This window comes from Streptomyces sp. NPDC004065 (assembly GCF_044903565.1).
Taxonomy (GTDB): Bacteria; Actinomycetota; Actinomycetes; order Streptomycetales; family Streptomycetaceae; genus Streptomyces.
In genome coordinates this window covers 56,383-112,510 of record NZ_JBJDQT010000002.1, presented here as the reverse complement: position 1 = coordinate 112,510, position 56,128 = coordinate 56,383, and the positions used below count along the sequence as shown (strand labels likewise).

Here is a 56,128-nt window from a genome sequence, read left to right as displayed (position 1 = left end):
GGGCACGATCCCGGGATCGCCCGGGACGACCGAGCGCACGGCGCAGCGGCGCAGGGCCACCGGCGCGCGGGGCGGCCCGGCCCGTCCGCCGTCGCCGTCCTGCTCGTCCCCGGCCAGCAGGTTCACGCCGACGAAGTCGGCGAGGGCCGGGACGCAGACGTCGGCGAGTTCCTCCGCCGTCCGGGTGACGTCCAGCGTGGTGCCGATGGTCACGCTCGCCTCGTTGACCAGTTGCAACCGCTCGCGCGCCCGGTAGTACTCGCTGAAGTCGTGGGCGGCGACGCACACCCCGCGCACCTGCCCGTCGGCGTCGGTGATCGGCGACATGCTCGCCAGCCAGGCGCCGGCCCCGCCGCCCTCACCCATGGGGAGATACGTCCGCATGTCGTGTCCCAGGCCGCTGGTGAACACCTGCCGCATGTGCCGCTCGATGTCCTCGCCGTCCGGCCGGCCGTCGATCTCGGACAGACGCAGTCCGCGCAGCCGCTCCTCCGGCACCCGCAGGAGCTCGGCCATGGCGCCGTTCATCCTCCGCAGCCGCAGCCGCTCGTCGTAGAGGGCCACGGGACAGGGGGACTGGAGCAGGCGGGCCGCGGACAGCGCGTCGCCGGGGTCCGGCGGGCCGCCGCCCTCGAGGGGGGTGACCAGGAGCCAGCTGTCGGCCTTCCAGTGGTGGATCAGCACCCACACCCGCACGTCGTGGCCGTCGCGATGACGCAGGGTGACCGTGCCCTGTGAGCGGGGCTCGTCGGGCAGGGCGGGGCGCGCCTCGCCGGCCACCAGGTCGGCGGCGGGTCTGCCCAGCACTTCGCCGGGAGCCCAGCCCAGCAGGCGCTGCGCGCCCTCGTTCCACTCGACGAGGACGCCGTGCGCGTCGACGACGGCGCGTGCCGTGGCGGCATCGTCGAACGGATCCACCGGCCTCATCGCCACTCCAACGCGCGCACTCACAGTGAACAGTGCGTCACCTGCGCTCCAGCCTAGTGCGTGGGCGGCCGGCGCGGACGGCGGCCGCCCGCCGGGACGGTCCGGATCTCCCCCGGTCCGGCGGTTCGCGGCCGGCCGGGCCGGAGCCGGGCGAGGCCGTGGGCGGAACCCGCGCGGTCGGGGTCACCGTGGCCGGGACCACCTGCCTCGGCCGTGACCGGTCCGGACGGCCGCACGCGTGGTGAGCGCCACCGCCACCGCCACTACCACCGCCACCGTCACCGTCGGTGTGCGGGCCGCCCGGACGCACGAACAGGAACTGAGCGATTGCGGGCGGAAGTTGTGGAACTTCGCCACCGCGCGCCATTGCATGCCGCGTACCGGACCGCGGATCGGTGCCGGGCTGCGCGGCGGGTCCGCGCGGCGCGGACGCACAGGGTGTTCCACCGGGTCTCGGTACCCCTGTCCCACCCCTGTGACCTGCACCTATTTACGACTGAGTACCCGCGCGGTACCGTGAGGGCATGCCAGCTCTCAACGTGGAGTTCAGCGACCGCGAGCTCGAGGACCTGCGGCAGATCGCCAAGGAACGCGGTACGTCGATGAAGGCACTGGTGCGTGAGGCCGCGGCCGCCGACATAGCCAGGCACCGCGCCCTCCAGGAGGGCGCGGAGGCCTTCCGCCGGTTCTTCGCGGCCCACGCCGACGAGTTCGCGGAGGCGTTCCCCGACGACGAATCGCCCGCCAAGGGCGAGGGGCGGGCCGCCTGACCGATGACCCCCGTCATCCACATCGACGTGCCCTGGCTGCTCCAGCGCCACGAGGAAGTGCTGCCGGACCAGCCCACCGTCAACGACTTCTCCGCCCTGGTGGCCGCCGTCGCCCGCCACCGCGTCGACCCGCCGCGCCTCGGCGTCGACTCCGACCCGGCCTGGCGCGCCGCCGCCCTGCTGCACACCCTCGCCGTGCTCAAGCCGCTCCCGTCGGCCAACGCCCGTTTCGCCTGCGCCACGGCGGTGGCGTACATGTACGTCAGCGGCGTCGGCATCGACCCGCCCTACGGCGCGCTGGTCGACCTCGCCCGTGACCTGATGTCGGGCAAGACCGACGTCTACGGCGCCGCCGACCGACTGCGCCGCTGGGAGATCTGACACCCCGTCGGCAACCCGCCCGCCCGGCCCAACCGGGCGGCCCGCCGTACCGGCCCACGCGGCCCGCCCGCCGTACCGGCACGCCCGGTCCGCCCTCGGCGTGACCGTTCCCCCGGCGTGCCCCGCCCTGCGCGCGCCCCGAGCACGCGCCAGAGCGCCCCCCCGGGGCCGCCGGCCGAGGGCGGGAGGAACAGGGCCGGCGGCCGTCCCGCGCGGGAGAGCCGCCGTTCCGCGCGTCGCCCCGGCCCTGCCGGGCCGGTGAGGGGCCACCACCAGTGGACCGCCCGGCCGTGCGGGCCGGCGGAGTGCGCGGCGCCCCCGTGCGTGCGCGCTGTTCACACCGGGCGCGCACCAGGGTGCGGATGTGGTCCGGGTGCCCTTGTTGGCCGTCACCGGACTGTGGAAGGGTGAGCGCATTGTGCGGGCTCAACAACCTTGCGCGACAGGCGAGTTGAAGGGCCGCGCCGAGCCGGTTCGCCACCGGGCGGACGCACCCCGCACCCCCGCACCCGAGGCACCACCAGGTACGCACCGCACCGAAGGAATCCACCCCGTGCCCACCCCCCACCCCGCCCCGCCCGGACACCCGCCGCCCGCCGGACCGCCCGGGGAGTCCGACGAGTCGCTCGCCGCCCGCCTGAGAGGCAGTACGGACGCCGAGGTCGCCCACTCCGTCGCCCTGCTCGTCGCCCGGCACTGGCAGGCCGTGCACGACTACGCGGCGATCTGCCTCGCTTCCTCCTCACCACTGGCCGCCATGGCCACCACCGCCGCCTTCCACCAGGTCTTCGACCGGCTGACAGTGGGCGGGCCGGCCGCGGCGCTGCGCCCCCGGCTGCTCGTCACCGTGCGGGACACCGTACGGCTGTGGTCCGCCGACGGGCGCGTCCGCCAGGCCCTCCCGGAGCTGGGCAAACCGGCCGGGGGCCGGGGCATGCGGGCGTCCGTGCCGCTGATACCCGAGAACCGCAGACTCGCCGAGCACTCCTTCGAGCATCTGCCCGGCGCCGCCCGCTGCCTGCTGTGGCACACCGAGGTGGAGGGCGAGCCCGCCGCCGTCCCGGCCGCCCTGCTGGGCCTGGACGCCGAAACCGCCCGGCTCGCCCTGGAGCAGGCCCGGGAGAAGTTCCACGAGGGCTGCGTCCGGGCTCACCGGGAACTCGCGCCCACCGACGCCTGCCGCCACTACAACCGCCTGCTGGACGTCCCGATCCGGCGCGGCGGCGCCCTGCTGCCGGACGTCCGCCGCCATCTCGACGACTGCCGCTACTGCCGCGACGCCGCCGAGCAGCTCGGCCAGGTCGAAGCCGGGGCGGGGCTGCTGCTGGCGGAGGCGGTGCTCGGCTGGGGCGCCCGCCGCTACGTCGAATCCCGCACGGCCGTCCGCCGCCGTGCCACGCGGGGGAGGGGCTCCGGCCGGCACGGCGGCGGACGCCCGGCCGGAAGCGGCCGGCGCCGCGCCCGATCCGGCCTCGACGCGGTGGTCCGGCGGGTCGCCGGCGCCGGCGGGGCGTCCCGGGCGCTGCGCACGGGCGCCGGGCTGGTCACGGCCGGACTGCTCGCCACCGTGCTCGGGGTCAGCCTGTGGTCGCCGGGCGGTGACGCCGCCCCGGCCGCCGCGACCGGGACCGGCGGCGCCGGGGCCACCGCTCCCGGAACCGGCTCCGTGCCGCCGTCCACCGGCCCCGCCTCGGGGCCGGGCACCGCAGGGCGGCCCCCGGCGACCGGGCGGGTGCGGCTGCGCAACGTGGACGCCGGACTCTGCCTGGACGTCCGCGGGGAGGTTGGGGCCGGGGCCGCCGCCCGGCTCGCGCCGTGCTCGGCCGCCGGGACCCAGGCATGGTCGCTCGAGGACGACGGGCTGCTGCGCAGCGGCGCCGACCCGGCCCTGTGCCTGGACTCGCACGCGGACGCCGGTGTCGTCATCCTCGGCGACTGCGCGGACGCGGACGCGCGGCGGGGACCCGATGTGCGCTACGACCTGACCCGGCAGGGGGAGTTGCTGCCCCGCTGGGAGGGGCAGCTGGCCCTGGCAGCCGCCGCGCCGCAGGAGGACGCCGACATCGTCGTCAAGGTCCGCGACGGCACGACCGCGCAGCGCTGGCTGACCGACGACGCGCTGTCACGCGACCGGGGCCCCGGCTCCCTCTCGATCGCCGGCACGGACCCGCCCGCCGCCCGCCGGGCCGGCCTCATAGGCCCCACCACCTGACCACCCGCCACCACACGCCATCGACCGCCTCTCCACCGTCGCTGCCGGGGCGCAAGACCGCCCTCGGCCGTCACCGCGGGGCCAGTACCGCCCTCGGCCGTCACCGCCCGGGCCGGCCCGACGGACCCACCGGGACGACCGGCCTCGTCCGTCCGCCGGTACGGCCGAGGGGCGGCCCTCGGCGTAACCGGGACCGGTGGGGGCGGCGGGGGCCGCCACCTGGCCGGACCGGGTCCGGCGGGGGGCGCTGTCCGGCCGGGTCCGACCCGGCGCGGGGCACCGTCCGGCCGGGGTCGACCCGGCGGGAGGCTGCCGCCGGGCCGGGTCCGGTCCGGCGGGGGAGACGCCTGGGCCGTGGCCGGTCGTGCCAGGCGCCGGCGAGTACCGGTTTCGGTCGTCCGCCGGTACGGCCGGGGTGCAGACGTGCCCGGCGGGGGAGACGCCTGGGCCGTGGCCGGTCGGCCGGCCCGGGCGAGTACTGGTTCCGGTCGTCCGCCGGTACGGCCGAGGTGCGGCCCTGGGTGCAGACGTGTCCGGCGGGGGCGGCGGGGGCCGTCACTGGGTCGGGGCCGGCGCGGCGGAACGCCGTCGCCCGGCCGGGGCCGGCCCGGTGGTCGCGGCCGGCCGGTTCAGACCGTGGCGTCCACCAGGTCGTCCGGGCCGACCGTGGTCGGGGTGGCGTGGCCCGACAGGGCCAGGGTGAGGTCGAGTTCGGCCAGCAGGCAGCGGATCACGTGCTCCACGCCCGCCTGCCCGTCCAGGCCGAGACCGTAGACGTACGGCCGCCCCAGGAGCACCGCCCGCGCGCCCAGCGCGAGGGCCTTGAAGACGTCGTCGCCGGTGCGTACGCCGCTGTCGAACAGGACGGTCAGCCGGTCGCCGACCGCCCGCACCACGCCCGGCAGGGCGTCGGCGGCGCCCACCGAGCCGGCCACCTGCCGGCCGCCGTGGTTGGACACCACCACGCCGTCCATCCCGGCCTCCGCGGCGAGCCGGGCGTCGTCCGGGTGCAGCACGCCCTTCAGGACGATCGGGCCGTCCCAGTTCTCCCGCAGGAACGCCAGGTCGGGCCAGGTCTTGCCGGGGTCGGCGAACATGCCCACGAAGTGCATCACCGCCGCGTTCATGTCCTCGTGCACCGGCTTGGCCAGGCCCGCCCGGAACGCCGGGTCGGTGAAGTAGTTGGCGGTGCCCACCCCGTGCAGGAACGGCAGGTACGCCTGGTCGAGGTCACGCGGCCGCCAGGCCAGCAACGGGGTGTCCAGCGTGACCACCAGGACGCCGAACCCGGACGCCTTGGCGCGGTCCAGGAAACTGCGGGTCACCTCGCGGTCCTTGGCCCAGTACAGCTGGAACCAGCGCTCGGCGTCGCCCATCGCCTCCGCGACCTGCTCCATCGGCGTACTGGAGGCGGACGACAGGGTGTACGGCACCCCCTGTGCGGCGGCGGCCCGGGCGGCGGCGCACTCCGCCTCCGGGTGCATGATCGACAGCACGCCGACCGGCGCGAGGGCCAGCGGGGCGGGCAGCGCGCGGCCCAGCACCTCGACGGAGAGGTCGCGCTCGTGCACGTCCCGCAGCATGCGCGGGACGATCCGCCGCCGGTCGAGGGCCGCGCGGTTGGCGCGGGCGGTGCTGCCGCTGCCCGCGCTGCCGGCCACATAGCCCACCGGGCCCGGGCCCAGGCGCTGCTCGGTCAGCTCCTCCAGGCGCGTGAGATCGGTGGGCAGCCGGGGCACGGCGCCCGTCATCCCGTGCAGATAGATCTCGTACTGGAAGTCCGCCCAGTGCTTCGCCATCCGTCCGTCCCGCCCTCTCCTCGCCGGCCGCCGCTGCGGCCCCGACGATACTGGCGGGTACCCGCGGGCCGGCCCGCGTCCCGCGTCCCGCGCCCGGGGCTCAGCCCTTGGCCGCCGTCTCGAGTACACGGGCCAGCTGTCGCGGCTGCGAGAACATCGGCCAGTGGCCGGTGTCCATCTCCGCCAACTCCCAGCGCCCCTCGCGCACCAGAGCGGCCACGGCGGGAGGCGGCTCGGGCCCGTCCAGGAGGCACTTGACGTAGGTGGCCGGCAGCTCGCCCAGCGGGCGGCCGAGCACGGCGGGTTCGGTGAGCGTGGCGCCCGGGTGGGGGGTGCCCTCGCCGACGATGCGGTGGATCTGCTCGTCGGTCAGGTCCTGTCCGGCGTAGTCGTCCGCGGGCAGTGGCGGCCAGTCACCCCCGTGCGCGGGCAGCGCCTCGCGGATGTGGTCGCTCGGGAAGGCGTCCAGGAAGGACTGCCCGTCGACGGGGACGCTGGAGTCGACGAACACCACGCGCCGCAGCCGGTCGCCGATCCGCTCGGCCGCCTGGCCGACCGGCACGCCCGAGTAGCTGTGGCCGACCAGGACGACGTCCCGCAGGTCGTGGCGCTCGACGTGGCCGACGACGTCCCGCACGTGCGTCTGCTGCCCGGCGGGCGTCCGACGCTTCTCGGCGAGGCCCGACAGCGTCAAGGCGTCGACCCCGTGACCGGCCTCGCGCAGGGCGGGCGCCACCTCGTCCCATGCCCACGCACCGAGCCAGGCGCCTGCCACCAGTACGAAATGAGTCATGCCCGCCAACCTAGCGGGAGGGTGTGACAACGGCTCCTCTCTCCCGGTGCGTTGGGCTCCTGAGCAGGGCCGTTCACGCGCCCGTGCGGGCGTCCCCGTCCTCGCCCGCGTCCCCGGGCGTGCCACCGTCGCCGCCCGCGTCCTCGCGCCCGTCCCCGTCCCCGTCCCCGGGCGTGCTCCCGGGCCGGGCGTCGGGGCCCTGCGCCCTGACGCGCTGGACGTGCTCCAGCGACTCGCGCAGCTCCGTCAGCCAGTCGTCGGTGTGCCGCCGCACCAGGCGCACGCACCAGGCGAGGGCGTCACTGCGGCTGCGGGCGACGCCCGCGGCGATCAGCGTGTCGAGGACCTGGCGCTCCGGCTGCCGCAGCCGCGTCATCACGGGTGCGGCGACGTGCGTGAACAGGGCGCGCTCTCCGGCGCACTCCACGCCCCAGGACACCTTGCGCCCGAACCGGCCCTCGGCCTCGCGCGCGACGGCCATCCGGGCCTGCCGGGTGCGCTCGCGGAACTCCTGCACCCGGCCCTGGACGGCGGCCTCCCGCTCCCCGGCCGAGGCTTCCGGCGAGACCCCGGGCGCGGGGATGCGGCCCACGACGGTGATCTCCTCGCGGTCCACGGTCACCTCGGTCAGTTCCTCGAACAGGTCGTCCGGCAGCCGGCCGGTGAACCAGCCGCGCAGCCTCTCTCGTTCCTCTGTCGTAATCATGTAATGACGATTACTCGCCTCGAACATGAACACAAGAGGTCGCGAAGGAGTCCGCCGAGAGCGAAGCCGGAATGTTTCAGGACGATTAACGAACCGGTGTGTTCAAGCCATTCGGCCGGATCCGGAGCTGTGAAACCCCGTGGATTGGGGGTCGGAGCGTTCGAACTCCGTGACTTCGGGCCACTGATTCAACACGCAAGGTTACTGAAACCCGTGGGTCCGATGTGAGTTTCGGCGAGGGACTCGGCAGACTCCGGCACGCCGGTGCGGCACCGACCGAGCCGGATCCGGCATCTCTCATCGAACCGAGCGGAAGGAAGCACACAATGCGGAACACCGCGCGCTGGGCAGCGACTCTCGGCCTGACGGCCACCGCCGTCTGCGGGCCCCTCACCGGGGCCGCCCTCGCCACCCCGTCCAGCGCCCCCGCCTCGCTCTACGCCCCGTCGGCCCTGGTGCTCACCGTGGGCCACGGCACGGACGCGGCGGCCGCCACGCCCGAGCGGGCCGTCACCCTGACCTGCGCCCCGGGCGCGTCCGGGACCCACCCGGCCGCGGCCGACGCGTGCGCCGAACTGCGGGCGGCCGGCGGGGACTTCGAAGCGCTCACGACCCCGGGCGATGTGGTGTGCACCAAGATCTGGAACCCGGTAGTGGTGACCGCCCAGGGCGTCTGGCAGGGCAAGCGGGTCTCCTACGAGCGCACCTACGCCAACGAGTGCGTGAAGAACGCGGCCGCGTCGAGCGTCTTCGCGTTCTGACAGACCGGGGTCGCGCGGTTCCCGCGCAACGCGTGACAGGGCTCGTGACTGGGGAGTGCGAGCCCATGGCGCGGGGACCCAGGCGATCTCGCACCGGGGACCGGACGGGCGGAGTGGGGCCGCCCGCCGGTCCCCGGTTTCGTTCGTGCCCGCTCGGACGCGCTCACCGGTGACCCGCTCGGTGACCCGCTCGGACGCGCTCACCGGTGATCCGTTCAGACGCGCTTGCGGTGACTGGTGTCGCACCAGGGATAGCGGCGGCTGCGGCGGCAGGTGCACAGCGCGACGCGGAAGCGGTCGGAGGAGACCGTGGTGCCGTCCTCCAGCTCCACCTCGACCGGGCCGTCGACCAGGATCGGGCCCTGCCGCTGCATGGTGACCCGGCACGGCGGACCGGAGCGGGAGCCGCAACGGGCTTCGTCCGCAGGGGAGTTGGGCTCAGAAGGGTCGTTCGGCACGGATGACCACCAGCTCTTCCCTCTCGTCGGCGGCGGTGAGCAGGCCGCGCTCACGCAGCCAGCCCTGCCGGGCCCGCAGCACGGGCCCGAAGGCGATCCAGCGGCGGCGCACCACCGCGGCCTTGAGGCCGGCCTCGCGCAGCAGCTCCAGGGTGCGGTCCGGGCCGCTCAGCGCCGAGTGGACGATCAGCAGCACGCCGCCCGGTCGCAGCAGCGGCGGCGCGTCGCGGCAGATCCGGTCCAGCAGCAGCCGTCCGTCGTGGCCCGCGTCCCAGGCCCGTGCCCGGCCGCGCGGCGCGCGCCGGGCGTCGGGGGCCGGTACGTAGGGCGGGTTGGCGAGGATGACGTCGAACAGCCGCCCGCGCACCGGGCCGAAGAGGTTGCCGCGGTGGGCGCGGACCGGGAGGCGGTGCAGCAGCGCGTTGAGGCGGGCGGTCCACACCGCCCGCCACGAGACGTCCACCGCGGTCACCCCGGCGCCCCGCCGGGCCGCCGCCAGTGCCAGCGCACCGCTCCCGGTGCCCACGTCGAGGACCTGTTTCCCCGGTTCGCCCAGTTCGTCGGAGAGGACTTCGGTCAGCAGCGCGGTGTCGTCCTGAGGGGCGTAGACACCCGGAAGTACCAGTGCGTTCACGGCCCCACGGGTACCCTCGCATTCAGGATGTATGGGCCAATTCCCTGGCAAGCGGCACCCGGAGCGAGGAGCGGCCCGCCCGCCAGTCGGCGAGCAGCCGCTCGCCGAAGCGGTCCTCCAGATGGCCGGTCGCGTCCATGCCGAAGGCCACGTCGGTCGCCAGGTACGGCTCGGCGTCGAGCAGCCCGCCGATCACCTCGTGCCGGACGATCTGCTCGTGCACCGCGTCCGCCTCGACGTGCTCGTCGTAGAAGAACTGCGCGGCCGGCCCCGCGCCGGTGCGGCGCAGCGCCTCCGCCAGCCGCCGGGAGCCGGGCGAGGAGGTGATCTCCACGGCGGCGAAGTGTCCCACCAGCGCGCCGCGCAGCGCCCGGTGCAGGCCGAACAGCGACATCATGTTCACGATGGCCAGGGCCTCGGCCGAGGCGGCGTCCAGATACCGGCCGTAGGCGGTGTCCAGCCCCAGGTCCGCCATCAGGTCGGCGAACAGGCGGGCGTGGACGCGCTCGGCCCGGCCGCCGCCCCACTCGTCGAACTCCACCGCCGCCATCGCCGCCTTGGCCCGTCCCCACAGCCTCGGCAGCACCCAGGCGTGCGGGTCGGCCTCCTTGAGGTGGTACAGCGACCGGTGGGCGGCGTACTCGCGCAGCTGCCACAGCTCGCCCTCGTCGCGCAGGTGGTGGCTGACGCCCGTGCCGTGCACCGGCTCGACCAGGAGTCCGGCCAGTGCGGCGTCGAGGCTGTCGTGCCCGGGGGTGTCGGCGCGCAGGGCGGCCAGAAAGCGCTGCTCCAGCGCCGCCCGGACCGCCAGCAGTCCGGGGTCCCACTCGCGCTCGGCGGGCACGTCCGCGAAGCCGCGGTAGTGCAGCTCGTAGCACAGGTACAGGGCGAGCTGGAGGTCGTCGCCGTAGGGCTCCGCACCGCCCGCCTCGTCGGCGCGGGGAAGGGGGCCGGTACCCCGCAGATACGCCGTCACGGCTGCGGAGACCGGCCCCCGGGCGGGGGGCAGCTCGGGTTCCTGGCGATCGTGGTTCATGGGACGCGGGTACCCGCGAGTCGCGCGGACACCCTCCCGGACCGTCCCGGACCGTCCCGGACCGTCCCGGACCGTCCCGGACCGTCCCGCACCGCCGCGGGCGGCCGGGAGGCCGGCGCCTCAGTCGCCCTCCGACTCCTCCTGGGCCCGCACATTGGGCGTGCCGGCCTCGCCGGCTTCGCCGCTGTGGCGCCGCTCGCGGGCGCCGTCGACGTCCGTCTCGGCCGACTCGAACTCGCGCAGCACCTCGCCGGCCGCCGTGTCCGGGTGGTCCGTGTGCCCGCCGGCGCGGTCCTTCCGCTCGGTCATGGTCCTCTCCTTCAAGGTCGTCAACGTCTTCGAGGTCTTCGAGGTCGTCGAGGGCTTCGAGGTCTTCACGTCGATCACCTGGTCACGGCCGCCCTGTGCAGCGGCACGGGGTCCGGGGGAGCGGGCTCCTCACTGAGCCGGGAGACCTCCGCCCACCAGGACGGCCCGTCCTCGATGTGCCGCAGCAGCACTCCCTCGCGTATCGCCCAGGGGCAGACGGTGACCGTGCGCAGACCGGTCAGCTTCATCGCCGTGTGCCCGACCACCGCGCCGGCCAGGCTCTGCGCGGCGCGCGGCGCGGAGATGCCGGGCAGCGCGGCGCGCTCGGCCGGGGACAGCGCCGCCAGCCGGCCGATCGCCTCGCGCAGGTCGTCCCGGCGCAGCCGGCGCTCCACGAACGGGCCCTGCCGTCCGGGCGCGGCCCCGCACAGCCGCCCCAGCTGCTGGAAGGTGCGCGAGGTCGCCACCGCGGTGCGCGGTCCCTCCCAGCGGATGCGCGCCGCCGCGTCCCGCAGTTGGTGGCGCACCTTGCGCCGCAGCGCCTTCAGGCGCTCCGGGGTGGGTGGGGCGCCGTCCGGGAAGAACTCGTGCGTCAGCCGTCCCGCGCCCAGCGGCAGCGAGGCCACGAAGTCCGGCAGCCGCCCCCGCCCGAAGGCCACCTCGAGGGAGCCGCCGCCGATGTCGAGCAGGGCCAGCGGGCCGGAGCGCCAGCCCATCCAGCGCCGCGCCCCGAGGAAGGTGAGCTCGGCCTCGACCTCGCCCGGCAGGGTGCACAGCCCGATCCCGGTGCGCGCCCGGACGGCGCGCAGCACCTCCAGCCGGTTCGGGGCGCCGCGCACCACGGCCGTCGCGAAGGCCAGCGGTCCGGCCGCGCCCCACCGGGCGGCGGTCCGGCCCGCCTCACCGACCGCGTGGACGAGCCGCTCCAGCGACTCCTCCGGTATCTCCTGGCCGGGCCGTACCCGCTCCGACAGCCGCAGCTGCCACTTGGCGGTGTGCACCGGCAGCGGCACTCCGCCCTCCGCGTCCGCCACCACCAGCCGGACCGTGTTGGAGCCCACATCCACCACGCTGATTCGCATGGCCGGTCGGGTACCCGGCTCACCGGCTCCATGCCTCTGCCCGCAGCCTATGCCTTGACCGGAATATAACCCGCACGGCATATTGGCTCCATGGCAGACGCCGCGCTCTGGTCCGCGCTCGCCGACCCCCACCGGCGGGCCATCGTCGCCCTGCTCCTCGAGCGGCCCCGGCCGGTCGGGGAGATCGTCGAGGCGTCCGGCCTCAGCCAGCCGAGCACCTCCAAACACCTGCGGGTGCTGCGCGAGGCCGGACTGGTACGGGTACGGCAGGACGCGCAGCGCCGGGTCTACGCCCTCGACCCCGCCCCGATCGCCGCGCTCGACGCCTGGCTCGCCCCCTACCGCAAGCTGTGGGGCGAGAGCCTCGACGCCCTCGGGCGGCGGCTCGACGCGGCGCCGGACGCCACCGCGGACCCGCCCCACCCCGAAGCCCCGAAGGACTGATCCCATGTCCGCCGACCTCACCGGCACCTTTCTGACGCTCCCCGACGGCCGCCCCGCCGTCCGCTTCAGCCGCACGTACGACCACCCCGTCGACCGCGTCTGGCACTTCGTGACCGATCCGGACGAACTCGCCCTGTGGTTCCCCGCCCGCGCCGAGATCGACCTGCGCCCCGGAGGCGCGGTCGACTTCAGCGGCGACCCGCACCTGGCCGACTCCACCGGCCGCGTCCTCGCCGTCGACCCGCCCCGGCACCTGTCCTTCTCGTGGGGAGCCGACGAACTCCGCTTCGACCTGGAGGACCTCGACGGCCGGCGCACCCGCTTCACCCTCACCAACGTGCTCGACGCCGAGGACACCGCCGCCCGCAACGGCGCCGGCTGGGAGGTGTGCCTGGCCGCCCTGGACGCCAGGGCGCGCGGCGAGCGCCCGGCGGGACCGCACGCCGGCGCCGGTGCGCCCTGGAAGGAGTTCTACGCCGGTTACCTCGCCGCCGGGATCCCCGCCGGCGCCCCGGTCCCGGGCCTGGACTGAAACGTACCCGCGAGCGGCCGGCGCCCGGCGAACGGCCCGCACCCGCCCCCGCCCGGCGCACGACCTCAAGCCAACTGGCGCCGCACCAGTTCGTGCAGCCGCCCGCCCGTGTCGGCGAGCAGCTCGGCCGGCGGGCCCTGCTGGGCGATGCGGCCCTCCTCCATCACGATGACCCGGTCGGCGTCCAGCACCGTCGACAGGCGGTGCGCGATGACCACCCGCGTGGCGTTGAGCTTGCGGGTGCTCTCGATCACCGTGCGCTGGGTGTCGTTGTCGAGGGCGCTGGTCGCCTCGTCGAGGAAGAGGATGCGCGGGCGTCTGACCAGCGCCTGCGCGATCATCAGCCGCTGCCGCTGGCCGCCGGAGACCGCGTGGCCGCCCGAGACGATGGTGTGCAGGCCCATCGGCATCCGCCGGATGTCCTCGGCCAGCCCCGCCATCTCCGCCGCCGCCATCGCCTCCTCCGGCGTGCACGGCTCGGTGCCCCGGATGACGTCCAGGATCGACCCGGTGAACGGCTGCGCGTGCTGCAGCACCACCCCGCACTGCCGGCGCACGGCCGACTGGTCCAGGGCGGCCAGGTCCTGGCCGTCGTACAGCACACTGCCCGACAGCGGACGGTCGAAGCCGATCAGCAGTCTCAGCAGCGTCGACTTGCCGCAGCCGCTCGGGCCGACGATCGCCACGAACTCGCCCGGGCGCACCCGGAAGGAGACGTCGTCGAGGACCAGCGGGCCGTCGTCGCCGTAGCGGAAGGACAGCCGCCGTGCCTCGATCGCACCGGACAGCGGCCCCGGCCGGGTGCTGCCCGAGCGCACCTCCGGCGCGGCGTCCAGCACCGGCCTGATCTCCTCGAACAACGGCAGCGCGGCCACCGCCGAGACGAAGGCGCCGGTCAGCTGGGTGACGGAGGTCAGCAGCATGGTCACCGAGGTGCTGAAGGTCAGGAACGCCGCCGCCGACATCGACCCGCGCGCCGGGCCGGCCAGCAGCATGAACATCACCAGCGTGCACACCGGCAGGTACACCGCGCCCAGCACCGTGGTCAGGTTCTTGATCCGCCCCACCCGGCGCTGCAGCTCACGGCTGCGCGCGAACCGCTCGGCCCAGGCCGCGTAGGCGTAGTTCTCCGCGGCGGCCACCCGCAGCTTGGGCAGCCCGCGCAGGGTCTGGAACGCCTGGTTGTTCAGCTTGTTGGTGAGCACCACCAGCCGCCGCTGCCAGCGCACCTGCCACAGGCCCAGCCCGAGGAACACCGCCGCGATCACCACCAGCATGCCGATCGCCACCAGCGCCATGGACGCGCTGTACCAGAACAGCAGCGCCAGGTTCATCGCGCCCACGGTCACCGACTGGGCGACCACCGGGCCGACCCCCGCCAGCAGCCGGCGGACCGCGCTGATGCCCATGGCCGCGCTCGCCAGCTCACCGGTGGAACGCTCGGTGAAGAACTTCGTCGGCAGCCTCAGCAGGCGGTCCCACACCGCGGGCTGCAGCGTCGCCTCGATGCGTCCCTCCAGCCGCAGCACCGTCAGGTTCTCCAGCAGCATGAAGGCCGCGGCCACCACGCTGCTGACCATCACCGCCAGACACACCTGCGCGATCGGCCCCTGCCGCGCGCTGGGCACGTACTGGCCGAGCACCTTGCCGGTCGCCACCGGCACCAGCGCGCCCAGGGCGACCGTCACCAGCCCGCTCAGCAGCAGGTTCAGCATGTCCTGGCGGGTGCCGCGCAGGCCGAAGCGCAGCAGGCCGAGGAAACCGGGCCGGCGCTCGGGCAGCGGGCGGTAGAACATCACCGCGCGCGGCTCGAACTCCGCCGCGTTGGCCTTCTCCACCGGCGTCTCCCGCCCGGTGGCCGGATGCACGGCGACATAGCCGCCGCGCCGCCACAGCAGCGCCACCGGCGCCCCGGACAGCGTCCGGTGCCCGACCAGCGGGCCGATGTCCTCCCGCCACCAGCGGCCCTGGAGCCGTACGGTCCGGGTGCGCACCCGGGAGGCCAGGGCGACCTGCTCCACGGGGTCGAGGCGGTCGCTCCCGGTCCCCGGCCGCGGCGGCGCGGCGAGCGCGATGCCGGCGGCCCGGGCGACGATCTCGCAGGCCGCGTAGGTGGCGTCGGCGTCGGCGGCCGTGGCGCGCCCGGCCGGGGACCGGCCCAGGGACGCCAGCAGCGCCTGGTCCGCCTGCGCGCGCACCTCCTCACCGGCGCGGATGCCGGCCGCCGCGCGCGACTCGTGGGTGCGCTCCAGATCCTCGATCCAGCGGTCCAGCGCCGTCAGCAGCCGGTACTGCTGGTCGACCATGCTCTGCCAGACGCCGGGGTCCATCAGCAGGTCGCCCGCCGCCTCAGCGCCGTACACCGCCCCGTACTGGACGCTGCCCGGCGGCACCCGCATCCAGAACACGTCGTCGTCGGCGGGCGCGGCGGCCCGCTCCTCGGCCATCGGCGCCTGGAACAGCACGGACAGGCCGCGTCCCACGCCGAGCGCCAGGGCATGCTCCAGCGGGCTCGACTGCGGCGGCACGTACTGCGGGTTGCCGTACGCGTCGTACGACCAGGTCCCCGTCTGCGCCGGCTCGTACAGCTCGCGCAGGCCGACGCGGTGCACCACGCAGTCGCGCAGCGGACGCGCCACCAGGGTGTGCTGCGGGCCCGCGACCGGGCCGAGCAGCAGCGAGCCCGCCTCCAGCCGGCCCAGGTGGTGCCAGTGCCCCTGCCGCTGCGCGTCGACCGCGAACAGGTCCAGCGCCCCGGACGCGACCAGCCACAGGACCTGCGGGCCCTCCAGATCGAGGCGCGTCAGTCCGGCGCAGTGGACCGGCGCGCCCAGCGAACCGAGCGCCGTCAGGACCGGATCGCCCTCCGTCACGGCCGTCATCTCACCGCTCCCTGACCAGCGCGGCGTACGCGCCGCCGCGTGCCACCAGTTCCTCGTGCCGTCCGCGCTCGACGACCGTGCCGTGCTGGAGCACCACGATCTCGTCGCTGTCGCGCACCGTGGACAGCCGGTGCGCGATCACCACGCACGCGCAGCCGCGCCGCCGCAGGTTGTCCATGACGACCTGCTCGGTCTCGGCGTCCAGCGCGCTCGTCACCTCGTCGAGGACGAGGATGCTGGGCCGCCGCACCAACGCCCGGGCGATCTCCAGGCGTTGCCGCTGCCCGCCGGAGAAGTTGCGCCCGTCCTGCTCGACCGGGGAGTGGATGCCGCCGGGACGCCGCGCGACGACGTCGTACAGCGCCGCGTCCCGCAGCGCCTGCGTCACGGCCTCGTCCGGGATCGACGGGTCCCACAGCGCCACGTTGTCGCGCACCGTGCCCTCGAAGAGGAACACGTCCTGGTCGACGAAGGACACGGAGGCCGCCAGCGCCCCGCGCGGGATGTCCTCCAGACGCCGCCCGTCGATGCGGATCACCCCCTCCCACGGTGTGTACAGGCCGGCGATCAGCCGGGAGACCGTGGACTTCCCGCTGCCCGAGCCGCCGACCAGCGCCACCTGCCGGCCGGGGCCCACGGTCAGGTCGAAGCCGGTCAGCAGCGGCTTGTCCAGCGGGCTGTAGCCGAAGGTGACGTTCTCCAGCTCGACGTGCCCGCGCAGCCGGCGGGTGGAGTCGCCCGCGCCGGGCCGGGCGTACACCGGGTCGGTGCGGAAGTTCTCCACGTCCTTCAGCCGGGCCACGTCCGCGGCGAAGTCCTGGATGCGCCCCGCCACCCCGTTGAGCCGGGTCAGCGGCGCGGTGAAGCGGGTCACCAGCGCCTGGAACGCCACCAGCAGACCCACCGAGACATGGCCCTCGACGGCCCGCATCCCGCCGATCCACAGGATCAGCGCGCTGTTGAGGGTGGCCAGCGTCGGCGCCACCACGCCCAGCCAGGCGCCCGGCACACCGAGCCGCTGCTGCTCCTCGAGCGTGGCGGCGTGCTGCCCCGCCCAGGTGCGGAAGTAGCCGTCCTCGCCGCCGGTCGCCTTCATCGTCTCGATCAGTTGCAGCCCGGTGTAGGCCGTGTTGGTGAGCCGGGCGGTGTCGGCGCGCAGCTTCGCCGTGCGGGTGGCGCGCAGCCGTACGACGACCCGCATGGCCACGATGTTCAGCAGCGCCACGCCGATGCCGACGAACGTCAGTTGCGGATCGTAGGTGTACAGCAGTACCGCGTAGAGCACCACGACCACCGCGTCCACGCCCGCGGCGGCGAGGTCGCGGGCCAGTGTCTCGGCCACCGCGTCGTTGGACTGCAGCCGCTGCACCAGGTCGGCCGGGCTGCGCTGGGCGAAGAAGGTGACCGGCAGCCGCAGCAGATGGCGCAGGAAGCGGGCGCCGGACAGGGTGGAGGAGACGATCCGGCCGTGCAGCAGGTTGGCCTGCTGCAGCCAGGTCAGCACGACGGTGAGCAGCACGCACGCCCCCATGGACGCGAACAGCACGCCGAGGAGCGAACTCTGACCGCCTATCAGGTACGTGTCGATGTAGGTGCGGCTGAGCGCGGGCACCGCCGCGCCGACCGCCACCAGCAGCAGGCTGGCCAGCACCGCGGCGGGCAGCGTGCCCGCGGTGCCGCGCAGCCGGGCCGGCAGGGCGCCCAGGACGCCGGGCCTGCGGCCGCCCCGGGTGAAGTCCTCGCCCGGCTCCATCACGAGGACCACGCCGGTGAAGGAGGTGTCGAAGTCCTCCATGGGCACGAACCGCCGGCCCTTGGCGGGGTCGTTGACGTACACCCCGCGCCGGCCCAGCCGGCGGCCCATGCCGTCGTAGACGACGTAGTGGTTGAACTCCCAGAACAGGATGGCGGGCGCGGCGACCTCGGCGAGGGCCGCGGTGTCCATCTGCATGCCCTTGGCGGTCAGGCCGTAACCGCGCGCCGCCTTCAGCAGGTTGCTCGCGCGCGAGCCGTCCCGGGACACGCCGCACGCGATGCGCAGCTCCTCCAGCGGGACGTGCCGGCCGTAGTGGCCGAGCACCATGGCGAGCGAGGCGGCGCCGCACTCCACGGCCTCCATCTGCAGCACGCTGGGGGTGCGCACGGTCCTCCGCCGCCCCTTGGGGACCGGACGTCTCGGCGGCGGGGCGGCGCGCCGGCGTCCCCGGGTCTCGCGGGCGGCGGTCACGGCAGCAGCCAGTCGACGGGCCGCTGGTCGGCCAGGCGGACCGAGGCGGTGGCCGGGGTCATGGACTCCAGCCGGGACGGCGGGCCGTCCGCGGTGGACCAGCGGTAGCCGCTCCTGGTGGCGGACGACTTCTCCAGCCGTACGAGCACGGCGACGGGCCTGCCGTTCCGGGTCAACTGCTCGGCCAGCTGGGCGTCCCCGAGGTACGCGGCGATCTGCCGGGCCGACTGGGCGGAGCGGCCCACCGACTTCACCCGGCCGCGCAGCACGCCGTAGCGCTGGGCCGGCACCGAGGAGACGGTCAGGTCCACGGGAGCGCCGGGCGGGATCGACGCGGCGCTGCGGGCGGGGACGTACACCGTCGCGTACAGCGGGTCGGAGGCGCGGGCGGTCTTCTCGACGGCGGCGACGTTCGCCCCGGTGGAGATGATCTGGCCGATGGTGGCGGCGAGCGCGGTGACCCGGCCCGCGGCGACCGTGCGCACCGGCTCCTCGCCCCGGCTCGTACGGACCTTCAGCACCGGCGCTCCGGCCGGCAGCCGTTCGCCCTCCTCGGCGAGGACCGCGGTGACCTGGCCGGCCACCGGGCTCTGCAGCAGATAGCTGCCCTGCCCGTGGGTGAGGACGGCCTGCGCGCCGACGGTGGAGGACACGGAACCCGTCACGGCCCACACCGAGGCCGCGGCCATCGCGGCGAGCGTGACGGACAGCACGAGCCATCCCCGGGGACGGGCCAGCCGCACCGGGAGGTCGAGCTCCTCGGCCGACTGGAGCCTGGCGAGGGCCTGCTGGCGGAACTGCACGGGACTTGCCTCACCTGTGCGGATGCGACGAGCGAACGGGACGGGACGCCGGGCGCGCCGGCCGCTCCCCGGGGAGCGGGCGCGGGCACCCGTGAGCCCCGGAACCGGCGTACGGCTCCGGGACTCGACGGCAACGTGGTGCGATCAGAGACCGGCGACCAGGTTGGTGGCCGGGGCCACGCTCAGGCCGGTCACGCCCTCGACGGTGCCGACGGCCGTGTCGGCCAGGCCGCTCACCGGGGCGACGCCGTCCACCAGGCCGGTGACGGCGCCGAGGGCGTTCACCGACAGGCCGCCGGAGACGTTGTCGAGCTCGGCGTCGGAGATCTCGACGGTCTCAACCTGGGGGGTGGAGTTCATGATGGAACTTCCCTTCCTATGGGGATACTTCACAAGGGGGGAGCGGCCCCCTCCGGGAACCAGCGGACGGCCGCGGCCGCGGGTGCCGGACGCCAGATTCCCAAGCGCCCGGCGGGGCCCCGCGACGCGATGGATGTAAGCACGCCACGCCCTGCCGCTTCCACTTCAACCAGGGCTCTCACCAGGGAATTTGCCGGGTGGCGGGCCCCGTCCGTGCAGGTGTGGGCACGGCATGTCGGCGACTTCTTCACATGCCGCACGGCATCGGCCCAGCCGCCCTCTTGCCCGCCGGCCGGCGAATCCGGCACTCCGCGCCAATGGCGCCCCCGGGGGCGCGCGATTGTGCAGATCCGCCGCGCGCGGTGACCGCGTTGGGCAGTCGCTGTGCAGATTCCCTGAAGCCGGGATTCCGCTCCCTTCCGGCCACTGGGCGTGACCGCTTGGTGGCCTTGCGTCGCGTACTGCGGCCCCGTGCTCCACTTCGCGTGCGTGCCGGGGGAGTTGGCCGATTCGGCGCGGTGGGACCGCAGTTGGCAAACGGAATTGAACGCACCGCTCCTCCCGTGCGTACCAACGGCCATCCAGGCGTCCCCGACGAGCTGCCGAACGGCGGCACAGACCCCGTCCCCAGGAGGTCGAGAAGTTTGAGTCACAAGCGAATCCCGAAGCGCAAGGCCGCGATAGCGGTGGGCGGCGTCGCGGCGCTGGGCGCGGCGGCGATACTGCTCCCCAACGCCAACGCCTCCCAGGACGGCGGGGCGGACAACGCCGCGCCGAGGACCCTGAAGGCGACGGACGCCTCGAATCTCGCCTCGCAGCTCGCGCAGGCGCTCGGCGACGCCTTCGCCGGCTCCTACTACGACGGCGGCAAGCAGCAGCTCGTCGTCAACGTGGTGAACGGCGACAAGAACGTGATCGTGCAGGCCAAGAAGGCCGGTGCGGCCGTCCGCGAGGTCAGCAACAGCACGGCCGAACTGAAGTCCGCCGCCCGCACCCTGAAGGCCAAGGCCACGATCCCCGGCACCGCCTGGGCCGTGGACCCGCGCACGAACAAGGTCGTCGTCACCGCCGACAGCACCGTCACCGGCGCCAAGTGGAACAGACTCGAGTCGACCGTCCAGGGCCTGGGCTCCGGCATGGCCACCCTGAAGAAGTCCGCCGGCACCTTCAAGACCTTCGCCTCCGGCGGCGACGCCATCTTCGCAAAGGCGCAGGGCGGCACCGTCCGCTGCTCCCTCGGCTTCAACGTCACGGCCTCCGACGGCAGTCCCGCCTTCCTGACGGCCGGTCACTGCGGTGTCGCGGCCAAGCAGTGGGCCGACGCGCAGAACGGGCAGCCGGTCGCCACGGTGGACCAGGCGACCTTCCCCGGCAGCGACTTCTCCCTCGTCAAGTACGACGACCCGGCCACCCAGGCGCCCAGCGACGTCAACGTGGGCAACGGGCAGACCGTCCAGATCAACCAGGCGGCGGACGCCACCGTGGGCCAGACGGTCTTCCGGATGGGCAGCACCACCGGACTGCACAACGGCACCGTCACCGGCCTCGACGCCACGGTCAACTTCCAGAGCGAGACGAACCCGGGCGGCGTCGACACGGTCAACGGCCTCATCCAGACCAACGTCTGCGCCGAGCCCGGCGACAGCGGCGGTTCCCTGTTCACCCAGGACGGCGCGGCGCTGGGCCTCACCTCGGGCGGCAGCGGCGACTGCACCCAGGGCGGCGAGACCTTCTTCCAGCCGGTGACGGCGGCCCTGCAGGCGACCGGCGCGACGCTCGGCGCGGGCGGCGGCGCGGGCGCGGGCAACGGCGCGGGCGCGGGCGCGGGCGACCAGCAGGGTGCGGGCAACGGCGCGGGCGACCAGCAGGGCGCGGGTCAGCAGGGCGCCGGGGACCAGTCCGGCGCGGGTCAGCAGGGCGCGGGCGAACAGTCCGGTGCCGGCCAGCAGGGTGCGGGCGACCAGTCGGGCGCGGGTCAGCAGGGCGCCGGGGACCAGTCCGGTGCCGGTCAGCAGGGCGCGGGCGACCAGTCCGGTGCCGGTCAGCAGGGCGCGGGCGACCAGTCCGGCGCCGGGGCTGCCCACGGCTCGGGCGCGGCGCAGGGCTCGGGCGCGGCGCAGGGCTCGGGGAGCGCCCCGGGTCACTGACCGAGGCTTCCCCACACCGTGACCCGGCCCCCCGGCCGGGTCCCCCTCGGTCACCGGCCGGCCAGTCAGCGGTTCCGGCCGGCCGGTGGAGCGGTCCGGCCCTCCGGCGGGAGGGCCGGACCGCTCCTGTGCGCGGCGTCCGCCCGCCGCGCGGCGCCCCCCGCACCGCCGCCCCCTGCACCGCCCCGCCCCCTGAACGGCCGCCCCTACGCGGCCTGCGCCCGCCCGTCCCCGCGGGCCCGCAGCAGGAGTACCGCCACGTCGTCGATCCGCTCCCGGGCCGCCGTGCTGTGCCGCACCAGGCGGTCGGCCAGTTCGCCCAGCGGGAGGTGCCCGGCCTCGTTCAGTTGCCGCCCCAGCCGCGCCAGGGCCTCCTCCAGGTCGACGCCGGGCGACTCCACCAGCCCGTCGGTGTACAGGACCAGCACCGAGCCCGGGGCGAGGCCGACCGCCGTCGTCGGATAGGAGGCCGCCGCGTCGATGCCGAGCAGCGGCCCGCCGGCCAGGTCGAGCACGCGTACCCGCCCGTCCGGCCGTCTCAGCAGCGGCGGCGGATGCCCCGCACGCGCCATCACGGCACACCCCTGCGCCGCGTCGAGCCGCAGGTACAGGCAGCTGGCGAACAGCTCCACCCCGAGGTCCATCAGCAGCCGGTTGGTGCTGCGCATGACCTGCTGCGGCTCCTGCCCCACCGCCGTGTAGGCGCGCACGGCGGTGCGCAGCTGCCCCATCAGCCCCGCCGCCGTCACATTGTGGCCCTGGACGTCCCCGATCACGGCCGCCGCCGTGGGCCGGGTGGGCACCAGGTCGTAGAAGTCGCCGCCGATCTCCATGCCCTGGGTGGCCGGCAGATAGCGCGCGGCGGCGTCGAAGCCGGGCACCCTGGGCAGCGAGTGCGGCAGCAGCGCCTGCTGCAGACCGTGCGCCAGCCGGTGCTTGGCGTCGTAGAGCCGGGCCCGCTCCAGCGCCTGGGCGATCAGCCCGGCGATGCTGGTCAGCACGGCCCGCTCCTCGGCCGGGAAGGGATGGGCGTCCGCATAGGCCAGCACACAGGTGCCCACCGGCCGCCCGGAGGCGATCAGCGGGAGGTAGGCCCAGGCCGCGAAGCCGTCCCGGGCCGTCTGCTCACCCGGATACAGCCGCTCCAGCTGGTGCCGGCAGTCGAAGAAGGCGGGCACCCCGGTGGAGAGCACGTGCGTCCCGGGCGTCGGGGCGCCGAGCGGCGTCCCGTGGAACCCGTCGACGATCCGCGGGTCCGGGTAGCCCCGGTGCCCCAGCACGTGCAGCCGCCCCGACTGCGAACCGAGCACCAGCAGCGCCTGGCCGCCCACGGCGGGCACGATCTCGTCCGCGACCAGCTGCACCACGTCCTGCACGCTCACCGCCTCGGTCAGCGCCCCCGCCAGCCCCAGCACCTGCGAGATCGCCACCAGGCTGGAGGACCCCATGCCGGCCGGAGGCGCGCCCCGGCCCAGCTCGGACACCGGCCGGGCCCGGGTGATGCGCACGCTCAGTCCGTTGGTGGTCGGGTACATGCGGAACGACAGCCAGTCGCCGGGCGGGCGCAGCGCGACGAACGACGTGACCTGCTGGCTGATCAGCGCGCCCCGGTAGCGGTCCTCGTACATCGGGTCGTTCAGCCACGGCACCGACGACCACAGCCGGGTGCCGAGCAGCTCGCCGACGCCCTTGCCGAGCAGCTCGGCCGCCGCCGGGTTGGCGAAGGAGACGCGGCCGTGCAGGTCGAGCGAGGCCAGCCCGTACGGCAGCCGGGCCACCATGCGGACCGCCTCCTCGGAGCCCAGCGTGCCCGACAGCCCGCCGGCCGGGGGAGCGTCCAGCAGGTCCGGCTCGGGCCGGACCGGGCGCCGCTCGGCCGTGGCCCGCTCCAGCCGCAGCGCCAGCCGGTCGCAGGCGGCGGTCAGGTGCTCGCGCTCCCAGTCGGACAGGACCGGCGGATGCGATCCGGGCCAGGTCACGAACACCGCGCCGTACACGGTGGCAGGGGTGCTCACGGGCAGCGCGGCGAGCGCGAACGGGTACGGCAGCACCACGGCGATCCGCGGATAACGGCGGGCCATCTCCTCCTCGCCGCCGACCCAGATCAGCCGCCGCTCGCGCACCGCCCGGGCGACCGGGATCGGCGCGCTCAGCCCGACCCGCTCCCAGGGCGCGGCGAACGCCCGCGGCATCCCGGCCATCACCGCCATCTCCAGCACCGGCTGGTCGGGGGACAGCAGGTAGACCGCGCCCGAGTGGGCGTGGACCTCGTCCATCATCGACGCCAGCGCCAGGGACAGCAGCGGGCGGTCCACCGGCCGGCCGGCGGCGGCCGGAGCGGGCCCGCGCCCCTCGGTCACGCCGACCACCTCCTCGTACGGCCGCGCGACGGCCCCCGGGGTACAAGGCTGCCCCCTGGCGGGCCGGTGCGCACGGCGAGCGGTGGGCGCCGCGTTCGAAACATTTCGACGGCGGCGCCGGGGAAAACGTCCGGAACCGTCACAGGGGCTGCGCAGGCGGCCGATACGCGCTGTAATGGCCAACGTGGTCAGTGAGGGCGCTACGGCACGCAGAACGAGAAGTTCGCGGGCCGAACTTGCCCTCAAGACGCTCACGTCCGCCCCGTTCACCGAGGACCGGCTGCGCCGCGTACTGGAACAGGCCCTCGTCTTCACCGGCGCCGCCTTCGTGGCCGTGTACACCCGGGGCGACTCCGGCGACCTGCTGTGCCTGAGGGAGTCGGCGGGCGTGCCCAAGGCGCTGTACGGGCTGCGCGACACCTACCCGGTGCCCGGGGGCTCGACGGTGGCCGAAGCGCTGCGCACCGGGCGGGCCGCGTGGCTCGGCCCGGCGGAGCTCGCCGAGTGCGCCGAGGCCCGCCGGATGCCGGCCGGTGACGTGTTCCTGGCCGTGCTGCCGCTGCGTGACGTCGCCGGCTGCCTGCTCGCCGTCACCGAGAACCCGGGCGGCTTCGACACCGAGGACCGCGAGTGCCTGGACCTCGTGACGGAGGCCGTGGCCTGCCCCGCGCCCGCCGAGGCGGCGCACGGGGAGGAACTGCCGCCCGGTGCGTTCACCCTCGCCATGGACAGCGGACGGGTCGAGGTCGGCGACGACATCCTCGCCCTGTTCGGGGTCGGCCGCACCGACTTCGACGGCAGGGTGGAGACCCTGCTGTCCCTGACCGTGCCGGAGGACCTGCCCTCGCTGATGTCCGTGGTCGAGGCGGACCACATGTCGATCGGCGAGCGGGAGCTGGAGTTCCGCATCCTGCAGCCCGACGGTCCGCCGAGGTGGCTGCGGCTGCGCGGCCGGCTGCTGCCCGGCGGGGAGGGACACCCGCCCCGGCTGGTGGGCACGGTCACCGACGCCTCCACCCTCCGCGCCGGCGTCACCGATGTGACCCGCGTCCAGCGGCTGGCCGCCGCCCTGGCGACCGCCGGCACCGTGCAGGACGTCAGCAAGGCCGTCGTCGCCGCCCTGCGCAAGCCGCTCCAGGCCGACCGGATCGCCCTGGCCGAACTCGAGAACGACCGGCTGGTCGTCACCGTCCTGGACCCGCCCGAACCCGAGGCCTGGCCCGAGCTGTGGCGCCGGGAGTGGCGTACCGAGTGGCCGGACGCGCCGGTACGGGCGATGCCCACCCTGGCCGCCGCCCTGCGGGAGGGACGCGCCCAGATCTGGCCCGCCGGAACCGCCCTGGAACCGGCCCTCGCGGAAGTGGGACCCGGCGGCCTCGCCGTGCTGCCGCTGCCCGCGGCCGGCCGCATGGCCGGCGCCTGCCTGATCGGCTGGGACGAACCCCACGACTTCGGCCCCGACGAGCGCGCCCTGCTCACCGCCTCGGCCGGCCTCGCCGGGCAGGCACTGCTGCGCGCCCACGCCTTCGACGCCGAGCACGAACTCGTCGGGATGCTCCAGCGCACCCTGCTCCCGCGCCGCCTGCCCAAGCTGCCCGGCGCCGAGGCCGTGGCCCGCTATCTGCCCGCGACGGCCGGCCTGGAGGTCGGCGGCGACTGGTACGACGTCATCCCGCTGCCCGACAACCACGTCGCGCTGGTCATCGGAGACGTCCAGGGGCACAGCGCGGCGGCGGCGACGCTGATGGGCCAGATGCGCACCGCGCTGCGCGCCTACGCCGCCGAGGGCCACCCCCCGGACGTGGTCGTCTCCCACGCCAACCGGCTGCTGCTGGAGCTGGAGACCGACCTGTTCGCCACCTGCGCCTACGCCGACGTCGACATGGAGACGGGCTCCGCCTGGTGCGTGCGCGCCGGGCACCTGCCGCCGGTGGTGCGCCATCCGGACGGCGAGGTGGAGATCGTCGAGACCGAGGGCGGGCCGCCGCTGGGCGTGGTGTCCGAGGCCGAGTTCCCGATGACGCCCCTCAGGCTCCAGCCGGGCAGCGTGCTCGCCCTGACCACGGACGGTCTCGTGGAGTGCCCCACCGCCGACATCGACGACGGCATGCACCGCTTCGCCGGCGGACTGGCCGCCGCCGACCCCGCCCACCTGGGACTGGTCGCCGACGCGCTGCTCGGCGGCGCGGGCCGGGCCGACGACATCGCCCTGCTGCTCATGCGCTACGACGGCATGTCGGTGCACCCGCTCCGGGAGAGCTGGACGGTGTGGCGGGTGCCCGAGGCGGCCCGGCACGCCCGCCGCTTCACCCGGCGCACCCTGCGCACCTGGGGCGTGAGCGAGGACGACACCGACGCCATCCTGCTGGTGGTGTCCGAGCTGGTCACCAACGCCCTGGTGCACACCGACGGCCAGGTCCGCCTGGACCTGACCCTGGTCAACCACCGGTTGCGCGTGGCGGTGGCCGACGCCTCGCCCCGTACGCCGATCAAGCCGACGAGCATCGGCTGGGAGGCCACCGGCGGCCGGGGCATCCTCCTGGTCGAGGCGATGTCCACGGCCTGGGGCACCCTGCCGGTCAGCGGCGGCAAGCAGGTGTGGTGCGAGATGGTCCTGGGACGGTGAGGGGCGGGCCGGCCGCCGCGCGCGCCGGCGGGGCGGCGCCCCCTGCCCGGGCGCGTCCCCCACACGGGTGCGCCGCGCCCGGGCACGGCAGGTCGTGATCGCGGCGGGGGTGCGCCGCGCTTAGGGTCCTGGACTGTGTCACACACCTTCGAAGAACTCGTGGCCAAGCAGCGGGCGGCCGACGAGGCCCACACCCGCGTCGAGCAGCTGCGGGAGTTCTACGGGCCGCCCGTCGAGGCCCGGTGGTCGTCGGCGCAGAGCCACACCTACGAGACGGCCCTGCGGGCCTGGCGCGACCTGGCCCGCGATCTGACGGCCGCGCTGATCGAGTACGCGTCCCAGGAGGGGCGCTCCCGCACCGAGATCACGGCCGAGGTCGAGGCGGCGGCCCGGGGCGCGGGGCGGACGGGCTCGGCGGGCGCCGGTCCTGCGCGGGGCGGCGGCCCGGACACCGGGGAGCCCGGCGCGGGCGGCCCGGGGGAGGGCCCGGGCGCGGGGGAGGGTCCGGGTACGGGTCCGGGGGAGGGTCCGGGTACGGGTACGGGGGAGGGTCCGGGTACGGGTACGGGTACGGGGGAGGGAGAGGGACCGGGTACGGGTACGGGGGAGGGAGAGGGACCGGGTACCGGGGAGGGCGGCCAGGAGGCCGGCGGCTCGCGGGGCGGCGGCTGACACGTATCCCGCCCGGCGGGGCCGGGTACCCGTCGGCCATGGACACCACCCGGTACGAAGCGGCCGCCGCGGGCTCGGCCTTCGGCGGCGTCGTCATCGTCGTCGGCGGGCTCGTCATCGCCGCCGCCCTGATCTGGGCCGTACGGCTCGGCATCGGGGTCAAGCAGCGCGAGCCGAGGACCCCGCGGGGCGGCGAGCACCCGACCCGGCCGGAATCCGGACCGGCCCACGAGACGCGCCAGCGGCGCGAGCCGGACGAGGTGCCCCGCGCCGAGGAGACCGGCCGCCGTCTGACCCCGCACGAACTCGGCTCCTCCGGGAGCAGGCGCAGCCAGGAGCAGACCCGGCCGCGCTGGGAGGACGGCACCGGCGGCTCCTTCGGCAGCGGCGGCCCCGGCGGTACCTAGCCGATCGACCCGCAGGGCGGGCGCGTGCGTTTGGGGGCGCCGGCCGCGGGGACCCGGGCGGCCAGGACCACGGGGGCGGGGGAACGGACCACCGTGGGGGCGGGGGGAACGGACCACCGTAGAACCGGACGCAGAAAGTGGATGAGGCGTCGTGAGCGCGCACACCAGTGACAAACCCGTCGTCCAGCGACCCGAGACGGGCTGGGCCACGGCCCGCCGGGTGCGCTCCGAGGGAGTGCGCACCTGCGTGCCGGCGGTCCGGAAGGGCAGCGGCCCCGACCGCGTGCGCACGGGCCCCGAGTCGAACATCGTGCGGGGCGAGGACTGAACCGCCGCCGCCTCAGCCGTGGGTCTTGGCCAGGACCACGGCGGGCCGAGTCCGGCGGGATCGCCGCCGGCCCCGGCAGTACGCTGGCCGGGTGCGTCTGCTGCTGATGTCCGACACGCATCTCCCCAAGCGGGCGAAGGAACTGCCCGCTCAGCTGCTCGCGGAGATCCCGCGCGCCGACGTCGTCTTTCACGCCGGGGACTGGGTCGACACCGCCACCCTCGACCTGCTGGAGAGCCGCAGCCGCCGCCTGATCGGTGTCCACGGCAACAACGACGGCCCCGAGCTGCGCGCCCGGCTGCCCGAGGTGGCCCGGGCGGAGCTGGGCGGTCTGCGCTTCGGCGCGGTCCACGAGACGGGTCCCGCCCAGGGGCGCGAGCAGCGCTGCGCCGACCGCTTCCCCGACCTCGACGTCCTCGTCTTCGGCCACAGCCACATCCCGTGGGACACCACGGCGGCCTCCGGCCTGCGCCTGCTGAACCCCGGCTCCCCGACCGACCGCCGCCGTCAGCCGCACTGCACCTACCTGACCGCCACCGTCTCCGACGGCCGCCTCACCGACGTGCGCCTCCACCGCCTGCCCCCGCGTCCGCCCCGGCACCGCTCCTCCACCGCGTCGTGACGCGCGGGAAGGAGCGCCGGGCCGGCAGGCGCGGGCGCATCAAGAGGGCGGCCCCATCGGGACCGCCCCGGGGTCACTCTTCCCTTTCTCGTTTCCGAATTCTCGGCGAGATCCGGGCCGCTGTGTGCGAGTCGGCGGCCCGGGCGCTGCGAGTGTGCGCTGTCACGGACCTCCTTCCGGCGAGGATGTGCGGCACATGTGCTGCAGAGGCGATGCATGCCTCATCCGTTGATGCGCCATCTACCCCTCCCGAGGCGGCCCACACCACGGATGCCGGCAAATCATGGAGTATTTTTCGGCGAACCGGTTTGAAATCCCTCCGAGGTGATTTCCGGTGGTCGCCAGGGCCCGGCCCTAAGGTCGCCGCAGCCGGCGCACCGCCAGCACCAGCAGCGCCACCGCCACGGCCGCACCGGCCGCCACGGCGGCGCGCTTGGCGACCGGCAGCCCGGCGGTGCGCAGCAGGTCGAGCGGCTCGGTCTCCTCGGCGGGCGTGGTCGTCCCCGCGGCCGCGGGCCGCGCGGCGGCGGCTTCCCCGGCGCTCTCGGGCGGGGCCTGCGCGGCGGCTTCCTGCGCGGGCCCGCCGAGCCGTCCGGCGAGACAGTCCGCGAACTGCCCCACCAGGCGGTCGCCCACCTCCGCCAGCACCCCGCGCCCGAACTGCGCGGGCCGCCCGGTGACCGTCAGATCGGTCCGCACCGACACGGCCGTCGCGCCGTCGCGTTCCTCCAGCGTGCCGGTCACGGTGGCCCGGGCCGTGCCCTGACCGCGGGTCTCCCGGCCGCTCGCGGCCAGCACCATGCGGTGCGCCGCCTCGTCCTGCTCCTCGAAGACCGCGGACCCCTTGTACGTGACGGTGATCGGACCCAGCTTGACCTTCACCGAGCCGTTCACCGTCTTGCCGTCGTAGTCCTCCACGGTCGCCCCGGGCAGGCACGGCGCGATCCGCTCGATGTCGAGGAGCGCCCGCCAGGCGTCGTCGACCGGGACGGGCACGGTGAACTCGTGGTGCAGTTCCATGACTTCCTCCTCGCACTCAGACGGCGCCCGCCGCGTGGATGGCTCCGGCGGTCCCGGTCAGCGGGGCGCCGGTGCCGCCCCAGCGCAGCGCGACGATCTCGGCGGCGACCGACACGGCCACCTCCTCCGGGGTACGGGCGCCGAGGTCCAGGCCGACCGGCGAACGCAGCCGGGACAGCTCGGTTTCGGTCAGACCCGCCTCCACCAGTCGCTCCAGCCGCTCGCGATGGGTACGGCGGCTGCCCATCGCCCCGATGTAGGCGGCGGGCCGGCGCAGCGCCTCCTCCAGCAGCGGCACGTCGAACTTGGGGTCGTGGGTGAGGACGCAGATCACCGTGCGCTCGTCGGTGTCGGTGCCCTTCAGATAACGGTGCGGCCAGTCCACGACGACCTCCACGGCGTCGGGGAACCGCTTGGGCGTGGCGAAGACCGGGCGGGCGTCGCACACCGTGACCCGGTAGCCCAGGAAGGCCCCGATGCGGGCGACGGCCGCCGCGTAGTCGATCGCGCCGAACACCAGCATCCTCGGCGGCGGGGCGAAGGAGTGCAGGAACACCGTGACCGCGTCCTCCCGCCGCTCCCCGTGCGCGCCGTAGTGGCGCGTCCCGGTCGCCCCGAGGGCGAGTTCGCCGCGGGCGTCCGCGGTGACCGCCACGTCCAGTCCGGGCGCGCCGAGGGTGCCCACCACCGTGCCGGGCCACACCGCGAGCGTCGCCCCGCGCGGCGCCGGCCCGTCCACCACGGTCGCCAGCGTCACCGGCTCGCCCGCGGCGACCGACGCCGCGACCGGACCGAAGACCGGGTCGGCGTCGGGCGTCACCGGCCGCACCAGCACGGTGATCTCGCCGCCGCAGGTCAGCCCCACGGCGAACGCGTCCTCGTCGCTGTACCCGAAGGTCGCCAGCCGCGCCTCGCCGTCCGCCACCACCTCCTGCGCCAGCTCGAAGACGGCCCCCTCCACGCAGCCGCCCGAGACACTGCCCGCCACCTCGTCCCCCGGGCCGACGGCCATGGCGGCACCGGCGTCGCGCGGCGCGCTGCGGCTGACCGAGACCACCGTGGCGAGCCCGAACGGCTCCCGTGCCGCGTACCAGCGCTCCAGCACGGGGAGGATGTCACGCACGTTCCGCTCCTTTCCGCCAGGCCCGCGCGTACGGTCCCGAGCCCGTCCGCACCGGACCGGCCGCCCACCGACGGCCCACCCACGCCCCTGTCACCCACGCCCCCGTCACCCACGGCCACCGCGCCCGCACCCGCCCGTCGCCCACCGCGACCCCGCCGCGCGACGCGGCCGCCCCCCACCGAGGGAGCGCACGCCGCACGGCCGGAGTTCCGGCGCTCCGTCGGGCGTGCCACCCGGCGGGCACGGCGCCGGGCCGGCCGGACCGGCGGCCCGGACGCGGGACCGGTACCGATCGCGCCCATCGCGTCGGCGGGAGCCCGGCGCGCACCGCGAGCCCGCCGTCGCTTGCACCGCGGCCGGGAGCGGGCACGGCGCCGGGCCGGCGGTCCGGACGCGGGACCGGCGCCCGCCGTGCCCGTGCCCGCCGCGCGCTCACCGCGGACCCGCCCATCCGGTCGCCGTACCGGGGGGCGGGGACGGCGCGGACGGGGCCGGACCCGCGTCCGCCGTCGTGCCGTGCGGGGCGCCGGAACCGGCGCTCACCTCCGCCTCCGCGCCCCGTACCACCGCGGCCAGGCGCTCCAGGGCGGCCAGGCTGTGCCCCTCGACGAAGGCGTCCACGCTCGGCAGGGCCGCCGCCATGCCCGCGGCCAGCGGCGCGTACCCGGGCCGTGCCTTGCGCGGGTTGGCCCACACCACCCGGTGCGCGAGCAGGTGCAGACGGCGCATCTGGGCGGCCAGCAGCTCGGGGTCGCCGCGCTCCCATCCGTCCGACAGCAGCACCACAACCGCCCCGCGCGCCATGCCCCGCTGCCCCCAGCGGTCCAGGAACTGGCGCAGCAGCTCACCGAGCCGGGTGCCCCCGCGCCAGTCCGGTACGGCCTCGGCGACCGCCGCCATCGCCAGGTCCGGGTCGCGGTGCGACAACTCCCGGGTCACCCGGGTCAGCCGGGTGCCGATGGTGAACACCTCCGTGTGCCGGCCCCGCACCGCCGCGTGCGCGAACCGCAGCAACGCGTCGGCGTACGGCGCCATGGACCCGCTGACGTCCACGAGCAGGACCACCCGCCGCGGCCGCTCGGCGCGCGCGTGCCGGCGCAGCAGCGCGGGCTCGCCGCCGCGCCGCAGCAGCTCCCGCACGGTCCGGTGCGGATCGACCGCGCCGCGCCGGGCGGGACGCCGCCGCGCGGTGCGCCGCTGCTGCCCGCGCAGCGCGAACGCGGCGAGCAGCCGGCGCACCTGCGCGCGCTCGGCGGGGTCGAGACCGGCCACGTCGCGGTGGCGCAGTACCTCGGCGGAGCTGGCGAGCGACGCCGTGGGCGGCCCCTCGCGCTCCTCGCGGGGCGCCCCGGTGCGCGGCCCGGCGGGCGCGTCCCGCAGCACCGCGCGCAGCCGGGGCGGGGCAGCGGTGCGCACCGCGCCGGCCGGGGGCCCGGCGGTGCCGAAGTAGGCGTCGAAGACCCGCTCGTAGCGCTCCAGGTCGTCCCGGTCGCCGCACAGCGTCAGCCGGCCCGCCCAGTACACGTCCGCGCGCACGCCCGGCCGCAGCACGTCCACCGCCCGCAGGAAGGCGTGCACCCGCTCGGCGCTCGCGTCCACACCCGCGGCCCGCAAGGCCCGCGCGAACCCCACCAGCACGGCGTCGGCGCCGGCCGTTCCCGTGCCGGTCCCTCCCGAGCCGGCTGTGTCGGCGCAGGTGCCGGTGCCCGGGCCGGCGCCGGCGCCCGCGCCCGTGTCCGGGTGGCCGGCCCGCTCCCGTTGCTGCGCCACGGCCCTCACGCTCCCCGCCTCGCCAGGACCGCCGCGAAGTCGAGGCCGCGGGCGCGGTCCGCGTCCTCGCGGTACTTGAGGACCGAACCCAGCGTGGCCACCGCCAGTTCGGCGTCGGCCTCGGCGGCGCCGAGCGCGTCGAGGGCGCGCGCCCAGTCGAGGGTCTCGGCCACCCCGGGGGGCTTGAGCAGGTCCTCCGCACGCAGGGCCTGGACCAGCGCGGTCACCTGCTCGGCCAGCCGGGCCGACACCTGCGGCAACCGCCTGCGCACGATGGCCAGTTCGCGGGCGAAACCCGGATGGTCGAACCAGTGGTACAGACAGCGGCGCTTGAGCGCGTCGTGCACCTCCCGGGTGCGGTTGGAGGTGAGGACGACCACCGGCGGCACCTCGGCGCGCAGCGTCCCGAGCTCCGGAATGGTCACCTGGAACTCCGACAGCACTTCCAGCAGGAAGGCCTCGAACTCGTCGTCGGCCCGGTCGATCTCGTCCACCAGCAGCACCGACGGCTGGGTCTGCAGCGCCCGCAGCAGCGGCCGGGCGACCAGGAACCGGCGGTCGTACAGCTCGCGCTCCAGCCGTTCGGCGTCCCGCACCCCCGCCGCCTCCGCGGCCCGCAGATGCAGCAGCTGCCGGGGGAAGTCCCAGTCGTACAGCGCCTGCGAGGCGTCGATGCCCTCGTGGCACTGGAGCCGGATCAGCGGGGCGCCGAGCGCCTCGGCGAGGGCGGACGCGAGCGCCGTCTTGCCGACGCCCGCGTCGCCCTCGCAGAAGACCGGCCGGTGCAGCCGCAGCGCCAGGAAGCAGACGACGGCCAGCCCTTCGTCGACGAGGTACCCCGTCCGCTCCAGGGCGGCCCGCACCTGCTCCGGGCTGTCGATGGGGGTGATCGGCGCTCACCCCATCCCGGCGGCGGCCAGAACCGCCCGCTTGGTGAACACCCGTGCCAGGTGCGCCCGGTACTCGGGCGTGGCCGAGGCGTCGGCCGAGGGCCGGGTGCCCTCCGCGGCCCGCTGGGCCGCCCGCGTCACCGCGCCGGCGTCCGCCGCGCCGGTCAGCGCCTCCTCGGCGGCCGCGGCCCGCAGCGGGGTCGCGCCCATGTTGGTCAGCCCGATGTGCGCCTCCGCGATGTGCCCGTCGTCCCGCCGCACCAGCGCGGCCACGCCGACCATCGCCCAGGACTGGGCCACCCGCCCGAACTTCTCGTAGCAAAAGCCCCAGCCCTCCCGTTTCGGCATCCGGATCTCCACCAGGAGTTCGTCGGGCGCCAGGGTGGTCTGCAGGTAGTCGGTGAAGAAGTCGCGCGCCGGGATCGCGCGCCGCCCGCCGGGCCCCACGGCCACCATCTCGGCGTCCAGGGCGAGCGCCACCGCGGGCAGGTCCCCGGCCGGGTCGGCGTGGGCGAGCGAGCCGCCCAGGGTGCCCCGGTGGCGCACGGCGGGGTCGGCGACCGTCTCCGCGGCCTGGGCCAGCAGGCCCGCGTACCGCCTGACCAGCGGGTCGTGGACCACCTCGTGGTGGGTGGTCAGCGCGCCGACCACCAGCGCGTCGCCGTCCTCGCGGATCCCGCGCAGACCGGGGATCCGCCCGACGTCGACGACGAGCTCGGGGAAGGCCAGCCGCAGCCGCAGCAGCGGCAGCAGGCTCTGTCCACCGGCCAGCACCTTCGCGTCCTCACCGGCGTCGGCGAGGGTGCGCACGGCCTCCTCGACGCTCGCGGGCCGGACGTAGTCGAATGCGGGGGGAATCATGCCGAGGTCTCCTTCCGCGGCGACGCCGACGACTGGGCCGACCGCACGGCCTCCCAGATCCGTCCGGGGCTGCACGGCATCCGTACGTCGTGGACGCCCAGCGGGCGCAGCGCGTCCACGATCGCGTTGACCACCGCGGGCGTCGAGGCGATGGTGCCGGCCTCGCCGACGCCCTTGACGCCCAGCGGGTTGGAGGCGGCGGGGGTCTCCGTGCGGTCGGTGACGAAGTCGGGCAGGTCCGCCGCCGACGGCACCAGGTAGTCGGCCATCGTGCCGGAGACCAGGTTGCCCTCCGCGTCGTAGACCGCCTCCTCGTACAGCGCCTGGGCGATGCCCTGGGCGAGTCCGCCGTGCACCTGCCCCTCCACGATCATCGGGTTGACCACCCGGCCCACGTCGTCGACGCAGACGTAGGACCGGATGCGGGTCTGTCCGGTCTCGGTGTCGACCTCGACCGCGCACAGGTGGGTGCCGTGCGGGTAGGAGAAGTTCTCCGGGTCGAGCACGTGCTCGGCGTTGAGCGTGGGCTCCATGCCGTCGGGCACGTCGTGCGAGGTGAACGTCTCGAAGGCGACCTCCTGGATGGTCTTGCGGGCCTCCGGTGAGCCCTTCACGGAGAACACCCCGCCGGTGAACTCCAGGTCGTTCTCGCTGGCCTCCAGCAGGTGCGCCGCGACCTTGCGGGCCTTCTCGACCACCTTCTCGGCCGCCCGGTGCACGGCCGCGCCGCCCACGACCAGCGACCGCGAGCCGTAGGTGTCCATGCCCTGCGGGGCCACCTTGGTGTCGCCGTGCACCACCTCGACGTCCTCGAACGGCACCCCGAGCACGTCGGCGGCGATCTGGCTCCAGGACGTCACGTGCCCCTGCCCGTGCGGGCTGGTGCCGGTGACCACCTCGACCTTGCCGGTGGGCAGCATACGGATGCTCGCCGCCTCCCAGCCGCCGGCCGAGTACCGCAGGTCGCGCAGCACCCGGCTCGGGGCGAGGCCGCACATCTCGGTGTACGTCGACACGCCGATGCCCAGGCGCACGGTGTCGCCGCGCTCGTTGCGCTTGGCCTGCTCGGCGCGCAGGTCGTCGTAGCCGAACAGGGCGAGGGCCTTGTCGGTGGCGGCCTCGTAGTTGCCGCTGTCGTAGGTCAGGCCGGCGATCGTCGTGTACGGGAACTCCTCGTGCCGGATCCAGTTGCGGCGCCGCACCTCCACCGGGTCCAGGCCCACCTCGGCGGCCAGTTCGTCCATGGCCCGCTCGATGGCGTACGTGGCCTCCGGGCGCCCGGCGCCGCGGTAGGCGTCGGTCGGGGTGCGGGTGGTGAACACGCCCGTGCAGTTGAACTCGTAGGAGTCCACCTTGTAGATGGCGGGGTACATGAACGCGCCCAGGATCGGGATGCCCGGCGTGACCAGCATCAGATAGGCGCCCATGTCGGCGAGCAGGTCGACCTTGATGCCGAGCAGCCTGCCCTCGCGGGTCGCGGCGAGCTCGATGTCCTGGATCATGCCGCGGCCGTGGTGGGTGGCCAGGTAGCCCTCCGAGCGCGACTCGGTCCACTTCACCGGACGGCCCAGCTTGCGGGCGACCGCCAGCGCGATGGCCTCCTCCCCGTACACCTGCAGCTTGGAGCCGAAGCCGCCGCCCACGTCGGGGGCGATCACGCGCAGCTTGTGCTCGGGGACGCCGGTGACCACCGACAGCATGATGCGCAGGATGTGCGGGATCTGGGTGGCCGAATACACCGTGTACTCGCCGGAGGCGGCGAGCGGGGCGACGACGACCGCGCGCGGCTCCATGGCGTTGGGGATCAGCCGCTGCTGCACGTAGCGCCGCTTGACGACGACCTCCGCGCGCTGCCTGACGGCCTCGAAGTCCTCACCGGTCCTCAGCGGCCACAGATAGGCGCGGTTGGTGCCCTTGTCGGCGTGGACGAGCGGGGCGTCCTCGGCGAGCGCCGCCTCCAGGTCCATCACCGGGGGCAGCGGCTCGTAGTCCACCTCGATCGCCTCGAGCGCGTCGGCCGCCGCGTACCGGTCGCGGGCCACCACGACCGCCACCGGGTCACCGGCGTGCCGCACCTCGTCCACCGCGAGCGGCGGGTGGTCCGGCAGCACCATGTCCTCGGTGACGGGCCAGGCGCAGGGCAGCGAGCCGAGGCCGTCGGCGAGGTCGCGGCCGCTGTAGGCGGCCACCACCCCGGGGCGCCCCAGGGCGGGGGAGACGTCGACCCGCTCCAGGCGGGCGTGCGCCATGGGGCTGCGCAGGATGGCCAGGTGCAGCAGCCCGGTCACGGAGATGTTGTCGGTCCAGTTGGTCTGGCCGGTGATCAGGCGGGCGTCCTCCTTGCGGAGCCGGGCCTTGCCGACCTCGGGTTCGAGGGCCTGGCCGGTCATGCCGTGACCTCCTGAGGTGCGGCGGCCGGGGAGCCGTCCGCGGTCCGCTCCTCGGCGGCGGCGAGCACCGCGCGGACGATGTTCTGGTAGCCGGTGCACCGGCACAGGTTGCCCTCCAGCGCCTTGCGCACCTCGCCGGCGTCCGGATGGGGGTTCTCGCGCAGCAGATCGCGCGCGGCCATGATCATGCCCGGGGTGCAGTAGCCGCACTGGAGGGCGTGCCGTTCGTGGAACGCGCGCTGCAGCGGGGTCCACTCGCCGTCCCGGGCCAGTCCCTGGACGGTGGTCACCTCGCCGCCGTCCGCCTGGACGGCCAGCACGGTGCAGCTCTTGACGCTCGTGCCGTCCAGCTCGACCGTGCAGGCCCCGCAGTTGGAGGTGTCGCAACCGATCGGGGTACCGGTCAGGCCGAGGCGGTCACGCAGATAGTGGACCAGCAGAAGACGGGGTTCCACGTCGTCCTCGTAGGCCGTGCCGTCCACCGTGACCGAGATGTGGGTCATGTGCCCTCCAGAGACCGTATGGGCGTGCGTGAGGGATTCCAGCGACCAGCGTGGTGTACGTCACTCTATGACCACGCCCCGGACGCGGCGAGTGGTGCGACGCAGTTTGTTGACCGTTAATCCATTGCTGCCGAGCCGGCCCGTGCGGGGCGGCTCAGCCGGCCGGGGAGGTCCAGTCGGCGGTGACGTGGCCGAGCCGGACGCGCTGGGGGTGGTCGCCGACCGGGACCGACACCACCTTGCGGCCGGTGGCGAAGTCGATCGCGGTGACCTGGTCGGCGCCGCTCTCGGAGACGACGCAGTCCTTGCCGTCACCGCTGACCGTGGCCCAGTACGGCTTGGCGGCGGCGATCTGCGGGCCCTCCTGGAGGGTGGCCCGGTCGACCACGGTGGCGTAGTCGTCCATGGTCCCCGCCACGCACAGCTTCGTGCCCCGGGGGTTCACGGACATGCCGTGGTGGCGGGAGTCGTTGACCCAGGTGGTGCGGTCCTCGCTGGTCGCCGGGTTCTTCGGCAGCGTCTTCATCCGGGTGATCCGGTCGGTGGCCACGTCGTACTCCAGGAAGCCGTTGAAGAACGACACCTGGAAGTAGAGCTTGGACTCGTCCGGGGAGAAGACGGCGGGCCGCACCGCGTCGGAGAAGTCCTTCAGACCGAACGCGTCCAGCCGCTGCCGCATGTCGATGACCTTGACCTGCCTGTACGTCGTGGCGTCCACGACCGTGATGTGCCGGTCCCCCTTCGTCCAGTCCCAGCCGGGGCTGTCCAGGGCGGTGTTGACGTCGCCGATGGACATGTTCCAGATGTACTTGCCGTCCTTGGTGAACACGTTCTCGTGCGGCTTGTCGCCGGTCGCGAACGACCCGAGCTGCCTGCCGGTGGCGATGTCCAGCACGTGCACGGTGTTCGCGGTCGACGCGGAGACCGCCACCCGGGTGCCGTCCGGGGAGACGGCCATGTGGTCCGCGCGGTAGCCGGACACCGGGAAGCGCCAGTTGACCTTTCCGGTGGCGAGGTCGATCGAGACCACGTCGGCGAAGCTGGGGCGGGAGACCACCACCGACTTCCCGTCCGGCGTGGAGTACATGTCGTCGGCGAACTGGTCGTGCCCCTCGCCGACGCTGTTGCGGATCGCCTGGAAGTAGATCCACCTGATCGGGTCGGAGTTGATCTCCGCCATCCGCTGGGCCTTGTCGGGGACGACGTCGATCCGGCCGATCCCGGCGAAGCCGCCGGAGGACTCGATGACGTCGGCGGTGCCGTCCCAGTTGTTGCCCACGAACAGCACCTCGCGCAGTCCCGCGGCGCCGGACGCGGCGGTCGTGCCGGACGCGGCGGTCGTGCCGGACGGCGCGGTCGCTGTGGCCGGGGCGGTCGCGGTGGAGGCGGAGGCGGCCGTCGCCGGGGCGGCGACGGTCAGGGCGAGGGCGGCGGCCACGGAGCAAAGGTGCCTGGATCTGGAGGCAGGCATGACTGCTCTCTTTCCTCGGGAAATCTGAACACGGGCACTTTCACAGTGAACTTACTGAAAAGTAAGGAGGGGGCCGCCCGTCCGACAAGATGTGTGCACGACAAGATTGGCGGTGGCCGGTGGAACGACGGAGGGGGAAGCGTGACGGGCAGGCTCAGGGCGCCGACGGGCCGCTACGGCGGCAGGTCCGCCGAGGAGCGGCAGGCCGAGCGCCGCCGCCGCTTCCTGGACGCCGCCCTCCAGCTGTTCGGCGACAGCCCGGGGTACCGCGGCACGACGGTCGCCGCGCTCAGCCGGGCGGCGGGCCTGTCCACGCGCCAGTTCTACGAGGAGTTCCGCACCCTGGAGGACGTCCTCGCCGCGCTGCACCTGGAGGTCAACGGCTGGGCCGAGCAGGCGGTGCTCGACGCGCTCGCGGAGGCGGAGGGCCTGCCGCTGGACCAGCGGGTCGCCGTGCTCTTCCGCGCCTACGCCCGCGACGTCACCGGCGACCCGCGCCGCATCAGGATCGCCTTCGTGGAGATCATCGGGGTCAGTCCCCGCCTGGAGGAGCAGCGGCTCGCCCGCCGGGCCCGCTGGGTCGGCCTGATCCGCGCCGAGGCGGACCGGGCCGTGGCGCGCGGCGAGGCGGCGCCGCGCGACTACCGTCTCGCGGCCACGGCGTTCATCGGCAGCGTCAACGGGCTGCTCCACGACTGGAGCGCCGGCTGGGTCGAGGCGACCCTGGAGGAGGTCGTCGACGAACTGGTCCGCCAGTTGCTGGCGATCCTGCGGCCACCGGGCCGGCCACCGGCGGCGGGGGAGAGCTGAGCCCGCGGCCGGCCCGGGGTTTCAGTGGCGGCGGGCGCGCCGTCCGGGCAGGGTGCGCCGGGCCGGGGGCAGGGAGCGGCGTCGCGCCGCGCGGAGCAGGGACCGTACGAGCGCGGCGGACGCCAGACGGTTGGCCGCCGAGACGGCCCGGGGCCTGCCGAACCGGGCGGAGCGGGACCGACCCAGCCCCGCCCGGGCCGAGAAGCTCCAGGTCAGCCGGGAGCTGACCTGGATGCGCGCGGCCTTCCTGCCTATTCGTCCCATGCCTGGATCAGGATCTGGTCGGCGATCTTCCCGTCACGCAGCGTGATCATGGACTCGGCCAGCACCTTGACGCCGTCGGCGTACTCGCAGGACTCGACGAACGCGGCGTGGTCGCCCTGGACGACGCACTGCTCGAGCCGGTGCGTCATGTCGCGGCCGCAGACGTCCTCCAGCATGGAGCCGATCTCGTCCCGGCCGTGCAGGACCTTCGGGTGGCTGGGCTGGGCGTCGCGGTCCACGATGCGTATCCGCGCGTCGTCGGAGTACAGCGACAGCAGCGTGGACGCGGTGCGTTCCTCGATGCCGCGGCGCAGGGTGTCGGTGTCGAAAGCGGGACCTGTGGTGGTTGCCATGGTGACCTCCTCCGAGGGCCGCGGCCCGAGGAGGAGGGGCCGCGACGGGCCTCACCTTCGAGCGTCCCCCGGCCCGGCGGCCCCGGCAAGCGCAGCGCGTCCGCCCCGCGGCGCTGCGGCCGCGCGCCCCGCCCCGCCGCGCCGGAGCCGCTCCACCGCGCGCCGGCCGCCCCGACGCCCCCAGGGCCGCCCCGCCGGTCACCGCCCGCCCCGCCACGCCCCCCCTAACCAGGCCCCTCCGGCCGCGACGCGCGCCACGCTCCCCGGCGCTACCGATCGGTCACGGCGTAGTGTCGGCAGGACGGACAACGGCCGACCGAAAGGGACACCACCATGGCGCAGGAAGTACGCGGCGTGATCGCACCCGGGAAGAACGAGCCCGTGCGGGTCGAGACCGTCGTCGTGCCGGACCCCGGCCCCGGGGAGGCCGTCGTACGGGTCCAGGCCTGCGGTGTCTGCCACACCGACCTGCACTACAAACAGGGCGGCATCAACGACGAGTTCCCCTTCCTGCTCGGGCACGAGGCCGCCGGCGTGGTGGAGTCGGTCGGCGAGGGCGTCACGGACGTCGAGCCCGGCGACTTCGTCGTCCTCAACTGGCGTGCCGTGTGCGGAAAGTGCCGGGCCTGCCTGCGCGGGCGGCCCTGGTACTGCTTCGACACCCACAACGCCCGGCAGCGGATGACGCTCACCGACGGCACCGAACTCTCCCCGGCCCTCGGCATCGGCGCCTTCGCCGAGAAGACGCTGGTGGCGGCCGGGCAGTGCACCAAGGTCGACCCGGGCGTCTCCCCGGCCGTGGCCGGCCTGCTGGGCTGCGGGGTGATGGCCGGCATCGGCGCGGCGATCAACACGGGCAACGTCGGCCGCGGCGACTCCGTCGCCGTCATCGGCTGCGGCGGCGTGGGCGACGCGGCGATCGCCGGGTCCTACCTGGCCGGCGCGGTGAAGATCATCGCGGTGGACATCGACGACCGCAAGCTCGAGACCGCCCGCACCATGGGCGCCACGCACACCGTCAACTCGGCGCAGACGGACCCGGTCGAGGCCGTCCGCGAACTGACCGGCGGCTTCGGCGCCGACGTCGTCATCGAGGCCGTGGGCCGCCCCGAGACCTACCGGCAGGCGTTCTACGCCCGCGACCTGGCCGGCACGGTGGTCCTGGTGGGCGTGCCGACGCCGGAGATGAAGCTGGAACTGCCGCTGCTGGACGTCTTCGGGCGCGGCGGCGCGCTGAAGTCCAGCTGGTACGGCGACTGCCTGCCCTCGCGCGACTTCCCGACGCTCATCGACCTGCACCTGCAAGGACGGCTCCCGCTGGACAAGTTCGTCAGCGAGACCATTCAACTCGACGAGGTGGAGAAGGCGTTCGAGCGGATGCACCGCGGCGACGTCCTGCGCTCGGTGGTGGTGCTGTGATGGCCGCCCGCATCGAACGGATCGTCACCTCCGGGCAGTTCACCCTCGACGGGGGCACCTGGGACGTGGAGAACAACGTGTGGATCGTCGGCGACGACCGCGAGGCGGTCGTCATCGACGCCGCCCACGACGCCGAGGCCATCGCCGCCGCGGTGGGCGGGCGCCGGCTCACCGCCATCGTGTGCACGCACGCCCACAACGACCATGTGAACGCCGCCCCCGCCCTCGCCGACCTCACCGGCGCGACGATCTGGCTGCACCCCGACGACCTGGCGCTGTGGAAGATGACCCACCCCGACCGGGACCCCGACGAACACCTGGCGGACGGCCAGGTCATCGAGGCGGCCGGCGCCGACCTGACCGTCATCCACACCCCCGGCCACGCGCCCGGCGCGGTCTGTCTGTACGACCCGGGGCTCGCCACCGTCTTCACCGGCGACACCCTCTTCCAGGGCGGCCCGGGCGCCACCGGCCGCTCCTACTCCCACTTCCCGACGATCATCGCCTCGATCCGGGACCGCCTCCTCACCCTGCCGCCCGAGACCAAGGTCCTCACCGGCCACGGCGACTCCACCACCATCGGAGCCGAGGCACCCCACCTGGAGGAGTGGCTCGCCCGCGGCCACTGACCGTGAACGGCGCGCCCGGAACGGCTGCCGCACGCCGGTGTGCGCCCCGGCGGTGCGGCGGCCCCGCGGCGCCGACGGCCGCGGACGCGGGCCGCCGCCCCGCCGCGGCGGACGGCCACCGCGCAGGCCGGCCCGGCCCGCCCGGCTCCGCCCGGCCTGGTCGGGCCGGTGGGCACGGCCGGCCCGGTGGCCGCGGGACCACGGACTTGCCGTGCACGCCACCTGCCCGGCTGATCGTCGCGGCAGTAGATTCCGTCCATGACCGACACCGGACGCTTCGAGGGACACGCGGCGCTCGTCACCGGCGCGGCCCGCGGCATCGGCGCGGCCACCGCGCGCAGGCTGGCGCGGGAGGGCGCGCGGGTGCTCGTCACCGACATCGACCGCGCCGAGGCGGAGAGGACCGCGGCCGCCCTGCGCCAGGCGGGCCTCACTGCCGCCGCGCACCCCCTGGACGTGGCCGACCGCGCCTCGGTGGAGGCGGCGGTGGCGTACGCCGTGGGGACGTTCGGGTCGCTCGACGTCCTGGTCAACTGCGCGGCCCACTGCAGCCCCGACACCCCGCTGTTCGAGGACGGCCCCGACGACGTCTGGGCGCGCGACCTCGACGTCACTCTCACCGGCGCCTACCGCTGCTGCCGCGCCGCCCTGCCGCACCTGGCGGCCTCCGGCCGCGGCGCCGTCGTCTGCATCGGCTCGGTCAACGGCGTCCAGGACTTCGGCAACCACGCCTACAGCGCCGCGAAGGCGGGCCTGGCCTCCCTCACCCGCACACTCGCCGGACACGCCGCCGCCCGCGGGGTCCGCGTCAACCTGGTGATGCCGGGCACCGTCCGCACCTCGGCCTGGGAGGGCCGCGACGCCGAACTGGACCGGGTGCGCGCGCTGTATCCGCTGGGCCGGGTCGGCGAACCCGACGACATCGCGGCCGCCGTCGCCTTCCTCGCCTCCCGTGACGCGGCCTGGATCACCGGTACGACACTGACCGTCGACGGCGGCCTCACCGCGGTCAACACCGGCTTCCTGACAGCCGTCGCGGAGGACCGGGCGGCGACGGACGACTGAAACGCCGACCGCCCGGCAGCAACCCGATCACTGAGCTGGCAGGTCCACGCTGGGAGCAAGCGGAACTGGGGCATGGCGACGGGCCGTATTCGGGACAAGCTGACCGGCACCAAGTATCCCGATGAGGGTGTCGGACCGCTGCCGCACAGGGAGGTCCGAGCCGCGCTGCTCGCGCTCAACGGACCGGATGTGCCGTACCGCGTGCGCGACGCCACCCCTGCCGAAAGGGCCGACCTGGTGGCGGAGTGCGCGGTTCGGAGGGTGAGCGTGCGTCTCAGGACGAGGATGCGACTGATCCCGGACGAGCAGGAGGTTCGCTTTCTCCACGAGCGGTGGGAGAACCGTCCGTCCGACAACGCCCGTGCTCAGTACGGACGTGGCCACGCGCCCGCGGTGTACCGGCAGTGGGAGACCGAGCGGGGTCCCGACGGCACACGGCGCAGGGTCGAGGCGTTCCGCTTCGATACGCGAGAGATGACGGGCCCCCTGCAGAACGCGGTTCTCGGCGCCGGCTGGACCTGGCGCGGGGTGTTCAAGCTCTGAATCTCCCTCTGGTCGTCCCTCGCGGTGTCAAGCCCCGTAATCCCGGTTCATGACCCCGCAGGGGTGGCTCGGGCCTACTGGAACCGAGGCCGAGGGCGCCACAAGGGCGCCCCTCCACCACCGATGGGAGAATCTCATGGCTCGCAAGATCCGCAAGAACTCCGTTCGTGTGAGCGTCGCGGCGATCGCGGCGGCCGCGGCGGCCACAGCAGGCGTCGTCCTCCCCGCCACCACCGCGGCGGCGGCACCGGCGAGCGCGGTGACCGCCGCCTCGGTCGAAGATCCGGCGCCGGCGGACCCGGAGGAAATTCCGGCGGAGCCCCCGGTGGAGAACCCGGTGGACCCACCGGTGGATGCTCCGGACGACCCGCCGGCGGACTCTCCGGACCAGCCGGACCAGCCGGACCAGCCGGACCAGCCGGACCAGCCCGATCAGCCGGACCAGCCCGATCAGCCGGACCAGCCGGACCAGCCGGACCAGCCCGATCAGCCGGACCAGCCGGACCAGCCCGATCAGCCCGATCAGCCGGACCAGCCGGACCAGCCCGATCAGCCGGACCAGCCGGGCCAGCCCGATCAGCCGGACCAGCCGGACCAGCCGGACCAGCCCGATCAGCCCGATCAGCCGGACCAGCCCGATCAGCCCGATCAGCCGGACGCCCCCGACCAGCCGGATCAGCCGGATGCCCCGGATCAGCCGGATCAGCCCGATCAGCCGGACGCCCCCGACCAGCCGGATCAGCCGGATGCCCCGGATCAGCCCGACCAGCCGGACCAGCCCGACCAGCCGGACCAGCCGGACCAGCCCGTGGACCCCAGCACCATCCTTGAGCAGGGACTTACCGGCGGAGAGTGACGGCGGTGACCTCTGACCGGCGGCGTCGGTCAGAGGTCGTCGTTCTCCTCAGGCGGGCCGTGGAAGCCGGTCCATGCCCGCGGTCAGGGCGGCCAGTACGCGCTCGACATCCGCCTCGGTGGTACGCCAGTTGCTGAACGCCGCCCGCAGCGCCGGCACCCCGGCGTACACGGTCGGCGTCAGGAACGCCTGTCCCGAGGCCGACACCGCCTCGACCAGCGCGTCGACCCGCTCCCGGGTGGGCCGGCCGGCGAGGGTGAAGCAGACGACGTTGAGCCGTACCGGAGCCAGCAGCCGCAGCCCCGGGACATCCGCGATCGACTCGCCCAGCGAGCGGGCCAGCGCCACATTGCGCTCCACGATCTCCCGGTGCCCCGAACTGCCGTACGCCACCAGCGAGAACCAGGCCGGCAGGGCGCGCAGCCGGCGGGAGTTCTCCGGGGTCAGGTGGAGGAAGTCGGGCTCCCCCGAGGGCAGTCCCAGATACGGCGACGCATTGTGGAACACGGCGGTCTGCAGATCCCGGCGCCGGGTGAACTGCACGGCCGCGTCGTAGGGCACGTTGAGCCACTTGTGCAGGTCCACGCAGACCGAGTCGGCCGCGTCCAGGCCGTCCACCAGGTGCGCGAGGCCGGGGGAGAGGGCGGCGAAGCCGCCGAACGCGGCGTCCACGTGCAGCCAGAACTCGTGACGCTCCTTCAGGGCCGCGATCGCCCGCAGATCGTCGAAGTCGACGGTGTTCACGGTGCCCGCGTTGGCCACCACGATCGCCGGCCGCCCGCCGAGGGCGCCGAGGGCGGCGTCCAGCGCGTCGACGTCGACGGCCTCCCGGTTGCCCGGCAGCAGTGGCACCGGCCGCAGCCGGTCCCGGCCGATGCCGAGGACCGACAGCGCCTTGGCGATACTGGAGTGCGGGCTGCCCGACAGCACCGCGACGTCGCCGAGCGCCGCGGCGCCCGCACGGGAGACGTCGACTCCGCGGCGCTCGCCCAGCCACTCGCGGGCGACGGCGAGGCCCACGGTGTTCGACGCGGTGGCCCCGGTGACGAAGGCGCCGCCGTGCTCCTCGCCCAGCCCGAACAGTTGCCGCAGCCAGCCCACGGTCTCCCCTTCCAGGGCCGCCGCCCAGGAGCCGGCCGCCCCGGACACGTTCTGGTCGCAGGCGCTCGTCAGCCAGTCCCCGGCCAGGGCGGCGGGAGTCGCGCCCCCGGTGACGAAGCCGAGGTAACGGGGCCCCGCCGAGCCGGAGAAACCGGGCGCCCACCGTTCGGCGAACCGTGCCAGCGCCCCGTCCCCGCCCGCGCCCTCGACCGGAAGCGCGGCGGGCGCCGGCGCCTCGCCGAGCGACGCCACCGGGCGCTGGTCCAGCGCGTCCAGCTCCGCCGCGGCGACGTCGCGGACGGACTGCAGGAGTCGGGGCAGCCGGGCCAGGTCACCGGCGAGCGTACGGTCCATGTCCCGCAGCGTAGGCGGCGGACACCCCCGGAGACCGGAGCCAATCCGATGCAACTGGCCTGAGCCCGACGGGCGGTCCACGGGCGGTCACTGTCACCGTTTCGTATCGGCATGCCCGGCTTTACAACCGCCCCGGTGCGGCGCGTGTCTCACTGTCGGGAAGCGCGGAATACCGCGACAGAAGTACCGCGACAGGGGGGAACCGTCATGAGGCACACGGGCAGACGAGGGGCCGTCGTACTGGGCGTCACCGGACTCGTGGCACCGCTCACACTCGCACTCGGCGCCGCGCCGGCGCAGGCCGCGAGCTGCACCACGAAGGCCGGGCCGTACCAGAAGAAGGTCGAGAAGTTCCTCGGCCGCCCCGTGGACGGGAAGCAGTCGGCCGCCGACTGCAAGGCCACCCAGGCGTTCCAGAAGAAGCACGGCATCACCCCCACCATCGGCTACGCCGGTCCCGTCACCTGGGGCGTGATGGACCTCATGAACAAGCAGCGGGCCGTGGGCAAGAACCCCAACAAGGACGGCAAGTGCCCGGTCAACAAGGGCCGGATAGCCTGCGTCAACCTCACGCTCCAGCTCAGCTGGATCCAGGACGGCCGCAAGCTGGTGTACGGGCCCGTGCCGGTGCGCACCGGCCGTAACGGGTACGAGACCCGCACGGGACTGAAGAAGATCTACTGGCGCCACATCGACCACTACTCGACGATCTACCACGTGCCGATGCCCTACAGCCAGTTCTTCGACGGCGGCCAGGCCTTCCACTCGGTCGGCGTCAGCATGTGGAACCCGCCGGGCTCGCACGGCTGCGTCAACATGACCAGGACGGACGCCAAGAAGTACTGGTCGCTGCTGAAGAAGGGCGACGACGTGTACGTGTACGGCCGCAAGCCGGGCACCTGAGCACTCCCCGCGCCGCAGGCCGCACACGCCGTACCGCCCTACGCCGACGGTCCCCGGGACAGGTCCCCGGGGACCGTCGGCGTACGTGATGAGCGACACGGTCCGGAATGTCCGTATCGCTCCTACTTATTCACAGCGCCTTCACGTCCACCGGCATATGCTTCACGACATGTCCACCAGTGTTGAACCCGTTTCCGAGCGATCGGCCGCGGAGGTCAACGAGGAGATCCGGGCCCTGTGGCGCCGGTCGGGCGGGACACTGACCACCGAGCAGCGCGAGGAGTACCAACGCCTCGTGATGGAGTGGGCCACGGCCGCTCCGCACCCGGTCCGGGCGGCCTGAGCCGCTCCTCCTCTCCGGCCACCGCCGGCCATGGCACCGACCTTCCAGGGCACCCGTGAGCGCATGGGTGCCCTGCTCGCACGAGCACGGCGCCCCACGGGCTCACCGCCCGTCGGGGCGCCATCGCACACAGGGGCGCCACCGCCCGTCGGGGCGCCACCGCACACCAGGGCAGGAGCGCCACCCCGCACCGGAGCGGGCGCCCCCGCTCACCCCCAGGTCGCCGAGTAGTACCGCTGGTACGCCTTGCGGTCCTGCTCGGCCCGGAACCACCGGGTGGCGACCAGCGCGATCAGACTGCCGGCGATCACCAGCAGGCCGGGGCCGACGTTGCGCGGATCGGACAGCCGGGCCAGCAGCGTGGCCCCGTCCGTGCCGCCCGTCACGGGTGCGGACGACCCGGGCGAGACGGCGCCGGGCGCGATGGCGCTGTGGGTGGCCGAGGCGGACGGCGCCCCCGAAGGCGCGGCACCCTGGCCCGCCGCCCCCGCGCCCTGCTGCGGCGGCGACACGATCAGCTGCACGCCCAGCGCCTTCAGCGCCCGGGTCACCGGCTGGAAGAAGGTCGTCCCGCCGGTACGGCAGTCCCCGTCGCCGCCGGAGGTCACCCCGAGCGCGATGCCCTCGGAGAACAGCGGGCCGCCGCTGTCCCCGGGCTCGGCGCACACCGTGGTCTGGATCAGGCCGGTGACGGTGCCCTCGGGATAGTTGACGGTGGCGTCCAGCCCGGTCACCTCGCCGTCGCGCAGGCCGCTGGTGCTGCCGCTGCGGAACACCCGCTGCCCGACGGCCGCGTCGCCCGCCCCGGTGATCCGTACGCCGTTGCCGCCGCCGATGGCCACCACGTCGGCGCCCTGCCCGGCACGGCCCGCGGCGTACTGCACCAGCGAGAAGTCGCTGCCAGGGAACGAGCCGTTGACCGTCTCGCCCAGCTGCTGGTTGCCCTGGTTGTCCGCGAACCAGATGGAACCCGTCGGCCCGCAGTGCCCGGCGGTGAGGATGAAGTCGCTCTTCCCGTTGGTCACGTTGAACCCCGCGGAGCAGCGCCCGCCGGTGGACAGGATGGGCTGCGCCCCGTTGAGCCGGGTGGTGAACCGGCCGGCGACGCGCTGCATCCGCACAAAACTGCCGATGCCGTCGGCGACCTTCGTCATCCGGGACCAGTCGGCGGCCGAGACGGTGCTGTCGGCCTGCACGGTCACCCGGTTGGTGCGGTAGTCCATCACCCAGGCCGTCCCGGGCACCCGCGGCGCCGCGCGCAGGGTGGCGGCGGCGGACTTCAGCTCGTTCATGCTGTGCCGCACGACCTTCGCCTCGGCCCCGGCCCGCCGCACCTCGGCCGCCGCGTCCTGGTCCGTCACGGCCACCACCGGGCGCCCGTCCGCGCCGATCCAGCTGCCCGCCGTACGGGCGGTGCCGAGCCGCTCGACCAGGCCGGCCCCGGTGCCCCCCGCCGAGAGCGTCGCGCTGCGCGGGGCGGCGGGGACACCGGCGGTCTCGCCGGCCATGGCCGCCTGCGCGACCATTCCTCCTCCGAGGAGCAGTCCCGCGACGGCCGCCAGCCGTGTCACTCGCCGGACGACCCGTCGTCGTACGTGCCTCATGCATGGCTCCCGAACCCCGAACACACGGTCTCAACACCGCTGGGCCCTCCGGTACTTGAGTGCCCCTCCTCCATACGTGGGGGGACCCGGCCGTGTTCAGCGCACGGCGTCCGCCGTCCGCCGTGGCTGGATCGCGCCGTTCGGGACCGGGCCCCGCCCGCCCTATCGTGGGCGCATGAGGAGCAGCCCGAACGGCAGGTCCGGCGTACCGAATCCGCTGCGCGTCCTCGGCCTCGGCGACCTGAGGCGCCGTACCAGCCTGAAGTGGCGCGCCCACCCCGACGACGTACTGCCGCTGTGGGTGGCCGAGATGGACGTGCCCGTGGCCGAGCCGGTGGTCCGCGCGGTCGGCGACGCCATGGCGCTCGGCGACACCGGCTACCCGGCGGGCACCGCCTACGCCGAGGCGCTGGCCGCCTTCGCCCACGAGCGCTGGCAGTGGGACGGCCTCGCGGTGGAGCGCACGTTCCTCGTGCCGGACGTCATGCTGGGCGCCGTCGAGCTGCTGAAGCTGGTGACCGGACCGGGCGACCCGGTGGTGGTCAGCCCACCGGTGTACCCGCCGTTCTTCCAGTTCGTCTCGCACATGGACCGGCGGGTGGTGGAGGCGCCGCTCGGCGCGGACGGGCGCCTCGACCCCGGTGCGCTGGAGGACGCCTTCCGGCGGGTGACCCGTGGCCGCGGCCGCGCCGCCTGCCTGCTGTGCAGTCCGCAGAACCCGACGGGCGCGGTGCACACCCGTCAGGAGCTCACCGCCGTGGCCCGACTGGCCGACCGGTACGGGGTGCGGGTGGTGGCCGACGAGATCCACGCCCCGCTCGTGCCCGCCGGCACCGGCTTCGTCCCCTACCTCAGCGTGCCGGGCGGCGAGCGGGGGCTGTCCCTGATGTCGGCCAGCAAGGGGTGGAACCTGCCCGGCCTCAAGGCCGCCCTCGCCGTCGCGGGCCCCGCGGCGGCCGCCGACCTCGCCCGGATGCCCGAGGAGGTGGGGCACGGCGCGAGCCACCTCGGGGTCATCGCCCACACCGCGGCGCTGCGGCACGGGACCGCCTGGCTGGACGCGCTGCTGGCCGGCCTCGACGACAACCGGCGGCTGCTGGCGGGCCTGCTGGACCGGCACCTGCCCGCGGTCGCCCACCGCCCCGGCCAGGCCACCTGCCTCGCCTGGCTGGACTGCCGCGCCCTCGGTCTCGGCGACGACCCGGCCCAGGTCTTCCTGGAGCGCGGCCGGGTCGCGCTCAGCTCCGGCCTGCCCTTCGGTACGGGCGGCGCCGGCCGCGTGCGCCTGAACATCGGGACCTCGCCGGACGTGATCGCCGAGGCGGTACGGAGGATGGCGGCGGCCGTCGGCTGATCCGGGCCGCGCCACCGTCCGCGAGCCGGGCCGGCGGCCCCGCGGGCGGGTGACACCGGTCGGGGGCAGGGGAGTTCACCCGTCGCTTCACGGGCTCCCTCGGGCACGCGGCGGCCTAGACTGCCGCGCATGGACGACAGCCTGGTGGAGCGTCTGGCGACCGGCAAGTACGTGCTGATCACCAGCTACCGCAAGAACGGCAGCCCGGTCGCCACCCCGGTCTGGGTGGTGCGGGACGGCGACGCCCTCGGCGTGTGGACGGCCGCCGACTCCTGGAAGGTGAAGCGGATCCGCAACCGCGGCGACGTCCTCGTCGGCCCCTGCGACGTGCGCGGTCATCCGACCGGCGAGCAGGTCGAGGCCACCGCCGAGATCTGCGACCCGGCCACCACCGCCCGCTACCGGGCTCTGATCGCGCGCAAGTACGGCCTGCTCGGCCGCCTCACCCTGCTGGGCAGCCGGCTGCGCCGCGGCGAGCGCGGAACCGTCGGGATCCGGGTGACCCCCAGGCGCTGACCCGCGCCCGCGCGCCGAGGGCGCCCTGCACGGTCCGGGGCCGCGCCTTGCACGATCCGGGGCGGCCGCTGACGCGGCGGTGGCCCCCACGCGCCGGTCCGCGCGTGAGGGCCACCGCTCCGCCCGGCCCGCGTCTAGGAGGCGTCGAGCACCGTGCCGTTCAGCTCCGGACCGCCCGCGCGCGGCTCCCCCTCGTCGTCGACGAGCGCGAAGCGGACCGACTCGGCCGGCTCCTTCACCTTGTCCCGGACCGTGGGCACGCTCACCTCCGCGGTCAGCCGGCCGGCGGGCACGGTCGCCACCAGGTAGAGGTACTCCAGCCGGGACAGCGGACGCTCCGGATCGGGCGACTCGCCGGTGTTGTCCTTCACCCAGCGCGCCTCGACGTCCTTGGTGGACAGCTCCGGGCCGCCGGTGAAGGGCCGTACCGCGAACACCGCCGGGATGTCGGTGTCGGCGGCCTGGGACAGCGTCACCTTCCACTTCAGCGCGCTGCCCTCGGTGACCCGGCCGGCGACCGGCGTGACGGCGACCGTGGGCGGCGCGTCGTCGTTCTCGACGGTCACCCCGCCCCGGTAGGAGCCGATCACCGAGCCGCGCACCGCCTTGAGCAGGATGTCGTACCGCAGGTCCGGGCCGAAGCGGGTGTTGCCCCGCACCCGTACCGGTACGTCGATGCCGCGGCCGCCCGGACGCACCGTCACCAGCCGGTCCGTGGCCTTCCCGGAGTGCGGGTCCACGACGTACAGCCGCACCTGCCCGCTGCCGTGCCCGGAGACCCGGACCGGCACCCGGTAGGTGCGCTCGCCGGAGTCGCCCTCCTTGACGGTGAGCCGGCCGGCGTCGACCCGGGCCGGCGCGGCGGCCCGCACGGCCGGCGTGCCGGGGCGCCACCCCCAGGCGTCCATCAGCCAGGCGCTGCCGGTGCGGCTGCGCGGCGTCAGTTCCAGGGCCGTGACGCGTCCCAGCTCGACCCCGGCGCGCGCGGCGGCGCCGAGCGGCACCCGCAGCTCGCGCGCCCAGTAGGAGGCGGTGCGGTCACTGCCCGGCAGTCCGTCGGCGCGGACCCGGCCGAGCGTGGCCCGGTGTCCGGCGGAGTCGGTGAGGGACACCTCGAGCGTGGTGCCGGTGCTGTTCGGCGGCACGAACACGCGCAGGGCGAGATCCTTGGCGCCGTTCAGGGCGACGGGCGCCCCGGGTCGTATCCGCACCGGGTGGCCGGCCGCGGACCAGCGCAGCGCCACCGCGCGGCGGCCGGTCTCCCGGTCGGTCTCCCACTGCGCGAAGTGCGGGGAGACGCCCTTCGCGCCGGAGCCGAGACAGGCCGCGGACGGGCGTGGGTCCACCGCCGCGCACAGCCGGCCGCCGCTCACCGTGACCGGCCCGTCCGGCAGGAAGCCGCCCCGGCGCCCGGCGCCGACCGCGTGGGTGAGCACCCGGGCCGGGTCCGCCGACCGTGCCCGGAACCCGGAGCCGTCGAGCAGCGGCCGCACCCGGTCGTCCCCGGCGACGAACAGCCGGGCCGCGGCGGCGATGTAGGTGGAGCCGGCCCGGTGCTGCCGGTCCGCGGTGAGCCGGGTCGCGCTGCCCGGCGAGCACACCGGGTCGCGGTGTCCGGGCTCGTCGTGGAAGTCGTCGTCGGCGGGCGCCTGTGCCTTGCCCGGGGTCCACTCGGTGTTGAAGAAGTTGTGGTTGGCGCCGACGACGTACACCGCGCTGTGCAGCGCGGCGCCGCGGCCGACCCCGCGCGTGCCGTCGACGTACACCTCGCCCTGGAGGTCGGAGACGTCGCCGTCGCAGCCCGGCAGGATGGTCGCGGACGGCACGTCGGCGACCGGGTTCTGGCCGAAGACCGTCGGACCGATCAGCACCGTGCCGCTGATGTGCCAGCGCACCCGCCCGTGGTACCCGTCCTGGCGGGAGGGCGGCGGGGCGAGGCTGTCCATGGCGGCGCGGTTGACGCCCTCGCCGCCGCGCGAGTGCCCCACCAGCAGCACGCGGGACAGGTCCGCCTTCGGCGCCCGCCGTACGGCAGCGGGGGCCGAGGCCGGGCGGGCGGCCCAGCCGGCCCAGCGGGCGAGGTGCAGCCGCACCAGCGACGAACGGGCCTGCGCGCCGCCGTCCTCGGCGGCGAAGTCCTGGCCGTTGACGCCGTCGGCCGCGACGGACACGGTGACATAGCCCTGCGAGGCCAGCAGCTTCTGGTCCTGCAGGTAGCCGCGGTGGCTCGGAATCGGCCGGGTGCCGGCGGGGCAGGGCCAGTCGCCGGTCACGTCGTCGGTGTGCGGCTTGTAGCAGGTGGCGTGGCGGCCGTGCAGAAACAGCGCGAGCGGCCGGCGGCCGGTGGCGCCCCGCGGGGCGACCACCACGGCGCGCATCTCGACGGGCGCCCGGAACCCGGGCAGCCGCACGGAGTCGAGGGCGTACTCGCCGGTGACGGTGCGGTACGGACCCGGCCTGCCCGGGTCGACCTTGTTCGGCGGGAGCGGCGCGGGCGGCCGGGCCGCCGCCATCGAGTCCCGGCCGGGCGGCTCCGCCGGTGTCCGGGGCGCGTCCAGCCTCCGCCCGGCGGCGCGCACCGTCAGGCCGCGCAGATCGCCGGGGCGCGCCCGGCCGAGGGCCAGCCGGAAGGTGTGCCCGTCCTGCGCGGGCCGCGGTCTGCCGAGCAGCCGGTCCCCCGCGTAGAACTCCACCCGCGCGTCCCCCATGGGCACCGTCGTGTCCGAACGCCACACCAGCTGACGGCCGGAGCCCTCACCGGCGACGCTCCATCCGGGCGGGAGCCCGCCCTCACCGTCGGGCGCGGTCGCCGACGCCCGCTGGGCGGGCGGATGCGCGGGCTGCGCCACCGCGGGCGCCGCCGCCACCAGGGCCGGCACCACCAGCGCGGCGGCCCCCCTGCTCAGGGCTCGGATCAAAGGTCCCCTCCTCGCAGCACGATCCCCCTCGGTCCGGGGGGCCTTGGGCGTTCCGGAGGATGGGGCGCGCGGGCCGGGGGTTGCCTGCGGGGCGGCGCCGGTTCGCGGCGGGGGCGCGATCAGGCCAATCGGGTGAACCGCGGTGCAGGGGCCCGGGATCCGCCGTGTGGCGGCGGGGCGGCGCCGCGCGGCGCGGCTACGGTCTGCCGCGTGATCCACCGGACGGGCCCCCGACCGCCCGCGGCCGTGCCGCCGGCGGGCGTTCGGGACGCCGCCCGGGCCGCCCGGCCGCCTTCGCGCGCCGCGGGCGGGACCGGTGCCGTCGTACGCGCCGTGCACATGCACGCTGCGCCGGTTACGAGTGCCGCCGTACGGGCCGTATGCGCCGTGCGCGCTCTTCCTGCCGTACGCGCCGCGCGCGCCGTGGCCGTCGTACGGGGTCCCGGCCCCTGCGCGCCGTGGGTGCGGCGGGCGTCCACGGGGCGGTGACGGGGCTGGTGCGGTGAAGCGGACGCGGGCCCGGGGCAGGGCCGTCGGGCGGTGGCTCGGCGCCCGCGCCGGGCGGTGCCTGGCCGTCTCGGTGGCGCTGCACACCCTGGCCGTCCTCACCCACCCCACCGGCCCGCTGGATCTGCGCGTCTACCACGAGGCCGCGCCGCGCCTGCTCAGCGGCGGCCTGTACGACTACGCCCTGCACACCGGCCCGCCGATCCCCCTGCTGCCGTTCACCTACCCGCCCTTCGCCGCCCTGGTGTTCCTGCCGCTGTCCCGCCTTCCCTGGGCCGTGGCGGTCGTGCTCTGGCAGGTGCTGTCGGTGGGCGCCCTGCTGGTCGTCGCCATGTGCGCGGTCCGGCTGCTGCGGCCCCGGCCCGCCGGCGGGGTCCGGGCGCCGGCCCTGCTCTGGACGGCCGCCGGACTGTGGCTGGAACCGGTGCGGCACACCCTCGACCAGGGCCAGGTGAACCTGCTGCTGGGCGCACTGGTCCTGGCGGGTCTGACCGTGCCGCGCGCGCCGGCGGTCCGCGGCGCGGCCGTGGGTCTGGCCGCCGCGGTGAAACTCACCCCGGCCGTCGGCGGGTTGTATCTGCTGGCCACCCGTCAGTGGCGGGCCGCCGGCCTTGCGGCCGTGGCCGGGGGCGCGGCCACGGCCCTGGCGTGGTGCCTGGCGCCGCATGAGTCGGCCCGCTACTGGACGGCGCTCGTGACGGACACGCGCCGCGTCGGCCCCGTGTGGTCGGTGCGCAACCAGTCGCTGCGCGGAGCGCTCGCCCGGCTGCTGGGCCCGGACAACCCCGTCTGCACGGTCTGGTGGGTGGTGGCGTGCGTGCTGGTGACCGTGACGGCGGCCCGCGTCCTGCTCGCCGCCGCCCGGCGCGGCGACGGGCTCGGAGCCCTCGTGGCCGCCCAGTTGCTCGGGCTGCTGGTGTGCCCCGTCTCCTGGAGCCACCACTGGGTCTGGTGCCTGCCCGCCATGATCCGGCTGGCCCACGGCCCCCTGCCGCGCCGCCTGCTGGGCCGCGTGCTGGGCCGGGCCGCGCTCGCCGCCTGGGCCCTGGCGGCCGGTGCGCGCCTGGTGCCGCTGCTGATCCGCGCGGAGGACCGCCTGGCGCCGGCAGACCCCGGCGGGTACCCCGCCCCGCTCGCCTGGCCCGGCTGCGTCTACGCCCTCTGCGCGGTCCTCACCCTGTGCGCCCTGGCCCCCGCCGCGGGAACCGCGCCGGGGGAGGGGCGCAGGGGCCGGGGGAGACCGGAGGAAGGGGAGGACGACCTGGAGTCCGCCGGGAAGTGCGGGAAGGGCGGGAAGGGCGGGCAGCTCGGAGAGGGCCCGGACGGGCGTCCGGACGGGCGTCCGGGAGGGCGTCCCGCAGCCGGCTCGCGCGGGCGCGCCGGCCTGGGCTCCGGCGAGGGCACGGACCTCAGGTCCAGGCCCGGTACGGCTCGTCGAGCAGCTGGAAGACCGGCTCGCCCCGCACCGGGTCCTTGGCCGTCGACAGGCGTACCCGGTCGCCGCTGTGGATGCCGATGGGCGGTCCCATGACCCGGCCGCGCACGATGAACCCCTCGCTCAGCTCCACCAGCGAGACATTCCGCGCGGCGGGCGTGTTGCGGTGCACCACCGTGGAGTGGCGGACCGTGCCGGTGCCCTCGCTGCGCTCGGTCCGCAGCTCGCTGCCCCGGCAGACCGGACACAGCACCCGGTGGTACATGGCCGTGCCGCACCAGGCGCAGCGCTGGTAGTACAGCGCCTCCGGGTCGCGGGCCTCGGGCTCGAGCAGACCGGTCGCGGAGCCTGCTGCCGATTGAGCGGCGTTTCCTGAGTGGTGGTACACGCTGGTCAACTCCCTGCGCTCGGCCGGAAATCGCACGTGCGCGGGGCCATCCGCGCACGCCTGTGCGCGGCTTGCCGTGCCACCGTGCACGACCAGAGAGTATGGCACTGAGTGTCAGACGTAAAGGCACTGCGTACCCTCAATTTCCGGGGGGCCGTTCCGTTCCGAGCGCCGTCTCGACCTCCCGCACCACCTGCCACAGCGGTGTCCCGCGGCGCGCCACGACCACCACCACGTCCTCCTCCGGGCCCGCCGGCCGGCGCGGGGCGGGCTTCGCCGGGGCCTCGCCGAAGGCGGCCCGCACCTGGCCGAGCGCGTGGTCGACGGCCGCGCGCGGATCGCCCTCGCCGTCCGAACGCAGCCAGGAGCGCAGGGCGTTGTTGTGCGCGGCGACCACGGCGGCGGCGATGACGTCGGCCCTCAGGGTCCCGTCGGGCCGCCCGGCGAACCGGCCGCGCAG

At 75.1% G+C, this 56,128-nt stretch carries 51 protein-coding genes and 1 pseudogene (2 of these 52 running past the window's edge); 23 read left to right on the top strand and 29 right to left on the bottom strand.

Annotation, left to right across the window (positions count from 1 at the left end; genetic code table 11):
- Positions 1-927 carry the 5' end (the start) of a SpoIIE family protein phosphatase gene (locus tag ACI2LW_RS04410; RefSeq protein ID WP_404729625.1) on the bottom strand. The gene continues 1,446 nt to the left of window position 1, outside the view, so only the first 927 of its 2,373 coding nucleotides appear in the window; the start codon lies at positions 925-927; the stop codon falls past the left edge of the window.
- 524 nt (positions 928-1,451) lie between these two features.
- On the opposite strand from ACI2LW_RS04410, the gene ACI2LW_RS04405 reads away from it, so the two are divergent.
- From ACI2LW_RS04405 to ACI2LW_RS04395, 3 genes are all read left to right on the top strand, one after another.
- Positions 1,452-1,697 (top strand): hypothetical protein, encoded by a 246-nt coding sequence (locus ACI2LW_RS04405; RefSeq protein WP_404729624.1) that lies wholly within the window; start codon positions 1,452-1,454, stop codon positions 1,695-1,697.
- Positions 1,698-1,700: 3 nt separating this feature from the next.
- Positions 1,701-2,078, top strand: coding sequence for a toxin Doc (locus tag ACI2LW_RS04400; RefSeq protein ID WP_404729623.1), 378 nt, complete (start codon positions 1,701-1,703; stop codon positions 2,076-2,078).
- A 553-nt stretch (positions 2,079-2,631) separates the two neighbouring features.
- On the top strand, positions 2,632-4,290 hold the full coding sequence (locus tag ACI2LW_RS04395) for an RICIN domain-containing protein (protein WP_404729622.1): 1,659 nt from the start codon (positions 2,632-2,634) through the stop codon (positions 4,288-4,290).
- A gap of 629 nt (positions 4,291-4,919) precedes the next feature.
- Here the strand turns inward: ACI2LW_RS04395 and ACI2LW_RS04390 are convergent.
- The 3 genes from ACI2LW_RS04390 to ACI2LW_RS04380 all read right to left on the bottom strand — a co-directional run bounded on the left by ACI2LW_RS04390 (position 4,920) and on the right by ACI2LW_RS04380 (position 7,588).
- Entirely contained in the window at positions 4,920-6,089 is a 1,170-nt protein-coding gene (locus ACI2LW_RS04390; protein ID WP_404729621.1) for a lactate 2-monooxygenase, read from the bottom strand.
- Positions 6,090-6,189: 100 nt separating this feature from the next.
- Entirely contained in the window at positions 6,190-6,882 is a 693-nt protein-coding gene (locus ACI2LW_RS04385; protein WP_404729620.1) for an alpha/beta fold hydrolase, read from the bottom strand.
- Between the two features lie 73 nt (positions 6,883-6,955).
- Complete coding sequence (locus ACI2LW_RS04380; RefSeq protein WP_404729619.1) at positions 6,956-7,588, bottom strand: hypothetical protein; 633 nt, start codon at positions 7,586-7,588, stop codon at positions 6,956-6,958.
- A 326-nt stretch (positions 7,589-7,914) separates the two neighbouring features.
- Between ACI2LW_RS04380 and ACI2LW_RS04375 the strand changes: the two genes are divergently transcribed.
- On the top strand, positions 7,915-8,349 hold the full coding sequence (locus ACI2LW_RS04375; RefSeq protein WP_404729618.1) for a protease inhibitor: 435 nt from the start codon (positions 7,915-7,917) through the stop codon (positions 8,347-8,349).
- A 215-nt stretch (positions 8,350-8,564) separates the two neighbouring features.
- On the opposite strand, the gene ACI2LW_RS04370 is transcribed toward ACI2LW_RS04375, so the two are convergent.
- From ACI2LW_RS04370 to ACI2LW_RS04350, 5 genes are all read right to left on the bottom strand, one after another.
- Positions 8,565-8,807 carry a CDGSH iron-sulfur domain-containing protein gene (locus tag ACI2LW_RS04370; RefSeq protein ID WP_404729617.1) on the bottom strand — a complete coding sequence of 81 codons (243 nt, stop codon included), beginning with the start codon at positions 8,805-8,807 and terminating at the stop codon, positions 8,565-8,567.
- Positions 8,788-9,441 (bottom strand): HemK2/MTQ2 family protein methyltransferase, encoded by a 654-nt coding sequence (locus ACI2LW_RS04365; RefSeq protein ID WP_404729616.1) that lies wholly within the window; start codon positions 9,439-9,441, stop codon positions 8,788-8,790. The genes ACI2LW_RS04370 and ACI2LW_RS04365 overlap by 20 nt, the downstream gene beginning before the upstream one ends.
- A gap of 22 nt (positions 9,442-9,463) precedes the next feature.
- Positions 9,464-10,477, bottom strand: a complete 1,014-nt coding sequence (locus tag ACI2LW_RS04360) for an iron-containing redox enzyme family protein (RefSeq protein ID WP_404729615.1) — start codon at positions 10,475-10,477, stop codon at positions 9,464-9,466.
- A gap of 120 nt (positions 10,478-10,597) precedes the next feature.
- Positions 10,598-10,786: a hypothetical protein gene (locus ACI2LW_RS04355; RefSeq protein ID WP_404729614.1), complete on the bottom strand. Its 189-nt coding sequence runs from the start codon at positions 10,784-10,786 to the stop codon at positions 10,598-10,600.
- Positions 10,787-10,860: 74 nt separating this feature from the next.
- Positions 10,861-11,868: a Ppx/GppA family phosphatase gene (locus ACI2LW_RS04350; RefSeq protein ID WP_404729613.1), complete on the bottom strand. Its 1,008-nt coding sequence runs from the start codon at positions 11,866-11,868 to the stop codon at positions 10,861-10,863.
- 90 nt (positions 11,869-11,958) lie between these two features.
- Here ACI2LW_RS04350 and ACI2LW_RS04345 point away from each other — a divergent pair, with 90 nt between their 5' ends.
- Together ACI2LW_RS04345 and ACI2LW_RS04340 are read left to right on the top strand one after the other, a co-directional pair.
- Entirely contained in the window at positions 11,959-12,312 is a 354-nt protein-coding gene (locus ACI2LW_RS04345; protein WP_404729612.1) for an ArsR/SmtB family transcription factor, read from the top strand.
- Positions 12,313-12,316: 4 nt separating this feature from the next.
- Complete coding sequence (locus ACI2LW_RS04340; RefSeq protein ID WP_404729611.1) at positions 12,317-12,844, top strand: SRPBCC family protein; 528 nt, start codon at positions 12,317-12,319, stop codon at positions 12,842-12,844.
- Positions 12,845-12,909: 65 nt separating this feature from the next.
- On the opposite strand, the gene ACI2LW_RS04335 is transcribed toward ACI2LW_RS04340, so the two are convergent.
- The 4 genes from ACI2LW_RS04335 to ACI2LW_RS04320 form a co-directional block, all read right to left on the bottom strand.
- Positions 12,910-15,726 (bottom strand): NHLP bacteriocin export ABC transporter permease/ATPase subunit, encoded by a 2,817-nt coding sequence (locus ACI2LW_RS04335; RefSeq protein WP_404729610.1) that lies wholly within the window; start codon positions 15,724-15,726, stop codon positions 12,910-12,912.
- 1 nt (position 15,727) lies between these two features.
- Positions 15,728-17,953 (bottom strand): NHLP family bacteriocin export ABC transporter peptidase/permease/ATPase subunit, encoded by a 2,226-nt coding sequence (locus ACI2LW_RS04330; protein WP_404729609.1) that lies wholly within the window; start codon positions 17,951-17,953, stop codon positions 15,728-15,730.
- Positions 17,950-18,756 carry an HlyD family efflux transporter periplasmic adaptor subunit gene (locus ACI2LW_RS04325; protein WP_404729608.1) on the bottom strand — a complete coding sequence of 269 codons (807 nt, stop codon included), beginning with the start codon at positions 18,754-18,756 and terminating at the stop codon, positions 17,950-17,952. The genes ACI2LW_RS04330 and ACI2LW_RS04325 overlap by 4 nt, the downstream gene beginning before the upstream one ends.
- 144 nt (positions 18,757-18,900) lie before the next feature.
- Positions 18,901-19,116, bottom strand: coding sequence for a type A2 lantipeptide (locus ACI2LW_RS04320; protein WP_404729607.1), 216 nt, complete (start codon positions 19,114-19,116; stop codon positions 18,901-18,903).
- 644 nt (positions 19,117-19,760) lie between these two features.
- Between ACI2LW_RS04320 and ACI2LW_RS04315 the strand changes: the two genes are divergently transcribed.
- Positions 19,761-21,263, top strand: coding sequence for a S1 family peptidase (locus ACI2LW_RS04315; RefSeq protein WP_404729606.1), 1,503 nt, complete (start codon positions 19,761-19,763; stop codon positions 21,261-21,263).
- A 206-nt stretch (positions 21,264-21,469) separates the two neighbouring features.
- Here ACI2LW_RS04315 and ACI2LW_RS04310 read toward each other — a convergent pair whose 3' ends face one another.
- Positions 21,470-23,632, bottom strand: coding sequence for a SpoIIE family protein phosphatase (locus ACI2LW_RS04310; RefSeq protein WP_404729605.1), 2,163 nt, complete (start codon positions 23,630-23,632; stop codon positions 21,470-21,472).
- Positions 23,633-23,798: 166 nt separating this feature from the next.
- Here ACI2LW_RS04310 and ACI2LW_RS04305 point away from each other — a divergent pair, with 166 nt between their 5' ends.
- The 5 genes from ACI2LW_RS04305 to ACI2LW_RS04285 all read left to right on the top strand — a co-directional run bounded on the left by ACI2LW_RS04305 (position 23,799) and on the right by ACI2LW_RS04285 (position 28,278).
- A complete protein-coding gene (locus tag ACI2LW_RS04305) occupies positions 23,799-26,249 on the top strand; it encodes a SpoIIE family protein phosphatase (protein WP_404729604.1) in 2,451 nt (816 codons plus the stop codon).
- A gap of 135 nt (positions 26,250-26,384) precedes the next feature.
- Complete coding sequence (locus ACI2LW_RS04300) at positions 26,385-26,921, top strand: hypothetical protein (protein WP_404729603.1); 537 nt, start codon at positions 26,385-26,387, stop codon at positions 26,919-26,921.
- Positions 26,922-26,959: 38 nt separating this feature from the next.
- Positions 26,960-27,328 (top strand): DUF6479 family protein, encoded by a 369-nt coding sequence (locus ACI2LW_RS04295; RefSeq protein ID WP_404729602.1) that lies wholly within the window; start codon positions 26,960-26,962, stop codon positions 27,326-27,328.
- A 151-nt stretch (positions 27,329-27,479) separates the two neighbouring features.
- Positions 27,480-27,656 (top strand): hypothetical protein, encoded by a 177-nt coding sequence (locus ACI2LW_RS04290; RefSeq protein ID WP_404729601.1) that lies wholly within the window; start codon positions 27,480-27,482, stop codon positions 27,654-27,656.
- Positions 27,657-27,747: 91 nt separating this feature from the next.
- The gene (locus ACI2LW_RS04285) at positions 27,748-28,278 is read left to right on the top strand and encodes a metallophosphoesterase family protein (protein ID WP_404729600.1); all 531 of its coding nucleotides are present in this window, start codon (positions 27,748-27,750) and stop codon (positions 28,276-28,278) included.
- 354 nt (positions 28,279-28,632) lie between these two features.
- Here the strand turns inward: ACI2LW_RS04285 and ACI2LW_RS04280 are convergent, their stop codons facing one another.
- The 8 genes from ACI2LW_RS04280 to ACI2LW_RS04245 form a co-directional block, all read right to left on the bottom strand.
- The gene (locus tag ACI2LW_RS04280; protein WP_404729599.1) at positions 28,633-29,298 is read right to left on the bottom strand and encodes an SRPBCC family protein; all 666 of its coding nucleotides are present in this window, start codon (positions 29,296-29,298) and stop codon (positions 28,633-28,635) included.
- Positions 29,299-29,314: 16 nt separating this feature from the next.
- Positions 29,315-30,421: an XdhC family protein gene (locus tag ACI2LW_RS04275; protein ID WP_404729598.1), complete on the bottom strand. Its 1,107-nt coding sequence runs from the start codon at positions 30,419-30,421 to the stop codon at positions 29,315-29,317.
- A 432-nt stretch (positions 30,422-30,853) separates the two neighbouring features.
- A complete protein-coding gene (locus tag ACI2LW_RS04270; RefSeq protein ID WP_404729949.1) occupies positions 30,854-32,059 on the bottom strand; it encodes a VWA domain-containing protein in 1,206 nt (401 codons plus the stop codon).
- Positions 32,060-32,196: 137 nt separating this feature from the next.
- Positions 32,197-33,081, bottom strand: a complete 885-nt coding sequence (locus ACI2LW_RS04265) for an AAA family ATPase (protein WP_404729948.1) — start codon at positions 33,079-33,081, stop codon at positions 32,197-32,199.
- 6 nt (positions 33,082-33,087) lie between these two features.
- The gene (locus tag ACI2LW_RS04260) at positions 33,088-33,942 is read right to left on the bottom strand and encodes an FAD binding domain-containing protein (RefSeq protein WP_404729597.1); all 855 of its coding nucleotides are present in this window, start codon (positions 33,940-33,942) and stop codon (positions 33,088-33,090) included.
- Entirely contained in the window at positions 33,939-36,332 is a 2,394-nt protein-coding gene (locus tag ACI2LW_RS04255; protein ID WP_404729596.1) for a xanthine dehydrogenase family protein molybdopterin-binding subunit, read from the bottom strand. The genes ACI2LW_RS04260 and ACI2LW_RS04255 overlap by 4 nt, the downstream gene beginning before the upstream one ends.
- Positions 36,329-36,835 (bottom strand): (2Fe-2S)-binding protein, encoded by a 507-nt coding sequence (locus tag ACI2LW_RS04250; RefSeq protein ID WP_404729595.1) that lies wholly within the window; start codon positions 36,833-36,835, stop codon positions 36,329-36,331. Before ACI2LW_RS04250 ends, ACI2LW_RS04255 begins: the two co-directional genes overlap by 4 nt.
- Positions 36,836-36,989: 154 nt before the next feature.
- Positions 36,990-38,306 carry a YncE family protein gene (locus ACI2LW_RS04245; protein ID WP_404729594.1) on the bottom strand — a complete coding sequence of 439 codons (1,317 nt, stop codon included), beginning with the start codon at positions 38,304-38,306 and terminating at the stop codon, positions 36,990-36,992.
- Between the two features lie 141 nt (positions 38,307-38,447).
- On the opposite strand from ACI2LW_RS04245, the gene ACI2LW_RS04240 reads away from it, so the two are divergent.
- Positions 38,448-39,116, top strand: coding sequence for a TetR/AcrR family transcriptional regulator (locus ACI2LW_RS04240; RefSeq protein WP_404729593.1), 669 nt, complete (start codon positions 38,448-38,450; stop codon positions 39,114-39,116).
- Positions 39,117-39,137: 21 nt separating this feature from the next.
- Here the strand turns inward: ACI2LW_RS04240 and ACI2LW_RS04235 are convergent, their stop codons facing one another.
- Positions 39,138-39,380, bottom strand: coding sequence for a hypothetical protein (locus ACI2LW_RS04235; protein ID WP_404729592.1), 243 nt, complete (start codon positions 39,378-39,380; stop codon positions 39,138-39,140).
- Complete coding sequence (locus tag ACI2LW_RS04230; protein ID WP_404729591.1) at positions 39,368-39,733, bottom strand: nuclear transport factor 2 family protein; 366 nt, start codon at positions 39,731-39,733, stop codon at positions 39,368-39,370. Before ACI2LW_RS04230 ends, ACI2LW_RS04235 begins: the two co-directional genes overlap by 13 nt.
- A 333-nt stretch (positions 39,734-40,066) precedes the next feature.
- Between ACI2LW_RS04230 and ACI2LW_RS04225 the strand changes: the two genes are divergently transcribed.
- From ACI2LW_RS04225 to ACI2LW_RS04205, 5 genes are all read left to right on the top strand, one after another.
- A complete protein-coding gene (locus tag ACI2LW_RS04225) occupies positions 40,067-41,152 on the top strand; it encodes an S-(hydroxymethyl)mycothiol dehydrogenase (RefSeq protein ID WP_404729590.1) in 1,086 nt (361 codons plus the stop codon).
- On the top strand, positions 41,152-41,781 hold the full coding sequence (locus ACI2LW_RS04220; RefSeq protein ID WP_404729589.1) for an MBL fold metallo-hydrolase: 630 nt from the start codon (positions 41,152-41,154) through the stop codon (positions 41,779-41,781). Before ACI2LW_RS04225 ends, ACI2LW_RS04220 begins: the two co-directional genes overlap by 1 nt.
- Positions 41,782-42,039: 258 nt before the next feature.
- A complete protein-coding gene (locus tag ACI2LW_RS04215; protein ID WP_404729588.1) occupies positions 42,040-42,846 on the top strand; it encodes an SDR family NAD(P)-dependent oxidoreductase in 807 nt (268 codons plus the stop codon).
- A 72-nt stretch (positions 42,847-42,918) separates the two neighbouring features.
- Complete coding sequence (locus ACI2LW_RS04210) at positions 42,919-43,389, top strand: hypothetical protein (protein WP_404729587.1); 471 nt, start codon at positions 42,919-42,921, stop codon at positions 43,387-43,389.
- Between the two features lie 136 nt (positions 43,390-43,525).
- On the top strand, positions 43,526-44,245 hold the full coding sequence (locus tag ACI2LW_RS04205; protein ID WP_404729586.1) for a hypothetical protein: 720 nt from the start codon (positions 43,526-43,528) through the stop codon (positions 44,243-44,245).
- Positions 44,246-44,293: 48 nt separating this feature from the next.
- Here ACI2LW_RS04205 and ACI2LW_RS04200 read toward each other — a convergent pair whose 3' ends face one another.
- The gene (locus tag ACI2LW_RS04200) at positions 44,294-45,700 is read right to left on the bottom strand and encodes a pyridoxal phosphate-dependent decarboxylase family protein (RefSeq protein WP_404729585.1); all 1,407 of its coding nucleotides are present in this window, start codon (positions 45,698-45,700) and stop codon (positions 44,294-44,296) included.
- Between the two features lie 207 nt (positions 45,701-45,907).
- Between ACI2LW_RS04200 and ACI2LW_RS04195 the strand changes: the two genes are divergently transcribed.
- Complete coding sequence (locus tag ACI2LW_RS04195; protein WP_404729584.1) at positions 45,908-46,603, top strand: L,D-transpeptidase family protein; 696 nt, start codon at positions 45,908-45,910, stop codon at positions 46,601-46,603.
- A 157-nt stretch (positions 46,604-46,760) separates the two neighbouring features.
- On the top strand, positions 46,761-46,946 hold the full coding sequence (locus ACI2LW_RS04190) for a hypothetical protein (RefSeq protein ID WP_404729583.1): 186 nt from the start codon (positions 46,761-46,763) through the stop codon (positions 46,944-46,946).
- Between the two features lie 209 nt (positions 46,947-47,155).
- Here the strand turns inward: ACI2LW_RS04190 and ACI2LW_RS04185 are convergent, their stop codons facing one another.
- Positions 47,156-48,550, bottom strand: a complete 1,395-nt coding sequence (locus ACI2LW_RS04185; RefSeq protein WP_404729582.1) for a S1 family peptidase — start codon at positions 48,548-48,550, stop codon at positions 47,156-47,158.
- Positions 48,551-48,725: 175 nt separating this feature from the next.
- On the opposite strand from ACI2LW_RS04185, the gene ACI2LW_RS04180 reads away from it, so the two are divergent.
- Together ACI2LW_RS04180 and ACI2LW_RS04175 are read left to right on the top strand one after the other, a co-directional pair.
- A complete protein-coding gene (locus ACI2LW_RS04180) occupies positions 48,726-49,904 on the top strand; it encodes a MalY/PatB family protein (RefSeq protein WP_404729581.1) in 1,179 nt (392 codons plus the stop codon).
- Between the two features lie 129 nt (positions 49,905-50,033).
- Positions 50,034-50,420, top strand: a complete 387-nt coding sequence (locus ACI2LW_RS04175) for a PPOX class F420-dependent oxidoreductase (protein WP_404729580.1) — start codon at positions 50,034-50,036, stop codon at positions 50,418-50,420.
- A gap of 134 nt (positions 50,421-50,554) precedes the next feature.
- Here the strand turns inward: ACI2LW_RS04175 and ACI2LW_RS04170 are convergent, their stop codons facing one another.
- On the bottom strand, positions 50,555-53,338 hold the full coding sequence (locus ACI2LW_RS04170; RefSeq protein WP_404729579.1) for a hypothetical protein: 2,784 nt from the start codon (positions 53,336-53,338) through the stop codon (positions 50,555-50,557).
- A 316-nt stretch (positions 53,339-53,654) separates the two neighbouring features.
- Here ACI2LW_RS04170 and ACI2LW_RS04165 point away from each other — a divergent pair.
- A pseudogene (locus tag ACI2LW_RS04165) lies at positions 53,655-54,758 on the top strand (glycosyltransferase 87 family protein); the annotation flags it as partial.
- Positions 54,759-55,254: 496 nt separating this feature from the next.
- Here the strand turns inward: ACI2LW_RS04165 and ACI2LW_RS04160 are convergent.
- A complete protein-coding gene (locus ACI2LW_RS04160; RefSeq protein ID WP_404729578.1) occupies positions 55,255-55,668 on the bottom strand; it encodes a Zn-ribbon domain-containing OB-fold protein in 414 nt (137 codons plus the stop codon).
- Positions 55,669-55,807: 139 nt separating this feature from the next.
- On the bottom strand, positions 55,808-56,128 hold the final stretch of the coding sequence (locus ACI2LW_RS04155) for a TetR family transcriptional regulator (protein WP_404729577.1). Its footprint extends 495 nt past the window's final position; 321 of the gene's 816 nt are visible here — the last part of the coding sequence; the start codon falls outside the window, past its right edge; the stop codon is at positions 55,808-55,810.

Excerpts from the sequence above, each read along its gene's own strand:
- ACI2LW_RS04405 (WP_404729624.1), top strand. The coding sequence starts at position 1,452 with ATGCCAGCTCTCAACGTGGAGTTCAGCGACCGCGAGCTCGAGGACCTG.
- ACI2LW_RS04400 (WP_404729623.1), top strand. The coding sequence starts at position 1,701 with ATGACCCCCGTCATCCACATCGACGTGCCCTGGCTGCTCCAGCGCCAC.
- ACI2LW_RS04390 (WP_404729621.1), bottom strand. The coding sequence starts at position 6,089 with ATGGCGAAGCACTGGGCGGACTTCCAGTACGAGATCTATCTGCACGGG.
- ACI2LW_RS04385 (WP_404729620.1), bottom strand. The coding sequence starts at position 6,882 with ATGACTCATTTCGTACTGGTGGCAGGCGCCTGGCTCGGTGCGTGGGCA.
- ACI2LW_RS04380 (WP_404729619.1), bottom strand. The coding sequence starts at position 7,588 with ATGATTACGACAGAGGAACGAGAGAGGCTGCGCGGCTGGTTCACCGGC.
- ACI2LW_RS04375 (WP_404729618.1), top strand. The coding sequence starts at position 7,915 with ATGCGGAACACCGCGCGCTGGGCAGCGACTCTCGGCCTGACGGCCACC.
- ACI2LW_RS04360 (WP_404729615.1), bottom strand. The coding sequence starts at position 10,477 with ATGAACCACGATCGCCAGGAACCCGAGCTGCCCCCCGCCCGGGGGCCG.
- ACI2LW_RS04355 (WP_404729614.1), bottom strand. The coding sequence starts at position 10,786 with ATGACCGAGCGGAAGGACCGCGCCGGCGGGCACACGGACCACCCGGAC.
- ACI2LW_RS04350 (WP_404729613.1), bottom strand. The coding sequence starts at position 11,868 with ATGCGAATCAGCGTGGTGGATGTGGGCTCCAACACGGTCCGGCTGGTG.
- ACI2LW_RS04345 (WP_404729612.1), top strand. The coding sequence starts at position 11,959 with ATGGCAGACGCCGCGCTCTGGTCCGCGCTCGCCGACCCCCACCGGCGG.
- ACI2LW_RS04340 (WP_404729611.1), top strand. The coding sequence starts at position 12,317 with ATGTCCGCCGACCTCACCGGCACCTTTCTGACGCTCCCCGACGGCCGC.
- ACI2LW_RS04335 (WP_404729610.1), bottom strand. The coding sequence starts at position 15,726 with ATGACGGCCGTGACGGAGGGCGATCCGGTCCTGACGGCGCTCGGTTCG.
- ACI2LW_RS04320 (WP_404729607.1), bottom strand. The coding sequence starts at position 19,116 with ATGAACTCCACCCCCCAGGTTGAGACCGTCGAGATCTCCGACGCCGAG.
- ACI2LW_RS04305 (WP_404729604.1), top strand. The coding sequence starts at position 23,799 with ATGGCCAACGTGGTCAGTGAGGGCGCTACGGCACGCAGAACGAGAAGT.
- ACI2LW_RS04295 (WP_404729602.1), top strand. The coding sequence starts at position 26,960 with ATGGACACCACCCGGTACGAAGCGGCCGCCGCGGGCTCGGCCTTCGGC.
- ACI2LW_RS04280 (WP_404729599.1), bottom strand. The coding sequence starts at position 29,298 with ATGGAACTGCACCACGAGTTCACCGTGCCCGTCCCGGTCGACGACGCC.
- ACI2LW_RS04260 (WP_404729597.1), bottom strand. The coding sequence starts at position 33,942 with ATGATTCCCCCCGCATTCGACTACGTCCGGCCCGCGAGCGTCGAGGAG.
- ACI2LW_RS04255 (WP_404729596.1), bottom strand. The coding sequence starts at position 36,332 with ATGACCGGCCAGGCCCTCGAACCCGAGGTCGGCAAGGCCCGGCTCCGC.
- ACI2LW_RS04250 (WP_404729595.1), bottom strand. The coding sequence starts at position 36,835 with ATGACCCACATCTCGGTCACGGTGGACGGCACGGCCTACGAGGACGAC.
- ACI2LW_RS04245 (WP_404729594.1), bottom strand. The coding sequence starts at position 38,306 with ATGCCTGCCTCCAGATCCAGGCACCTTTGCTCCGTGGCCGCCGCCCTC.
- ACI2LW_RS04235 (WP_404729592.1), bottom strand. The coding sequence starts at position 39,380 with ATGGGACGAATAGGCAGGAAGGCCGCGCGCATCCAGGTCAGCTCCCGG.
- ACI2LW_RS04230 (WP_404729591.1), bottom strand. The coding sequence starts at position 39,733 with ATGGCAACCACCACAGGTCCCGCTTTCGACACCGACACCCTGCGCCGC.
- ACI2LW_RS04225 (WP_404729590.1), top strand. The coding sequence starts at position 40,067 with ATGGCGCAGGAAGTACGCGGCGTGATCGCACCCGGGAAGAACGAGCCC.
- ACI2LW_RS04220 (WP_404729589.1), top strand. The coding sequence starts at position 41,152 with ATGGCCGCCCGCATCGAACGGATCGTCACCTCCGGGCAGTTCACCCTC.
- ACI2LW_RS04215 (WP_404729588.1), top strand. The coding sequence starts at position 42,040 with ATGACCGACACCGGACGCTTCGAGGGACACGCGGCGCTCGTCACCGGC.
- ACI2LW_RS04210 (WP_404729587.1), top strand. The coding sequence starts at position 42,919 with ATGGCGACGGGCCGTATTCGGGACAAGCTGACCGGCACCAAGTATCCC.
- ACI2LW_RS04205 (WP_404729586.1), top strand. The coding sequence starts at position 43,526 with ATGGCTCGCAAGATCCGCAAGAACTCCGTTCGTGTGAGCGTCGCGGCG.
- ACI2LW_RS04200 (WP_404729585.1), bottom strand. The coding sequence starts at position 45,700 with ATGGACCGTACGCTCGCCGGTGACCTGGCCCGGCTGCCCCGACTCCTG.
- ACI2LW_RS04195 (WP_404729584.1), top strand. The coding sequence starts at position 45,908 with ATGAGGCACACGGGCAGACGAGGGGCCGTCGTACTGGGCGTCACCGGA.
- ACI2LW_RS04190 (WP_404729583.1), top strand. The coding sequence starts at position 46,761 with ATGCTTCACGACATGTCCACCAGTGTTGAACCCGTTTCCGAGCGATCG.
- ACI2LW_RS04185 (WP_404729582.1), bottom strand. The coding sequence starts at position 48,550 with ATGAGGCACGTACGACGACGGGTCGTCCGGCGAGTGACACGGCTGGCG.
- ACI2LW_RS04180 (WP_404729581.1), top strand. The coding sequence starts at position 48,726 with ATGAGGAGCAGCCCGAACGGCAGGTCCGGCGTACCGAATCCGCTGCGC.
- ACI2LW_RS04175 (WP_404729580.1), top strand. The coding sequence starts at position 50,034 with ATGGACGACAGCCTGGTGGAGCGTCTGGCGACCGGCAAGTACGTGCTG.